Origin of the sequence: Bradyrhizobium sp. CIR48, assembly GCF_014198315.1 — a bacterium.
Taxonomy (GTDB): Bacteria; Pseudomonadota; Alphaproteobacteria; order Rhizobiales; family Xanthobacteraceae; genus Bradyrhizobium.
In genome coordinates this window covers 491,479-533,485 of sequence record NZ_JACIHG010000006.1, presented here as the reverse complement: position 1 = coordinate 533,485, position 42,007 = coordinate 491,479, and the positions used below count along the sequence as shown (strand labels likewise).

34 protein-coding genes and 1 pseudogene (1 of these 35 cut by a window edge) are annotated in these 42,007 nt (G+C 60.7%); 8 read left to right on the top strand and 27 right to left on the bottom strand.

What is annotated here, in order from left to right; all coding sequences use genetic code 11:
• On the bottom strand, nucleotides 1-734 hold a 734-nt coding region (locus GGD66_RS21440), incomplete at its 3' end, for an AraC family transcriptional regulator (RefSeq protein ID WP_183258911.1).
• A 603-nt stretch (nucleotides 735-1,337) separates the two neighbouring features.
• Nucleotides 1,338-1,457: pseudogene (locus GGD66_RS21435) on the bottom strand (branched-chain amino acid ABC transporter substrate-binding protein); the annotation flags it as partial.
• A gap of 424 nt (nucleotides 1,458-1,881) precedes the next feature.
• Here GGD66_RS21435 and GGD66_RS21430 point away from each other — a divergent pair.
• Together GGD66_RS21430 and atzF are read left to right on the top strand one after the other, a co-directional pair.
• The gene (locus GGD66_RS21430; RefSeq protein ID WP_183258943.1) at nucleotides 1,882-7,758 is read left to right on the top strand and encodes an AAA family ATPase; all 5,877 of its coding nucleotides are present in this window, start codon (nucleotides 1,882-1,884) and stop codon (nucleotides 7,756-7,758) included.
• A gap of 402 nt (nucleotides 7,759-8,160) precedes the next feature.
• Entirely contained in the window at nucleotides 8,161-9,606 is a 1,446-nt protein-coding gene (gene atzF, locus GGD66_RS21425) for an allophanate hydrolase (RefSeq protein WP_246788942.1), read from the top strand.
• 97 nt (nucleotides 9,607-9,703) lie between these two features.
• Here the strand turns inward: atzF and GGD66_RS21420 are convergent, their stop codons facing one another.
• From GGD66_RS21420 to GGD66_RS21400, 5 genes are all read right to left on the bottom strand, one after another.
• Complete coding sequence (locus GGD66_RS21420; RefSeq protein WP_246788941.1) at nucleotides 9,704-10,393, bottom strand: Crp/Fnr family transcriptional regulator; 690 nt, start codon at nucleotides 10,391-10,393, stop codon at nucleotides 9,704-9,706.
• Between the two features lie 104 nt (nucleotides 10,394-10,497).
• Entirely contained in the window at nucleotides 10,498-11,373 is an 876-nt protein-coding gene (locus GGD66_RS21415) for an ABC transporter ATP-binding protein (RefSeq protein WP_104462102.1), read from the bottom strand.
• Nucleotides 11,361-12,140 carry an ABC transporter permease gene (locus GGD66_RS21410; RefSeq protein ID WP_245323115.1) on the bottom strand — a complete coding sequence of 260 codons (780 nt, stop codon included), beginning with the start codon at nucleotides 12,138-12,140 and terminating at the stop codon, nucleotides 11,361-11,363. Before GGD66_RS21410 ends, GGD66_RS21415 begins: the two co-directional genes overlap by 13 nt.
• Entirely contained in the window at nucleotides 12,137-13,135 is a 999-nt protein-coding gene (locus tag GGD66_RS21405) for an ABC transporter substrate-binding protein (RefSeq protein WP_183258909.1), read from the bottom strand. The genes GGD66_RS21410 and GGD66_RS21405 overlap by 4 nt, the downstream gene beginning before the upstream one ends.
• A gap of 338 nt (nucleotides 13,136-13,473) precedes the next feature.
• Nucleotides 13,474-14,433, bottom strand: a complete 960-nt coding sequence (locus GGD66_RS21400; RefSeq protein WP_183258908.1) for a fatty acid desaturase — start codon at nucleotides 14,431-14,433, stop codon at nucleotides 13,474-13,476.
• On the opposite strand from GGD66_RS21400, the gene GGD66_RS41180 reads away from it, so the two are divergent.
• Nucleotides 14,432-14,614 carry a hypothetical protein gene (locus GGD66_RS41180; RefSeq protein WP_210321623.1) on the top strand — a complete coding sequence of 61 codons (183 nt, stop codon included), beginning with the start codon at nucleotides 14,432-14,434 and terminating at the stop codon, nucleotides 14,612-14,614. The genes GGD66_RS21400 and GGD66_RS41180 overlap by 2 nt on opposite strands.
• Before the next feature lie 505 nt (nucleotides 14,615-15,119).
• On the opposite strand, the gene GGD66_RS42240 is transcribed toward GGD66_RS41180, so the two are convergent.
• The 16 genes from GGD66_RS42240 to GGD66_RS21320 form a co-directional block, all read right to left on the bottom strand.
• Nucleotides 15,120-16,406, bottom strand: coding sequence for a PAS domain-containing methyl-accepting chemotaxis protein (locus tag GGD66_RS42240; RefSeq protein WP_092252107.1), 1,287 nt, complete (start codon nucleotides 16,404-16,406; stop codon nucleotides 15,120-15,122).
• 49 nt (nucleotides 16,407-16,455) lie between these two features.
• On the bottom strand, nucleotides 16,456-16,638 hold the full coding sequence (locus GGD66_RS21390) for a hypothetical protein (protein WP_092252105.1): 183 nt from the start codon (nucleotides 16,636-16,638) through the stop codon (nucleotides 16,456-16,458).
• A 47-nt stretch (nucleotides 16,639-16,685) separates the two neighbouring features.
• Nucleotides 16,686-17,801, bottom strand: a complete 1,116-nt coding sequence (locus GGD66_RS21385; RefSeq protein ID WP_246788940.1) for a WD40 repeat domain-containing protein — start codon at nucleotides 17,799-17,801, stop codon at nucleotides 16,686-16,688.
• A gap of 8 nt (nucleotides 17,802-17,809) precedes the next feature.
• Nucleotides 17,810-18,118 carry a hypothetical protein gene (locus GGD66_RS21380; protein ID WP_183258907.1) on the bottom strand — a complete coding sequence of 103 codons (309 nt, stop codon included), beginning with the start codon at nucleotides 18,116-18,118 and terminating at the stop codon, nucleotides 17,810-17,812.
• Nucleotides 18,115-18,564 (bottom strand): hypothetical protein, encoded by a 450-nt coding sequence (locus GGD66_RS21375; protein ID WP_179731012.1) that lies wholly within the window; start codon nucleotides 18,562-18,564, stop codon nucleotides 18,115-18,117. The genes GGD66_RS21380 and GGD66_RS21375 overlap by 4 nt, the downstream gene beginning before the upstream one ends.
• A 17-nt stretch (nucleotides 18,565-18,581) precedes the next feature.
• A complete protein-coding gene (locus GGD66_RS21370; protein ID WP_092252099.1) occupies nucleotides 18,582-20,648 on the bottom strand; it encodes a sigma-54-dependent Fis family transcriptional regulator in 2,067 nt (688 codons plus the stop codon).
• A gap of 103 nt (nucleotides 20,649-20,751) precedes the next feature.
• On the bottom strand, nucleotides 20,752-21,246 hold the full coding sequence (locus GGD66_RS21365; protein ID WP_183258906.1) for a hypothetical protein: 495 nt from the start codon (nucleotides 21,244-21,246) through the stop codon (nucleotides 20,752-20,754).
• A gap of 175 nt (nucleotides 21,247-21,421) precedes the next feature.
• Nucleotides 21,422-23,053 (bottom strand): molecular chaperone GroEL, encoded by a 1,632-nt coding sequence (locus GGD66_RS21360; protein ID WP_104463820.1) that lies wholly within the window; start codon nucleotides 23,051-23,053, stop codon nucleotides 21,422-21,424.
• Between the two features lie 104 nt (nucleotides 23,054-23,157).
• Nucleotides 23,158-23,994, bottom strand: a complete 837-nt coding sequence (locus GGD66_RS21355) for a metal-sulfur cluster assembly factor (protein ID WP_183258905.1) — start codon at nucleotides 23,992-23,994, stop codon at nucleotides 23,158-23,160.
• A 5-nt stretch (nucleotides 23,995-23,999) separates the two neighbouring features.
• Nucleotides 24,000-25,022: an amidohydrolase family protein gene (locus GGD66_RS21350; protein WP_092252091.1), complete on the bottom strand. Its 1,023-nt coding sequence runs from the start codon at nucleotides 25,020-25,022 to the stop codon at nucleotides 24,000-24,002.
• Nucleotides 25,023-25,144: 122 nt separating this feature from the next.
• The gene (locus GGD66_RS21345) at nucleotides 25,145-25,516 is read right to left on the bottom strand and encodes an MmoB/DmpM family protein (protein ID WP_183258904.1); all 372 of its coding nucleotides are present in this window, start codon (nucleotides 25,514-25,516) and stop codon (nucleotides 25,145-25,147) included.
• A gap of 6 nt (nucleotides 25,517-25,522) precedes the next feature.
• Entirely contained in the window at nucleotides 25,523-26,593 is a 1,071-nt protein-coding gene (locus GGD66_RS21340) for an aromatic/alkene monooxygenase hydroxylase subunit beta (RefSeq protein ID WP_092252089.1), read from the bottom strand.
• Nucleotides 26,594-26,654: 61 nt separating this feature from the next.
• Nucleotides 26,655-27,695 carry a 2Fe-2S iron-sulfur cluster-binding protein gene (locus tag GGD66_RS21335; RefSeq protein ID WP_092252087.1) on the bottom strand — a complete coding sequence of 347 codons (1,041 nt, stop codon included), beginning with the start codon at nucleotides 27,693-27,695 and terminating at the stop codon, nucleotides 26,655-26,657.
• Nucleotides 27,696-27,779: 84 nt separating this feature from the next.
• On the bottom strand, nucleotides 27,780-29,450 hold the full coding sequence (locus GGD66_RS21330) for an aromatic/alkene/methane monooxygenase hydroxylase/oxygenase subunit alpha (protein ID WP_183258903.1): 1,671 nt from the start codon (nucleotides 29,448-29,450) through the stop codon (nucleotides 27,780-27,782).
• A 1,092-nt stretch (nucleotides 29,451-30,542) separates the two neighbouring features.
• Complete coding sequence (locus tag GGD66_RS21325; protein ID WP_183258902.1) at nucleotides 30,543-31,595, bottom strand: NAD(P)-dependent alcohol dehydrogenase; 1,053 nt, start codon at nucleotides 31,593-31,595, stop codon at nucleotides 30,543-30,545.
• A gap of 203 nt (nucleotides 31,596-31,798) precedes the next feature.
• Nucleotides 31,799-32,278 (bottom strand): hypothetical protein, encoded by a 480-nt coding sequence (locus GGD66_RS21320; protein ID WP_183258901.1) that lies wholly within the window; start codon nucleotides 32,276-32,278, stop codon nucleotides 31,799-31,801.
• A gap of 763 nt (nucleotides 32,279-33,041) precedes the next feature.
• On the opposite strand from GGD66_RS21320, the gene GGD66_RS21315 reads away from it, so the two are divergent.
• Entirely contained in the window at nucleotides 33,042-33,938 is an 897-nt protein-coding gene (locus GGD66_RS21315; protein ID WP_183258900.1) for a LysR family transcriptional regulator, read from the top strand.
• A gap of 6 nt (nucleotides 33,939-33,944) precedes the next feature.
• Here the strand turns inward: GGD66_RS21315 and GGD66_RS21310 are convergent, their stop codons facing one another.
• The 3 genes from GGD66_RS21310 to GGD66_RS21300 form a co-directional block, all read right to left on the bottom strand.
• Nucleotides 33,945-35,024, bottom strand: a complete 1,080-nt coding sequence (locus GGD66_RS21310; RefSeq protein WP_183258899.1) for an isocitrate/isopropylmalate dehydrogenase family protein — start codon at nucleotides 35,022-35,024, stop codon at nucleotides 33,945-33,947.
• A 153-nt stretch (nucleotides 35,025-35,177) separates the two neighbouring features.
• Nucleotides 35,178-36,659, bottom strand: coding sequence for an aldehyde dehydrogenase (locus GGD66_RS21305; protein ID WP_092252077.1), 1,482 nt, complete (start codon nucleotides 36,657-36,659; stop codon nucleotides 35,178-35,180).
• A gap of 35 nt (nucleotides 36,660-36,694) precedes the next feature.
• Nucleotides 36,695-37,690 carry an NAD(P)-dependent oxidoreductase gene (locus GGD66_RS21300; protein WP_312014164.1) on the bottom strand — a complete coding sequence of 332 codons (996 nt, stop codon included), beginning with the start codon at nucleotides 37,688-37,690 and terminating at the stop codon, nucleotides 36,695-36,697.
• Nucleotides 37,691-38,235: 545 nt separating this feature from the next.
• On the opposite strand from GGD66_RS21300, the gene GGD66_RS21295 reads away from it, so the two are divergent.
• A complete protein-coding gene (locus tag GGD66_RS21295; RefSeq protein ID WP_183258898.1) occupies nucleotides 38,236-39,567 on the top strand; it encodes an MFS transporter in 1,332 nt (443 codons plus the stop codon).
• Between the two features lie 102 nt (nucleotides 39,568-39,669).
• On the opposite strand, the gene GGD66_RS21290 is transcribed toward GGD66_RS21295, so the two are convergent.
• Nucleotides 39,670-40,182, bottom strand: a complete 513-nt coding sequence (locus GGD66_RS21290) for an Lrp/AsnC family transcriptional regulator (protein ID WP_183258897.1) — start codon at nucleotides 40,180-40,182, stop codon at nucleotides 39,670-39,672.
• A 135-nt stretch (nucleotides 40,183-40,317) separates the two neighbouring features.
• Between GGD66_RS21290 and GGD66_RS21285 the strand changes: the two genes are divergently transcribed.
• The 3 genes in view from GGD66_RS21285 to GGD66_RS21275 are tightly spaced (at most 3 nt apart) and all read left to right on the top strand, a layout consistent with a single transcriptional unit that may run on beyond the window.
• Entirely contained in the window at nucleotides 40,318-40,581 is a 264-nt protein-coding gene (locus tag GGD66_RS21285; protein ID WP_157644358.1) for a hypothetical protein, read from the top strand.
• Complete coding sequence (locus GGD66_RS21280; protein WP_092252995.1) at nucleotides 40,578-41,837, top strand: 3-methyl-2-oxobutanoate dehydrogenase (2-methylpropanoyl-transferring) subunit alpha; 1,260 nt, start codon at nucleotides 40,578-40,580, stop codon at nucleotides 41,835-41,837. The genes GGD66_RS21285 and GGD66_RS21280 overlap by 4 nt, the downstream gene beginning before the upstream one ends.
• A gap of 3 nt (nucleotides 41,838-41,840) precedes the next feature.
• A protein-coding gene (locus GGD66_RS21275; RefSeq protein WP_183258896.1) for an alpha-ketoacid dehydrogenase subunit beta crosses the window boundary here: on the top strand, nucleotides 41,841-42,007 show its 5' end (the start). 847 nt of this gene lie beyond the right edge of the window; only the first 167 of its 1,014 coding nucleotides appear in the window; it begins with the start codon at nucleotides 41,841-41,843; its stop codon lies beyond the right edge, outside the window.

Genomic DNA, 42,007 nt, shown 5'->3' with positions numbered 1-42,007 from the left:
TCGCTCATCAAGATCTGGCAGGCGAGATTGATGCGCAGCCGCTTGACGTATTGCACCAGCGACATGCCGGTGTGCCGGCGGAAGGAACGCGAAAATGCGCTTTGCGACTGGCCTGCGATCGCCGCTAGCTCAGCTTCACCGAAAGGCTGCGTCAGGTTCTGCCGGATGAAGGCGAGCGCCTTGTTCATCCCCGCGGACATGTATCCCGAGGGGTCAGGCAAATAGTTCGGGCTGGAGAGCGGACGCGCGCTTCGGGCGCGGGAGAGCGTTCCCAGGATCATCAGGAACAGCTCGATCCGGCGCACACCGTTCGCCGACGCGATCTCCTCCATCAGTGGAGCGATCTTGTCGCTGGTGCTGCGGGTGAAGAGCGCGCCGCGCCGCGAGAATTCCAGCAGCGCAGCAAGGCCCGAGAGCTCGGGCATGACCTTCGTGAGGTCGCCGATGAATTCTTCGCTGAACTGGAGGATACGTCCGCGCAGCGGGATGGTGCTCCCCGGCGGCAGATCGCTCACCCAATTGTGCGGCAGGTTGGGGCCGGTAAGAACGAGATTGCCCGGCTCGAACTCGCCAATGAAGTCGCCGACGAAATACCGACCGCTGGTCGCCACGACCTGGTGCAGCTCGTATTCAGGGTGGAAATGCCAACGGACCGTGCGGAATGGGTAGCCGTGCGACCACGCCTTGAACGATTCGCCGCGCCGTATCTGGACAACTTCCAGGTCCGGTTCCATATCCGCTCCCTTCGGGCCGGTGCGGTTTTTGATGATCCGCCCCTGTTCCCTTATCGGCTGAATTTGCTCAGCGCTTCCTCTCGTTAGGGATCGTAGCGACCGGTATCCGGGCCCGCCACCACGATTTCAATGTGCAACTGATACTTTTTTGATGTGCAGCATACAGCGCCCCCCTAACCGGGTCCGCACTCTCCACGAAACGGCGCCTCACAACACCGGCTCTCGAAAGTACGGTCTCGCGCACGCACGGCGGTTACGGACAGCAGGTCACGATTGCGCGGAAGGATTCCGGTGATTGGGGCTGTCTGTTACCACTCGCTTCAATCCTCGGAATGAGCTGCGACAACCGAGGCCCTTGGGTGCAACAGAAAAGCGATAGTCCTGCGATTCCAATAATTTATCCTAATCGCTCAATGGGATGAAGCACGAAAATGTGCACTCCAAACTAGACGAAATTGCACACGTTTCTACCCGTTCTGACCTCTCAGTATATACGCGCGAACTCGCGCGCAGCCGTCGGTCGTCGCCATGTTGATGGAGGAGCACAAGCGGAAGGAGCAGAGCCGACCCGATGACGCCGGATGCGATCGACTGATTGCCAGGCTACTTCGTCAATCTGAAGCGCCCTGCTTCCACCTTGATCAGAAACGCCGAGCGCTCGTCGTAGTCGTTGTGATCGGTTGCGCTCGTCGTGGGCAGGCCGTTGTTCAGATACACCTCCTTGCGAGGTTGGCCGCCCGAGATGGACATTAAGTCCCCTACGCAGACGGACACCGTGAGATCCATCTGGCGACCTCAACTGACTGGAGCCTATTTTCGGTCTGGCAACATTGCGCGGTCAAACCGAAGCGAAGTTCGGCACGACGTTGCATTGAAGATGCAACAAGCGATGTGATGTCAGCGGCTGACGTGCCCCCGCGCGATCCAGACCTCTTTCCGATAGCGCTGAGCGGGCATAAACCAGTGATTGCGAGAAACGTCTGCGGACGATCCGCGCCGCTTCTTCGCGGTGCTTTGGCAGCTCCAGCTTAGGCTGGGCACACCTGCGCGTTTGTGGCAGATTCAGAGCCTAGGAAAGCACCTCCTCACCCAGCATTGGGTCACTTGAGGGCTCCGGTTGAACCCCATCGTTTTCGGTTCGACGCGCATGGACAACAGGTTCCAAGTGCTATGGGAGGACGATGCCCGCATCTTTTGCCGGGCTTTGTGTCGGGATTCCGATACCACCTGCAGAGCTGTATTGGCGGTACTTCCCAAGGCGAAGCACGCTTCGTCCGGCATCCTCGATCGGCTCGCTCACGAGTTCGAACTGAAGGACCAGCTGGATGGCGCGTGGGCAATGCGGCCGCTCGGGCTGGAGTACGACGGTGGTCTCCCTGTTCTGCTGCTTGAGTATCCTGGCGGCCAGCCGCTCGAGCAGTTGCTTGGTGCGCCCATGGACACCGAGCCCTTTTTGCGACTAGCAATCGAGATCGCGAGCGCCTTGAACAAGGTGCATCAGCGCGGCCTCGTTCACAAGGACGTTAAACCGGCGCATATACTGGTAAACTGCGACGACGAACGGATCCGGTTCACCGGCTTCGGTATCGCTTCGCGCCTGGTCCGCGAGCGACGCACGCCCGGGCCGCCCGAGTTCATCGTGGGCACGCTGCCTTACATGGCACCCGAACAGACCGGCTGGATGAACCGCTCGATCGATTTCCGTAGCGACCTCTACTCGCTTGGTGTGACGCTCTATCAAATGCTGACTGGCTCGCTGCCGTTCACCGCGGCACATTCGATGGAGTGGGTACATTGCCATATCGCGCGAAAGCCCGTACCGCCCAACGAGCGCCTGGGCACTGTACCGACTGCAATTTCGGCCGTAGTACTCAAGCTGCTCGCCAAGTCCGCCGAGGAACGTTATCAGAGCGCGCCGGGCCTTGAGCATGATCTACGCCGCTGCCTGCATGAATGGGAAACCGGACGTCGGATCGAAAACTTTGCACTCGGGCAATATGACACGCCCGACCGACTGCTGATCCCCGAAAAGCTCTATGGAAGAGACCGCGAGATTGAAATCTTGCTGGGCGCGTTCGACCGCATGCTCAAGAGCGGCGCTCCGGAATTGGTGCTGGTTTGCGGCTATTCCGGCGTGGGCAAGTCCTCGGTGGTCAATGAGCTCCATCATCGGCTTGTTCCGTCGCACGGACTGTTCGCATCGGGCAAGTTCGATCAGTACAAACGCGATATTCCGTATTCGATGCTGGTCGAGGCATTTCGGAGCCTCGCGAGGTCTCTTCTAAGCAAGAATGACGTCGAACTCGCGAACTGGCGCCAAGCCTTTCAAAATGCGCTGGGCGCAAATGGCCAGCTTGTTGCCAACCTGATTCCTGAATTGCGGCTGATCATAGGAGAGCAGCCTCCCGTTCCTGATCTCCCGCCACCGCAGGCACAAAACCGCTTTCATCACGTACTGCGGCGCTTCATAGGGGTATTCGCACGTTCCGAGCATCCGTTGGTACTTTTCCTCGACGATCTTCAATGGGTCGACGCCGCTACGTTGGATCTCATTGAGGATCTGTTGACCCGGACCGATCTGCAATACCTGATGCTGATCGGGTCCTTTCGGGACAACGAGGTCACCGCCGCCCATCCGTTACGGCGTCGGCTTGAAGCCATACAGAACGCTGGCGCAAACCTACAACAGATCATCCTCGCGCCGCTTGCCGGCGAACACACTTCGCACCTGATTTCTGATGCTCTAGGCTGCGATTTGCTGCATGCGGCGCCGCTCGCGCATTTGATCCACGACAAAACGGCCGGCAATCCATTCTTCGTGAATCAGTTCCTCCACGTACTTGCGGCAGAAGGCCTCGTCCGCTTTGATCATGATGCGAGGTGCTGGTGCTGGGATCTGGATCGCATTCACGCTAAGGGGCACGCCGACAACGTCGTGGATTTGATGATCGCAAAGCTGGCACAGCTGCCGGCTGACACACAGAACACGCTGCGAGAGTTGGCCTGTCTCGGAAATTTCGCCGAAACCACGACACTCTCGGTCGTCCTCGGGCTCTCCGAGCAGCAGGTTCATGCGGCGCTCTGGGAGGCGGTCCGCCAGGAATTGATCGAGCAACAGGCTGACGCCTTCAGGTTTGTCCACGACCGCGTACAGGAAGCCTGCTATTCGCTGATCCCGGAGTATCAACGCGCGGCGCTCCATCTGCGAATCGGGCGGCAATTGCTGGCGCAGACATTCGGGGAGAAGCGCGAGAAGGCGATCTTCGCAATCGTCAATCAGCTCAACCGCGGCGCGGCCTTGATTACCTCGCGAGATGAACGTGTACAGCTTGCGGAGCTCAATCTGACGGCCAGCCTGCGCGCGCGGGCGTCGGCGGCCTACGCGGCATCGCTCAATTACGCCGTAACTGGTGCGGCATTGTTACCGCACGACCGTTGGGAGAGCTTCCAGCGGCTTGCTTTTTCGCTCGAGTTGCATCGCGCCGAATGCGAGTTCGTGACCGGCGCTGTCGTTGAGGCGGAACAGCGCCTACAGGAACTGACGACGCGAATCTCGAGTGCAACCGACCTTGCAGTCGTCGCACGCCGGCTGGTGGATTTGTATACGGCGCTAAGCAAGCCGGACCGCGCTGTGGGCGCCGGTCTTAGCTGTTTGGAGCAACTCGGGATTCGATGGCTGGCCCACCCGAGCAATGATCGCGTCCGACAGGAATACGAGCGCGTCCGATCTCGCCTCGGAGACCAAGCCATCGAGGAGGTGTTGGATCTGCCGCTGATGACCGACCCGCTGGCACTGGCCATGTTGGATCTTTTGACGGCCCTCATGCCGCCTGCATTCTTCACCGATACGAACCTTCGCTCGCTGGTGGTCATCAAAGCGGTGGATTTCAGCCTGGAGTGGGGGAACAGCGATGCTTCCTGCGTTCCCTACGTCATGTTCGGCGCCATTGCCGGCGCGCGCTTCGACGACTATGAGGCGGGGCTTCGATTGAGCCGTATCGGCACTGAGCTGGTCGAGCGGCGCGGATTTTCGCTTGTTCAAGCGAGGACCTACCTGAACTATGGCAACCTTGTCCTTTCATGGACAAAGCCCCTCCGGCACGCGCGAGACGCGTTTCGACGCGCATTTGAGGCGGCGAGCAACAGTGGCGATATCACGTTCGCTGCCTTCAGCTGCGCCAGCCTGAATACAAATTTCCTTGCTGCGGGCGATCCGCTTGCAGACGCACAACGCGAAGCCGAGCACGGATTGCGATTGACCGAGAAGGCAAAATTTGCGCTGATCGGCGACATCATAAAGCCGCAACTCGGGCTCATCCGGATGCTGCGTGGCCTGACGCGGCGGTTCGGCGCTCTTCACGACAACCAGTCCGACGAGCTTCGGTTCGAGCGGCATTTGGCTGGTGATCGGGCGCTCGCATTACCTGAGAGCTGGTACTGGATACGCAAGCTGCAAGCGTGCTTCTTTGCCGGCGACTATGTGTCGGCCGCTGCCGCCGCAGCCAGGGCTCGGAGCCTACCGTGGTCACCACCTCAGCTATTCGAAACGGCGGAATACGAGTTCTATGCAGCATTGGCCCACGCTGCATGCTGGGATTTGGCCGCCCCCGAAGAACAGCAAAGGCACTTTGAAGCGCTGACGGTCCACCAGCAGCAGCTCGAATTGTGGGCGCAAAATTGCCCTGAGAGTTTTGCGAGTCGCGCTGTCCTCGCCGGCGCAGAAATCGCCCGCCTCCAAGGCAGAGAGCTCGACGCGGAGCGTCTCTATGAACAAGCCATCCGCTCCGCCCGCGGCAACGGCTTCGTCCACCACGAGGGACTCGCTTACGAAATGGCCGCCCGCTTTTACGGCACGCGTGGCTTCGAAGAGTTTGCTCGCATCTATCTGCAAAATGCGCGCGATTGCTATGTTCGTTGGGGGGCGGACGGCAAGGTGCGGCAACTTGAGGACATCCATCCGCACCTCAAGGAGGTGAGATCAGAGCCCGGCCCGATGAGTACCATCGGGGCGCCGGTCGAGCATCTCGACCTCACTACGGTGATCAAGGTGTCTGAAGCGGTATCAGGCGAGATGGTCTTGGAAAAGCTCATCGAGACGCTGATGCACACGGCCATTGAACAAGCAGGCGCTGAACGGGGTCTGTTGATCCTGTCGCACGAGAACAACGAGCCGCGCATCGAGGCGGAAGCCACGACAACCGGCGAGAGAGTGACCGTCGAACTGTGCGATGCAGCGGTGACCGAGGCTCTGGTTCCGGAATCTGTTCTCTATTACGTAATGCGGACCAGAGAGTGCGCTGTTCTCGAGGATGCCGCCTGCCAACCTCCTTTTGCTACGGACCCCTACCTTAGTCAGCGCAAGCCTCGTTCCATTCTTTGCCTGCCTCTCATCCACCATGGGAAGCTTATCGGGGTGCTCTACCTTGAGAATACACTGACGCCCCACGTTTTCGCACCCGCGAGACTTGCTGTTCTAAAACTTCTCGCCTCACAAGCGGCAATCGCGCTGGAAAATGCGGCTCTGTACCGCGATGTCAGAGAACGCGAAGCGAAGATCCGCCGCCTTGTCGACGCCAACATCATTGGGATCATCATCTGGGAGCTTGAAGGTCCCATTCTGGAGGCCAATGACGCGTTTCTGCGCATCGTGGGCTATGACCGTGAGGATCTCGCCTCTGGTCGCCTGCTCTGGACTGCCCTGACACCGCCGGAATGGCTCGACCGGCACGAACGATGGTGGATCCCGGAACTCAAGAAGATGGGGAGAGTACAGCCGTTCGAGAAGGAGTATTTCCGTAAGGACGGAAGCCGCGTGCCGGTCTTGATCGGAATGGCTGCGTTCGACGACCAACGGGACCAAGGTGTCTCCTTTGTCGTCGACCTGACGGAGCGAAAGCGGTCCGAAGAGGCTCTGCGGGAGAGCGAAGAGCGTTTTCGTACTCTCGTGCAGTTCTCTTTCGACGTGTACTGGGAATCAGATGCGGACCATCGCTTCATCCGCCAGGAGTTCGCCGAAACCGTTGCTGACGCCCCCACATCGAGCTCTGAACTTGGTAAAACGCGCTGGGAAGTGCCCTACTTGGAGCCCGACGAGGAGGCTTGGCGCATGCATCGGGAGACGCTCGATGCCCACCTGCCGTTCCGTGACTTCGAGCTCGCGCGCCCTACGGCCGACGGCCGCAAGCGCTACGTCTCCGTCTCCGGGATGCCGGTTTTCGACAAGTCCGGCCAATTCATCGGCTATCGCGGCGTGGGACGCCACATCACCGAACAGAAGCTCGCCACGGAGGCCCTGCGCGAGATGCAGACGGAATTGGCGCATGCCAACCGCCTCGCCACCATGGGCGAACTCACGGCCTCGATCGCCCACGAAGTAAGCCAGCCGGTCGCCGCGGCATCCATGAATGCTGGTGCGGCCGCGCGGTTCCTTGATAGAGACCCACCCGATCTCGAGAGGGTCAGGCAATCACTAGACTGGGTCATTAACGATACTGCGCTCGCCAGCGACATCATCCAGCGAATTCGCGATCTCATCAAGAAAGCACCGCCCCGGAAGGATAATTTGGATATTAACGAAGCGATCCGGGACGTGATTGAGCTTACCCGCAGCGAAGCGATGAAGAACGGCGTCTCGGTACAAACGGAACTTGCAGACAGCTTACCGCTTGTGGAGGGCGATCGTGTCCAATTGCAGCAAGTGGTCCTTAATTTGATTGTCAATGCAGTCCAGGCAATGGGCACCATGGCGGACGACGCGAGAAGGGTGCTTATCACCACCGGTGAGGCCGGCCCAGATCGTGTTCTTGTCGAGGTGCAGGACTCGGGACCGGGGTTGGCAGTGGAAAATCTCGAGCACGTCTTCACCCCCTTTTACACGACGAAGCCGAGCGGGCTCGGGGTAGGATTGTCCATCTGCCGTTCGATTATCGAAGCTCATGCCGGGCGCTCGTGGGTGACGCCTAACCGGCCCCGCGGAGCGACTTTTCACTTCACCGTGCCGGTCCATCCCGCAGACTCTTCCTGATCATCGCCTGCCCGTGCTTCTCCACGATAGGACGAGTCCGACTTCCCCAGGCGGCGAGCACTCGCAGCAGGGCGGCGTCCGGAGAGTGAAGTTATGAATCCGGCCGTAATCAGGGTCGCAAGCAGGGCTGAGCGCGTATGTTGCACGCGGACGCCATGATCGGGGAACGGCAAACGAAAGAGCAGTGTCGAATGGTGACGAAATCGGATTTCGATTCTATCCGATAGGGCTTCTTTTCGACCTGACGCAATTGGTGCGTTGGCGAATGCGCAAGGGAAGTGCAGCGAACGTGGTCGAATTCCATGAAAAGCGCAGGAAAATCAACGAATCTGATCCATACCCCGCCGCTCATAACTGTGTGGTTGCAGGTTCGAGTGCCGCCGGTGCGGCAGAGGCGCTTAGTTGCTTTCACTGCTGGGCAGCGGCTTCATATTTATGGGTCATGCCCCTCAGGAGTTTTATTCCGTGCCGCAAGCTATCTTATCCGCGCAGAGTCGGCCTCTACGTTCGCCTGCCGAGCTATCCTCCATCATCACAACCGTCTATGAGCGCATCGAACGGGACCGGCACCGCAACTGCTGGATCTATGTGCGGCCCATAGAAGAAGCGCTGGCCGAGGCTGATGCCCTTGTACAGCGAGCGGAGAAGGGTGAAGTCCTGCCGCTTTTTGGCGTGCCATTCGGCGTCAAGGACAATATTGACGTTGAGGACATGCCAACAACAGCAGCCTGTCCGTCATTCGAGTATGTGGCTGCGCGATCGGCCAGATGCGTCGAGAGTTTGACGGCCGCAGGTGCGATCTGTCTCGGTAAGACCAACCTGGATCAGTTCGCAACCGGACTGTCCGGCACCCGCTCCCCCTATGGCGCCTGTTCCAGCGCGGCCAACGATCTGTATATCTCCGGCGGCTCGAGTTCCGGTTCGGCTGCGGCCGTAGCATCCGGCCATGTTGCCTTCGCTCTCGGCACAGATACCGGCGGCTCGGGCCGGATTCCCGCAGGCTTTAATGGGATCATCGGGATCAAGCCCACCGTCGGCCTCGTCTCATCCCGGGGGCTCGTGCCGAACTGTCCGACGCTCGACTGTCCCTCGATCTTCTGCAATTCCATTGCCGAAGGTCGACTTCTGCTCGAGTTGATCGAAGGATTCGACGATACCGATCCTTTTAGCCGCCAACGGATTGCCTCGTCCTCCCCATCACCTCGCAAATTCCGATTCGGCCAGGTCTCTGTCGGTCATCTGAATTCATTCGGCATGCCGGAATGCAATGAACTGTACGGGCAGGCCTGCGCGAGACTTTCGGGACTGGGAGGCCAAGCCATGCAAATTGACTTCGCGCCTTTCGCCGAAGCCGGTGAAATGCTCTTTTCAGGGCCTTGGATTGCCGAACGTCATGCGGCGATCAGCAAGCTCCTGGACGTCGATCATGGAGACCTGCTTGACGTCATCCGCAACGTGCTGGGCGCAGCGGCCCGGTTTTCCGCAATAGATGCGTTCGCCGCGCTACATCGACTTTTGAAGCTGCGACGCCAGATCCAATCGATTTTCGAGGAGATCGATGTCCTGGTGGTACCTACCGCGCCACGCCCCTTCACGATCTCGGAGATGATGGAAGATCCCGTCACGCTCAACAGCCGCCTCGGTTACTACTCCTATTTTGCCAATCTCGTGGACTTGTGCGCGGTGGCAGTTCCCAACGCAACGCTCGGCAACGGCATGCCGATGGGCATCACTTTGCTAGCGCCTGCGTGGCGTGACCATGCTCTTCTCGACCTTGCCGAGCGATGGCTGCCCGATGGGAAGGCTGCGCTGTTCGATCTAAAAGTATATCCGAAGGCCGCGTCCTAACGCGCGATGCGATTAGGATGAATCGTCATCGCGCCTTAGGTTGTTGTTTAAGCATGATCTTTTCGGAAAACCGCTGCACACTTTTCCGGATCATGCTTTAGACGACTTCGAGATCGAGAGCGCGCATATTGAGGATCACAATCAGGCCCCGGTAATAACGGATGACGCCCCTTGCCTGCATACGGGAAAGCTGCACTGTCACCCATTGGCGAGTTGAGCCGATCAGATTGGCGAGATCACCATGTGTGAACCGGATCCCGATCACGATCTCACGGCCTTGCTGCGAGCCGTAGATATTCGAGAGAAAAACCAGCAGGCGATGCAACCGCTCGGTCACCGAGCGGGTCCCCAGCATTTGCGCCATGGCCGAGTAGCACCGTGCCTTGAAGGCGAGCGCATCCAACAGCGCGACCGCGATACTTGCTGATTGATGCGCCAGCGCGCGCAAGGCTGGGCCGGGTAAGAACGTCACCCGACTCCGTTCCACTGCAACCGAAGACCATACGTGGGCACCAGTACCGAACAGATCCGGGCCGCCGACGAAATTGCCGGCGAACCAGTAGGCCAGCGTCACCTCGCGTCCGGAAGGAGCCGCGTAGTAGCTGCGAATGCGACCTTCTTCGATCAGATAAATGCCGTTCTGCAGATCGCCCTGACGCCAGACGTGCTTGTCTGCTGGCAGGACCTCCTCACGGCCGATGGCGAGGACACGACGCCGGTCAGTCTCACACAACGGATCCAACAAGCCGGGCAGCGACCCGACCAGAGCATCCGATCCCGCCAGCATGATGCCTGTCGTATTCCTAAGACTTGCTACTGACATCTGCTCGCTCCCTTGTCGCTGGAAAGGGAAAACCATTCAAGAGCCATGCCAGATCTGTCGTCAGGCGCTTACATCCTGATTTCCATTTGCTCGAAAGCCCGGCGGCCTTCCGAGCGGATCAGGTCAAGGCAATCCCGCTTGAGGGCGAGATAGGCAGCCTCCGCAACGATGGCGCTGGAGCGCGGTCGCGGCAGGCTTACCTGAAGATCCTTGAGGATGCGGCCGGGTCCCGCGCTCATGATCAGAACACGGTCAGAGAGAAGGATCGCTTCATCGATGTCGTGTGTGACGAAGACGATGGTTGCGTTGATCCGCTCGCGGAGCTCGAGCAGATTGTCCTGCATGACCGCCCGGGTCTGGGCATCCAGCGCTCCGAACGGCTCGTCCATCAACAGTACGCGCGGCTGGTTGGCGAGGGCACGGGCAATCGCAACCCGCTGCTGCATGCCTCCCGATAGCGTGTGCGGATATGCCGACGCAAATCTGGTCAGTCCGATCATCTCGATGAGGTCGTCGGCAATCCGCAGCGCCTCCGCTTTCGGCTTGCCGAGGGCGCGGGGCCCATGCGCGATGTTCCGGCGCACCGATTTCCACGGAAACAGATGTGGCTGCTGGAAGACCATCCCAATCTCGGGCCGTGGCTTGCGCATTGCTTCGCCGGCGATCAGCACCTGGCCTTCGAACGGCCGCTCGAGGCCGGCCATTGCATTCAGGAGCGTGGACTTGCCGCAGCCGGATGGACCGACGATCGAGACGAACTCTCCCTGGGCTACCGCCAGGGATACGCGGTCGACCGCGATGACCTGTCCGCTCGGCGCATCGAAGACGATGCTCAAATCCTCGACCCGGATGATCGCCTGACGGGCCGGGGCGGATGGCGGGTACGTATCCACGAGCCTGAGCGGCTGGTCCGGACGAAGCAAGCTCGGGGTCATCGCCACCACACGGCACGTTCGGCAAGAGTCGCAAAGGAACGGTCAGCGATGAAGGAGAGCAGGCCGAGTGCCGCCAACCCGCCCATGACCTGACCCGTTTGCATATTCTGTTGCGCAATTTCGATACGATAAACGATACCGGCGAACGCTCCCGCCAACTCGGCGGCGACCAGTGTGTAGAAGGAGATGCTCACCGCGGTCCGAAGACCGACCGTGATATAGGGCAGCGCGCCAAGAAGGACGATCTCCCACAGCATCTGCGGCTGCGGCGTGCCGAGCATCTGGGCGGCACGGATAAGGCCGTGGTCGACTTTCTGCACCCCTATGTGGGTCGCGAGCCATACCGTGAAGAACACGCCCCAAACGACCAGGAAAAGCTTGCCTGTCTCCGAGAGGCCAAACCAAAGGATGACGATCGGCACGAAAGCTATGGGAGGAATTGGGCGAAGGATGTGGAACAAGGGTGAAAGCAGGCTGGACACCAGCTGGAACCGGCCAGTCAGGACGCCGAGCACGATCCCGCCCGCGGCCCCGATCGCAAATCCCGCGGCCACGCGCGAGAGGCTCGCCATCAGGTCGGCGAAGAATTGTCCGCTGCGAATCCATTCGAGAATGGCGACAGCGACGGTCGATGGCGGCGGAAACAGCACGGTGTTCACAATGCCGGAGCGAGCAACCAGCTCCCACACGCCTGTGAAGATAGGCACCGAGAGGACGGCGACCAGTACGCTCAGCCGTGCAGTCGCGCTCGCACTGCTACGTCTGCCGACGCTCACGGGCGCGCCTCCAGTGTGACGCGGGCTGGATCGACCGCCTTGAGCGGCGCCGTCACCAAGACTTTCGAGAAATCGGGCATAGTCGCTCCAGGGGGATGATTGCCGGTCTCGAGCCGCCAGGTGGCATGGGTTTTCAGAGTCGCGAGAAGCTTGTCGTCGAGGCGCACACGGTAAACATAGTCCGGCCAGATCGCAGCCAACTCGTCGCGTTTCATCCCGGTCGCTGCGGCGATGACGTCGATCGCTTCATCCGGATGCGCCTTGAGCCAGCCCTCGGCTTCGATGAGGGACGCCAGGAACTTAGTGACGATCGCCGGATTGGCCGCGAGGTAAGATTGCGTAACGACAATGTTGAAGGTCTCCGAGTAGATACCTTTGGTCTCAAGTGGGGTCGCGCCTTCGCCAAGAGCCTTCTTCGCATTCGCGACGTGCGGCTCCCAGGTATCGAACGCATCGATGCTCCCGGCCGCCATGGCGGGAAGCATTTCCTGAGGTCGCAGGTTGACGAGTGTCACGTCCTTCGACGTCAGGCCCGCCGCTTTCAACAGAACCGACGTGTAAACTTCGCTGCCGGTTCCAGCCGTAAAGGCAATTCGCTTTCCACGCAAATCAGCCTTCGTCTTGATGCCGGCAGAAGCCGCGGTCATGGTCTTAAGATCCGAATATTCCATCCCCGCCACGAAGGCGATGGGCTGTTGCGCCATCGCGGCCGCCGTGACCGGCGCCTCGGCGGTTGTCGCGATATCCGCCCCTCCCCCAAGCACCGTATCGAGGCACTGCTTCCCGCTGGTGAAATTGGAGACCGAGATGTCGAGCCCCTGCTTCGCAAAAATGCCTTTCGCATTCGCGACGATCGCCAGTCCCGAGATCGGCCCGAGATTCTGGGCGAGCCGCGCCTTCAGCAATTCTTCGGCTGTCGCGCACTCGGGCGTCGCAAACAGGAAGGACGCAGATAGGACAAACGCGGCAAAGCGAAGAGCGGTTGTTGATCGCATGCCAAACCTCTGTGATGCCGGCGATCGGAGTGATCGACCGTGACGACAGGGTCGTCTGAAGACGGGAGACCGTGAAGCAATTAATCGACAAGGCTCGACGCTGTCCAATTTTCCCGCAAGTAGGCCAACTCCCGACTGTGCCAGGACAATAAATTCATCACGCTGCCCACACCTTGGGCGCATCGTGGCTGAGGCTGATCTGTTCGGGCCCGGAGCCGCCTCCCGAGATGCGGAGAAGGCGCCTGGTGGGACCCGTGTTCGCAGTGCGGGCGGCATTTCGGCGCCGCCGGCTGCGGCAACGGCACCCTGCTGCCTTTTCATGAAGCCGCGATCCCGGTTCAATCAGAACCGATGGGACTTTCGATGCCGTTGCGTGCGCGGCGAAACCAGGCCCACGTCTGCCGCGTCACTGCGATGTAGCCTGGGCCCCGGTAGACGATCTGATCGGCGACGATCCGGTTCAGTTTCGGTAGCGCATGGAACGGAATCGAAGGATAAGCATGATGCTCGACATGATAGGGCATGTTCCATGCAAACCAGCGCACGAACATGGCGGTATAGGTGGTGCGGGTATTCTGGAAGGCGCTGCGCGTGCGATCGCAACCGGTGTGTTCGGCAAGAAGATACGGACGCAGAAACAATTGACCGACGATCACGGGAATGACCCAGACCCACAACAGGATCAAGGTGTGCAGCGCGACCGATGCCAGCAGCAGCGCGACGTAGCCTGCCAGATGGAAGCGAGCTTCCGTCACGACGATGTGGCGCTTGCTTTCCGGAATCCAGGGCGACGTGGCGTTTCCGGTCAACGCGTGGCGAAGCATCAGCCGCACCCGGAAGGCAACCTGCCGCAAGCCGCTGTAGACGATCACCAGTTGCGCGTCCGAGGTCGGGGTCGGAACCGACAGCAGTTCCGGATCCCTGTTTGGATCCTGCGTATAGCGGTGATGATCCCAGTGGAACAGGCAGTAGTATTCGTAAGGCAAGCCGACTGCGAACGAGGAGAGATGACCGAAGGCGAGATTAAGTGCGCGGCTACGAAACGCCGTCTTGTGGGCGGTCTCGTGTACCACCATGAACAGGAATGCGACAAAGTAGCCTTGGACGACGACCAGCGGCAACGCCCAGACTATTCCGTATCGCGACGAGGCCAGCCAGATCAACGCGCCGACAACGACAATGATACCGTAGTGGCTGGCCGCACGGATCAGGCCTTGCCAATCGGACCGCACGGACAAATCGCGCAGCATAGCTGGAGTCAGTGGCTTTTCTCCGGTGGCAGTGATCGCGTTGCTCATGATCCTAGCCGCCTCCTTCCGGGTGATCGCGCTCGTGCAGACGCTGGAATTCGTCAAGCACATACCGACCCTAGGGAGCGACGCCGCAATGCAGAAGCAATTAATTTCGCGGGCGTTGGTCACCGGCATTCGAGATGCGGCCCTCGCCTCACCGCATTGGCCGTCACAAGATATTTGTTGATCTCTCGGTGCACATGTCGTGCACACGCAGCCTTCTAACCGATTGATAAACTTGAACTCTCACTCCAATCCATCATGGGCGCCACGGAAAAGCGATAGCTCTGCAATTTCAATCTCTTATCAAGTCCTCTTCCCGTCCACTCCCGTTATACTATTTCCGCGAGAATAGTATAGCCGCCGGGCGCAAGTGATCGCCAAGCAGTCGCAACTGCGACAATGCGCCCGAGAGGAATTCCCAGTCACCGCTCGCAATCGAATTAGAAGCAACAGAGGGCCCGATCGCTGCGCACTCTGCTTGGCAGTCTCGAAATACTGCAATGTCTTGAACGGCCGTTCTGACATTTGGCTTTCTTGGCCAGTTCAGATCATCGCATCTTCCTGTCAGAATGGCCGTTACGAATCGCGCGCGTAAACGACGCAACCGTTAGAGAGTTTCCCCTGGCGGCATGTGGCAGTCAGAACCGAATTCGGCGAGGTTCTGATTCATTTTCTCGCCAACACCCTTGTCATGCGGCACGTATCGTCTTGAGAAACCGACTCACTTCGTCTTTGAGACGATTGCTCTCGCTCGACAACGACCGAGCAGCCGACAAGACCAGCGAGGACGCCGAACCAGTCTCGGAGGCCTCGCGCTGCACATCTATGATGTTGGTGGAGACGCGTTGGGTGCCGCTTGCGGCCTGTTGAACGTTGCGCGCAATCTCCTGCGTCGCCGCACCTTGCTCCTCTACGGCTGCCGCGATGGTCGACGAAATCTCCGACAGCTTCCTTATCGTACCAGTGATCTCGCCAATTGTGCTCACCGATTCCTGCGTCGCAGTCTGGATTGCACCGATTTGCTGACCAATTTCTCCCGTCGCTTTGGCTGTCTGCTCCGCCAGGGCCTTTACCTCAGAGGCGACAACCGCGAACCCCCGACCGGCGTCCCCGGCGCGCGCCGCCTCAATCGTAGCGTTCAGTGCCAACAGGTTGGTCTGACCCGCGATCGCATTGATAAGCTCGACCACGTCCCCGATTCGCGCGGCCGCCTTGGACAATTCACTGACACGCTCGTTGGTTTTCTGCGCTTGGCTAACTGCCTCGTTGGCGATCTTGGCGGCCTGCTGCACCTGTCGGCTGATTTCCCTGACGGATGAAGATAGCTGTTCGGCCGCAGAAGCAACCGACTGGACGTTGCTAGACGCCGCCTCGGAGGCCGCAGCGGCGACAGTGGTTGATTTTTGCGAGCGTTCGGCCGTGGTGCTTAGACTGCTCGCAGAGCTCTCGAGTTCATTCGAAGCTGAAGAAACGGTATCAACGATTTCTCCGATCGCGCTTTCAAAGTCGACTGCCAATCGACGGACCATCCCGCTCTTCTCTTCCTCCGCCTTCATGAGCTCATCGATATCGACCAACGATCCGCAGGCGCGCCGCGGCCGGCCTTTCTCGTCCAACACAACTCCACCTGTTGCTCGGAACCAACGATAGGTTCCGTCTCTAACCTTCAAGCGGTACTTCACATCGTAGCCGACGCCGGTCTGGCAAGTCGAACCGAACGCGGCGAATGTCGCTGCAGCGTCATCCGGGTGGAGGCGATCAGACCAAGATTGCACGACGTTGGGAAATTCGGCTTCCGTCTTGTACCCGCACAAGCGCCGGAATTCGCTCGACCAGGTCCACCGCGCCTTGGCGTGCATCGCATCCCCCTCATATAGGATCGCATCCCACAATCCGATGCCACAATGCAGTGACAGCGTCTCGAGCCACTCGGCCTTGTGGACGAGTTCGTTGTCCCGAATAAGCCCCTTCAACATGCTGCCCCTTGACCCTTCGATTAGATTTCGCGTGCAGTTAGATGACCTGTCACTGCGTTGTTGCGCTACTCTCGAAGGGCTTGTTTTCGGCGATGAACCTCGCCGCCAACACCAAGGCCCCCATCGAAAACTCCTTTCCGTGCGCGGCAATCATGCGCTCGGAGAGCTCCGCCAGTTCCTTGAAGAAGTGATCCTTGCTTGTGGCTTCGCTTCGCGCTTCGGTGGCTGTCATGAACTTGCTCCTGGAGCTCGCGGCAAGGCTCGTCGCCCAGCTCGCCGTTACTTGAAGATCTGCGGCGGGAACGTCACGATCGCCGCCTCGCCGCCGTGTGTCCCGATGGCAAGATGCTGGCCGTCGTCGGACCAGCGGACGGTTTGGACCGGGCTCCGGCCCGGCGGTTTGACGACCAGTTCGTCGGGTTCGCCGATCCTGGCAACGACGACCCTGCCGTCGCTGTATCCTGCCGCAACCAACGGACGTCCCGGATGCACGTCCACTGCCTCGACAAGGACGAAGCCACCGCGGCCGGTGCCAACGCTCTTCGGCTGTTCGCCACCGTCGTCGAGACTGGAAACGTCCCATGCGATCATGCGGTAGGCTCCGCTCGTCACAAGAACGCGGGAGTCTGCATTCCACGAAAGAGACCGGACGCTTGCAGGATAGCTCGGAATCCGAACGGCGCGCGCATCGGAAAGGCGCAGCAATACGATACCTCCTTCTGCGACGGACATTGCCAGCCAGCTTCCATCGGGACTCCATGCCAAGCTGGAGATGAAGCCGAAAGCCATTGGAGCGGTGGGCTCAGGTCGGGGTCCGAAGGCACGCACAAGCAGACAACCGTCAGCTCCTATCGCGAAGCTCCGACCGTCTGGCGAGACGGCGATCGCGGATGAACGCCCTCCCGCACGCTCCTGAAGCCATCCGACGTCGCCGTTGGAATCGCAGTATATGACCGACCCATCGGAAGCCGCCAGAATACCGCCGGCATGCACCGGGGCTACCAGATCGATCGGGGCCGCTAGTTTTGCGGCCTGTCGCGTGACGCCGGATGCCGACACGTGCAGCAACTGACTGCCATCGCTTGCGATGAAGCCCTCCGGCTCGATCGAGGCGAGATGAAGCGAAGCATCGCTGATGACGACTTTCGTCAACGGCGGGACCGGATTCCGCCGCGGTGAGATCGTCGATCGGCCGCCGTCCAAGGCCATACGATAGCGATCCTTCGGCGGTTCGCTGTCGGCCAGCGGAGCGATGGCCAGAGAGCCATCGGCAAGCGCGAACGCCACTGCTTGTCCCGCAGCGTCGAACGCCGCGTTCGTAACCGGCGCCCCCATGGTCCAATGCCGACCAAGCAAGTCATAGAGCGTAGCGGTCTCAGCTTCCATCGTGTCCATCGGTCGTCTCACCTGCCGGTCGCAATACACCTGTCGAGTTCTTCAAGGCGTCGTTCCAGCGCGGCGCATTGGGCGCCGCATGTTGCCATTCCGGCCCTTGCTTCCTTCAAGCGCTCGTGCGCTTCCTCGATAACGTGGCCGAATGCATGCGAATCGCCCGTCGCCGCGATTTCCTGCTCAATCCTCTGAATCTCGAATTCTGCTCCACCGGCAAGCTGACGGTTCAGAAGGTTCCACGATTGAGCGGCCGACATCTGCTGAACGACGAGCAACCGCTCCTTCAGCATCTCGACAAGAACCTCCGGATCGACACTCATGCGCTCGGCTCGATTTGATCAAGGATCCGCTGGAGACCCCGGGCATCGGATACGAAGTGTTGCTGCGCGTCGTTGACGTAAGATTGGAGCGAGTCCCACAGGTCGACCCTCAGCAACCGCGCCGGATCGCCCCTCATCGTCTCGATGGCCTGAAGACCGAACTGATGCCGCAAACCGATCCCCTGCAATACGAAATCCGACAGCTCGCGTGCATGCGTTTCGACGAACGGCCGCAGCAGCGGATGTACGCCGTAGCTCATGCCGCGCTTTGCGAGCTCGGTCTCGATGAACAAGATGAAATGCCGCACCAGCAAACTCTGGCTTTCGCCAACCAGGTGCACCACGAAAGTGACGTCGCGGTCGGCGCGCGCAAGGATCTGCGAGGCCAGCGTCGCCGCGGGGGCCGGACCTTTCCCGCCCTTTTGCTCATCCCAGACAGCCGCCATGAAAGGCTCTCCGATCGCTAGGTCCGGGAACGGTATTGGTGCAATTTGCGGTACAGCGTAGCGCGCGAGAGCCCCAGCTTTTCCGCGGCAGCCGCAATATTGCCGCCGGCGTTTGCGACGGCCCTCTCGATGGCACGCCGCTCCATCTCGTCAAAGCGCGCGATCTCGTCGCCCTCCGATCCCGTCGCGCTGTTCTCCGACTGCACCGACATCGAGGGAGGTTGAGCCGGCGTGACCTCCACGAAATCCTCTGGCAGGTCCCTGGGCGTGACGATGCCGGTTATCGTCATCAGCACCAGGTTCTCAATCAGATTGCGCAGCTCGCGAACGTTTCCCGGCCAGGAATAGCGGCGCAGCAACTCCATCGTGGCCGCCTCGAAGCGCAGCGGCTGGGTGCTGTAGATCGTAGCGAATTGCCTGTTGAAGTGATCGATCAGGATCTCGACATCGCCCAGCCGGTCGCGGAGCGGCGGAATGGTGAACTTGACGACGCCAATCCGGAAGTACAGATCTTTCCGGAAACGTCCCTCGGCCACTTCCTGCTTCAGGTTCCGATTGGTCGACGCCACCAGCCTGACGTCCACCGGGCGCGCCTTGCTGTCACCTAGTCTGTACACCGCGCGCTCTTCCAGCACACGGAGCAGGTAAGGTTGCAGGTCCATCGGCATCTCGCCGATCTCGTCCAAGCTGAGCACGCCGCCATTGGCAAATTCGAACCGCCCGGGCCTTCCCTCGCGCGTAGCGCCGGTATAAGCGCCCGGCGCATGCCCGAACAATTCGCCGCCGAGCAACTCTTTCGAAACCGCACCGCAATTGAAGGCAACGAAAGGCTCCTTGCCGGTCTTCTGGCTGGCGGCATGAACCAAGCGGGCGAAGAGTTCCTTGCCGACGCCCGTCTCGCCCTCGAGCAGGATTGCTGTCCGGCCAAGCGCCGCCCGCTCGATTTTCTGCACCACCTCAAGCAATGCCTCGCTACATCCGACGATTGCTTCCTTTGCCGACATCAGGGCGGCGCGGGTTGTCGGCGACATCTCGGCTGCAGCAGGATTTGTCCGCGGCTTCGAAGCAAGCACGAGCATTGCGCCCTTCACGACCCCGTCGACGATTAATGGCTCGATCCGCTGCTCGCGCAGCTCCTCGGGCAACCCCTCGGCCAGGTCTTTTCCCAACAGGCCTTCGCGACTTGGAAGAATCTGTGACCCAATGCTCAACTCACGAGACTGCGCGAGCCGCCGCCAGCGAGCCGACGCCATGTCGTTGTGATGGACGACCCGACCAAAGCGATCCAGGATTACCACGCCGTCGGCACTGCCCATCCCCGGCATTCGAGAGATGCTCGCCTCGAGGAGCAGTATTCTCTCGAGCCGGATCTTTTCCGAAAGGGCAAGCTCGATATGGTTGGCCGCGATCACCGCCAATGCGACGTTGTGTCGGTGAAAGATCGCCTGGGGTCCGGAAAAATCGATGATGCCGATGATGCTGCCGTCGATCGGGCTGCGAATGGGACTGCCGACGCAGGTCCAGGCCTTGATGCCTTCGGAGAAGTGCTCCGCCGCGTGGACATGGACCGGCTTGCCCGTGACGAGCGCCGTGCCAATGCCGTTGGTGCCGGTCACCGTCTCACCCCAGTCGGCGCCGACTTCGAGGCGAATATCGTGTCCCGCATCGATCGTCCGCTGGTCGCCCCCGACATCGAGCACGACGCCGTTCCTGTCGGTGATGACCAACATCGTGGCCGCATCGCCGAGGACATCCGCCACCCGGCGAAAGGTCTGAGCGCTGGAGCCGAGCAGGTCGTCGTTCTTCAGACGGAGCTCATAGAGATCGTCCGGCGAGGCGATGAGACCGCTACCCTTGCAACGGGCATCGACGCCCGATTGGATGCTGCGCTGCCACGACTCCTCGATGACGCCTCGCACCAGCGCGTTCTCGCGCTTCGCGTCCCCGAACGTCAGGAAGTTTTCCCACGCTCTGTTGGTCTCTCGTTCATCGTAGGGCCGCCCCTGCTCCGCATCAGTCGCGTCCGGAACTTTGTAGCCTTCCAGGGAAAACGGCGGCTTAGCCATGAACGTTTCCGTCAGCATTGGGGCACCAAATCTGAATGGGCAAACAGCCGCTTGATCGGCAGAAACGACATGAGTCGGACCCGATCGAGATCGATATCCCGCAAGGTCCAGGTCGTGGAGACTATTCGATGCTTCTGGCGATCGCGTCCAAGCCGAGACGATTTGAGATGACCTGCTCCAGCTGCGCCTCCGACGTCTCATCGGGGACGCTCACGCCTTCCAGGTCGACCAGGACCTTGTACAACTCGTCGTCCAGCGGATCGAAGATCCCGTTCTCGCGCGTCGCCAGCGCGAAGCGGCGCGATCGGCCGCTGCCGCGCAGCTCGCCGACAAAATGGAGCTGCCGGCCCGAAGCGAGATCGGCGATCACGACGCGACCATTAAAGCTGATCCGCACATAGGGCTCGAGCTCCTTTGGCCGCGCCGGAGACGTAGACCAGAGCTTGCCGGATGGCTCGGGCTGTGAAGGAGGCTTCGGATTGCGCAACTCCCGCCAACGCCCGAGCGTCAGATGATTGGCGAGCGAGTTGATGGTGGTGCGGTTCTTCTGAAGGAAGTCCTTCGCCGCCACCTCTTCGCGGTGCGGACCGTCGCGTTTGGAGATGATGTAGGCCATGTCCCGCTTCCTCCTGCTCGGCTAGTCGGATGTCCGTGGAGGCTTGTTACACGCCTCCTTCGGCTCATGCCGGAGCTTCCAAGATTGTACCGCGTTCCGGATCGTTGTCACCTAGGATATCCCGACCGCTCGCGCCTGAAGCGGTGCGGCGGAACACGAGGTGCGTGCACACGCCTCATGCGCGGCCAAGCTTCTCTGCTCCGCCGCCGAGCGCCGGTCCCTGCGTCGGATCAGTGTATTGCGGCACGTCCGCAACCAGCGTGTTGGTGGTCAGGACCAGCGTGGCGACGGAGGCTGCGTTTCGAAGCGCGGTATACGTCACCCTGACGGGGTCGACGATGCCGGCCGAAACCATGTCGATGAAAACGCCGTTTGCGGCGTCGAATCCGACACCCGTCCGCGAGCTTTGCAGCTCGGCCACGACCTTCTGCGCGTCATGCCCCGCATTTCGCGCGATGAAGGCGGCAGGACGCGACAAGGTTTCACGTACCAGCCTGATGCCTTCACCCAGATCGCCATTGATGTTGCCGAGCGTGCGCGCCACCACCGGCGCGCACTGCGCCAATGCCGTGCCGCCACCGGGCACGATGCCCTCCTCGGCCGCGGCCCGCGCCGCGCTCAGCGCATCGTCGATCAGCTGGATCGTGCGCTTCTGCTCGACCGGCGTGACGCCCCCCGCAAAGATAACCGCGGTTCCGCCCGACAATTTGGCGAGGCGCTCCTTGAGCTTGTCCTGCTCGATGTTGGGCGGTGCCAGATCGTGCTGCTTGGCCACCTGCTGGCGCCGCGCCGCAATCGCCGCGTCGTCGCCACCGCCGCGTATGATGACCGTTTCACGCGCACTTGCCCGCACCTGCCGCGCGGTGCCGAGATCGCCGATACCGATCTCTTCCAGCCTGCCGCCGAGCTCGCGGGCAATGACCCGCCCGCCGGTGATGATGGCGAGGTCGTCCATCATCGCCTTGCGCCAGTGGCCGTAGTCCGGTGGATTGACCACCAGCACCTTGCCGCGGTTGCCATCACCCAGCAGCGTGACGACGACCTCCGGCGCGATCTCTTCAGCGACGATGACGAGCGGGCGTCCGGTCGCGGCCACCATCGCGCGGACCGGTGACAGTTCGCTCGGCGTCCTGATCTTCAGGTCGGTCAGGAGAATGTAGGGCTGGTCCAGCACCACTTCCATCTTCTCGACGTCCGTCACCATATGGTGGGAAATGTAACCGCGGTCGAACGACATGCCTTCGACGACCTCGAGCGTCGTGCTCGTCGTCAGCCCGTATTCGGAACTGATGATGCCGTCCTTGCCAACGCGCTCGACCGCCTCGGCGATCAGGCCGCCCAGGTGAGCGTCGGTCGATGCGATCGTCGCCACCGCCTGCAGGGTCTTGCGATCCGTTACGGCGACCGCCGCACCCTTCAGGGTCTCGACCACGACCTCGACGGCCCGGTCGATCCCCTTGCAGAGATCGACGGCCTTGGCGCCTCGCTCCAGGGCTACAACGCCGCCTTGAATGAGGCCGTTCGCGAGCACCATCGCCGTCGTCGTACCGTCGCCGGCGACTTCGTTGGTCTGCATCGAGACCTCCCGCACCACCTGTGCCCCCATGTTCTCGAACCGGTCCGGCAGTTCGATCTCGGAGGCGATGGTCACGCCGTCTCGCGATACGATGGGCGTGCCGATCGGCCTATCCACCATAGCGTTCATGCCCTTCGGACCGAGCGTCGATTCGACCGCGGCGGCGAGCTTCTGGACCCCGCGCGCGAGAGCACGGCGAGCTTCGATGTCATGCAGCAGAACTTTTGGCATTGCGCTTCACTCCCACGTGGTCGTCTCTTGGTTATCAGCTCGGGCGGGCTTGCTGTCCGCTCCGTCTATTGGCGCTCGCAGGCGTTTCGTGTAGCGGCCCAGCCTCACACAAGCGCGGCAGAATGTGTCTTTGTGACCGCCGGCCCGACTGACTGTGCGGCACAACCACTGCCGCAGCCGCCGCATGGCCCGGGCGTCCGGCTCGACCGATCCCCATCGACCTCGCGATAGCGGACCGCAAGAAGCCCTCTGCACAAGGAGCTGTTGAACTCCATGTTGATACGCACGCCTCGCAACCGCTGCAGATACGAGACCATTTCGTGTCGCTTGATGGTGCATCCATCGTAGGTGACAAAGGCGCGATCGCCGGCGAGATTGGCGAGGTTCCGCTCGACCAGAAGCTCTCGATAACGCGGCTTCTGGCGGGCAATTTCCTCCGAGTCGAAGTTGATCGCGTCAAAGGTGCTCAGATCCATCCGGCAGATCGCCGGATCCTCATAACCCAGCCCTCGCAATGCCAGTATCATGGTCTCCTGGCGCCGCTCGAATGCCTTGCGGCGAAATTTCTCCCGCAGCTCGTCAAGCGACCCGCCGGCCGCGAAGTCCTTGAGTGCATCACCAAACGACATGCCCTCGCGGACACCCTTGTTGATCTCCTCGGCGACCATGTGATCCCGAAGCCGCGGACGGGCCTCGCGAACCCACGGCAGCGAGGATACCGCCCGGCGCATGTCATCGGCCATCAGGAAGGCGAAGTTCGCCGAACACCAATAGGTCGGCAGACGAAAGACGATCTCGACGCCGTCGTCATGATCGACGGAGACTTGCTCGACAAATCCGAGCTCGGTAACCGACTCGTCCAGCTCCGGATCCGTCACCATCGCAAGGCGCTCCCACACCTCGCCGGTCTTACGATCATGCTGATGTTGGAGCGCGCTCATGATGTCTACTCCGCCGCAGTCGCATGAACCTGCTGCGCAAGCTTCGCCTTCTGTGCCTCGACGTCGACGCCATAGAGGCGCGCCGCATTGAGGCCCAGAATCTTCCGCTTCGCCTGGGGAGTGAGGTCGACGCCGTGCTCCTGCTTCAGGTCTTCCGGCAGCTCGAAGTTCCAGAACTTCTCGACCAGCCAGCGAGGCGTCCAGATCGCGTAGTCGCTGCCGAAGAGAATCTTGTCCTCACCGACCCAGAACAGCAATTCGCTGATCACCTCGGCGAAGTAGCGCGGACGTCCGTGGATGAACGGCAGGGCCACCGCCAGGCCGCCATAGACGTTGGTCTCCTGCACGGCGATCCAGCAGAAATCGTCGAGTCGCGGCAGGCCGCAATGCTCGATGATGAAATTCAGCCCCTGGAAATCGGTCGCGGCATGGTCGACGTCGTGAACATCGAAGGCATCCTTGTCCAACGGAATGATCGTCGGCCCCTTGTGGACGTGGATGTTGGTGATCCCCAGCTTCTGGCAAAGCTCGAAGCAGCGATAGGCGTTGGGATCCGTAAGCTTCCACCCGCGCGAGTCGCCCTTCCACTCGGCCGTATAGAGCTTGACGCCCTTGATGCCGAACGTCTCCTTCATGTAGTGGATGTACTCGAGAGCCTTCTCGCCATCCCGCGGGTCGAAGGCGCCGTTGACGATGAAGCGGTCCTTGTACCTCTTCGCCATCTCGGCATTGCGATCGATGGTGTTGAACCCGTTCTTGTAGAACTCGGTCAGGTAGGTCGACTGAACGACGGCCATGTCGTCCGGACCATCGACGAACAGATCGTGGTACATCTGATCGGCACTGTATTTCTCGAACTGCTCCTTCGGCCAGAGCTTGTCCTTCGGACTGAGCGAGGTGTGATAAGCGTAGAAGCAGTCGATGAACTGCTTGCCGTGGATGTTGAGCTGGTTTGCCGGACTACCGTCCCAGAAATGGGTGTGGCCGTCGATAACGAAAACTTCCTCGCCGCTGGGAGTGATAAACATGGTGATCTCCAGGAATCCTTGGTTAGCTCTATTCGATCAATCGATGCGCAGTCGTCGCGCTGGAACGGTTCGAGAAGAGGTGGGGCCACGAAGCGGCCCCACCCAGTCAGGGAGAATGGAGCTCACTCGATGTATTCGAAGACCTCGTCCATGTTGCCGAACAGCGTCACCGTGTTGTCGTCGATGCGCACCATCCGGCCGTAGTGGGTCGAGGTATTCACCTCGAAGATCTCGGCCGTCATTTCCTTCCCTAGGATTTCGCTGATCTCGTCCATCTTGAAGATCAGCTTGCCCTCGCCGTCGATGCGGATCAGCGCGGGCTGGTAGGTCACGGTGACGTTCGGCTTCTTTCCCATGAACTCGGCAATGGCTCGCGCCTCGACGCTGTCGTTCATGGTGACGCCGCACTGATGGGAAATCGTTTGCTCGAAACGAAAATCTCCCATCTTCTGGAAGATATTCTGGTTGGTCGCAGACCTGGAGACGACGGACATTGCAATTTACTCCTTGGGAAGGGTGAGGCCGAGCTCGCCGAGAATCTTCTTGATGCGTTCGACCGACTGCGCACGGGCATCGGCGTATTGCACCGGCTTCGAGTGCGGTTGCGACCAGATCGGCTGAAGGCCGGCCGCCGCCTTGTTTGCCAGCGCCACATGCTTGTTCACCCAGCCCTGGAACAGCTTCTTGTTGTGGGCGGCATGCTGATTGTCGGTCACCAGGAGGTGCATCAGATCGATCGTGTTGGCGAGATTGCGCTCGTAATCCGCCTCCGCAGACGAAATCACCGGCGGCGTGATGAAATCGCCGTTCGACGAGGCCACCTGCATCAGGAAACCGCTGCGGAACAATTCGCCGACGAGTGGCTCGAACACGATGTTCGTGGCGAAGTACTGCTCGAGATAGTCGGGCGAACCCATGATCGATTCGATCGCTTCCCGGGTACCTTGCCAGCCCTTGTCTTCGAGCCAGGCGCGCTTGCCTGCCGCGTCGTCGAAGCCCGGAATGTCCATTCCGATTTCGGCCAGATAGAGCGTGATGTCCTGGGAAAGGCGGAGCTTGTACGACGAGTTGGTCAGCGTCGCGTTGTTGATCATCTGGGTGTAGCCGTAGCGCTGAGCCTGCATCAGCGACGTGCCGAGACCGAACTCGGCATGCTTCCAGGCGCCCAGATGGTTTTGCAGGATCTTGATCCAGGCCTTGTCGAAGCTCTTCGGTGCGCCGGACTTGCGGCCGTTGGCGATCACCGCCTGGACCATCGCCTCGATCCTGGACTGCCGCTGGTAGTGAGTGCGCTCCCACTCCTGGTCGGGGGCGCGGAAGGCGTGCCAGTTCGAGCTGAGCGCCGCCGTGTTGTCCTTGGTGTAGGCACCCTTCCCGTTCGGAAAGGCGATGATCCAGTCCTGCAACAGGTAGCGTTCCGGGTCGGGTTGGACGTCGACCGTCACGTCCTCGTAGTGCGTGGCTCGCTTGCTGCGCGGCTCGAAATACCGATATTTTCGGCTATCCGAGTCCGGGAACACCGCAGAGCCTGCTGCACCGGATTTGGCTGATTCAGTTTGAACGGCAGTCATGGTCGTCTTCCTCCTCCTGTTGTCGGGCCTTAAGATGGTTCGCTCGGCGGTCAAAGCCGCCCTAGTTGTTGGCTGGCGTAAACTTGTCGAAGAAGGTTCGGTCTGACTCGACGTCGTTCATCTGCAGTACCGGCGTCAACGCCTCGATCATCGGCGATGGTCCGCAAGCGTAAACGTCGACGTCTTCGCCATATCCGGCGCTACGAAGGTGCGATCCGACCGCTTCGTGCACGAAGCCCTTCGCTCCACTCCAGGCCGTATCGTCCGCTGCATGGGAAAGAACGGGGACGAAGGTGAACTCCGGATGGTTGGCTGCGAGCTCGGCGAAGCGATCGAGATAGAAAAGGTCGCCCTGCGTCCTGGCTCCGTAGAAGAAGCGCACCGGACGAACTTCCCCGGAGCTGATGTGATCATGCAGGATGGACCACAGCGGCGACATTCCGGATCCACCGCCGACCAGGATCATGGCTCCCGTTTTGTTTTCTCGTCGGAAGCATGTCCCGTAGGGTCCTTTGATTCCGACTTCGGTTCCGACGGCGAGATCTCCGTCGAGTCGTGAGGAGAAGCGCCCGTTGGGATACTTCTTGATGATGAACGCGAGTTTTTGGCTTTCGCCCGGCGAATTTGCCATGGAAAACGAGCGCGTAATCGTCTCTGGTCCCGGGAGCGTGATGTCGACATATTGACCCGCCCAGAACTTCAGAGGTTGCTCCAGTGTGATTTCGAGGCGGCGGATGTCATGGGTCAGCGCAGAGACGTTCGTAACGGTGCCCGTGAAATCCTTGACGGGAATCGATTTCGACAGCACTTCCTCGTCATAGTTGAGGAGCTCCACCTCCAGATCCGAGTACGCCAAGGTCCGACAGAGCAAAATGTAGTCCTGGCCACGCTCCATCTCGTTCAGGGCAAACGTCGAGTATTTCTTCAGCTCCACGTCCCCACCAGTAAGAACGCACTTGCACGCCGAGCACTGCCCCTCCTTGCAACCATGCGGCAGCGCGATCCCTTGACGAAACGCAGCGTCGAGAACCGTTTCGTTCTCCTCGACCTCGAACTCTATGCCTACCGGTTGCAGGCGAACGACATTAGCGGGCGCGCCCATAGGGGCCTCCTCAAACGAACGCTTTCATTTCTTCCGGGGAGCGATCTGGAAGGAGCCGGCCGCAGCCGGCCCCTTCCGTCTCACTTAGTTGCAGGGATTGATCGTGAATCCCTTGCGGTAGTCGGCAAGATGAGTCTCGCGGTCGACCGGGCTCATCTCCCGCAGCGTCTGCAGCGGGCTCTTGAGGATGTGGCCGCGGACATCGTCGAGCGTCCACATTTCCTTCTGGTCGAACCGCAGATGCGGCTGGGCGACCAGCGTCTTGCCATCCGTGCGCACGAAGCCGAGATCCTTGATGGCGTCGGCGATATCCACGTTGTGGTAGACGCTCTCCCACTCGCGACGGCCGCTGAACCGCCCCATCGCCGGGGTCGGACGACCCTGGTACTCGCCGGCGAAGGCTTCGACGGCCGTCCAGCGGTCGAGCTCATGGGCGAAAGTGTGCAGCCTGCCGTCGATCTCGTCGGTGACGATGTCCTCACGGATCAGGCACGGAACGAGGCACGACCAGCAACGATGCGGATAGACGTAGCCGACGTCGCTGTTGAACAGGATGTTGGTCTGGCCGCGATGCGACAGCTTCTCGTACCATTTCCAGAACTCGCCGAACTGCGCGTACCAGCCCGGATATTTGTGCTCGAACCACTCGAAGTCCTTGTCGGTCTGGGCCTCGATGCGCCAGAAGTTCGCCGACCAGCCGACCGCAAAGAATTGCGCGACCTTGTGGACGTAGTGCTTCTCGGTCAGCCGCTTCCAGGCGGTCTGCACGTCGTCATGATGGATCTTGATGCCGTACTTCTCGAGGGGCAGCATATAGGTCCGGTAATAGTCCTCGAAGATCCAGCGGTGCCACATCTCCGCGTACGACTCCTTGTTCTTGTCGCGGTTCGTGGTGCCGTATTCGATGAACGTCCCGATCGCCGCGTCGACGATGGCATGGTTCTGCCAGAAGGCATACCGCATGTCGCGTTCGAGCAGCAGGTGGTTCTCCGGCTCCTTCAGCATCGACATCAACATCGAGTGGCCGTTGCCGATATGGCGGCTCTCGTCCGACTGAACCGAAAGGAACACGGTTGGCAGCGCATAGTCGCCGTTACGCGCCGCCTCCGACGGCATGGCGACGAACAGCGTGTTGGTGAACGCCGTCTCGGCGACGACGGTCAGGTAGACGTTCGCCGACGTGATGGCGTCACCGGTGATGAAGCCTTCACCGAACTGGCGACCGATCGTGGTGGCGTAGCACTTGCCGAACGCCTCCTCCGTTATATCGAAACCGGCCGGGTCGATGTAATTCTCCATGTACCATTTCTTCAGGTTCATCTGGATGGTCGAGTGACGGAATTCGTCGACCATCTGCATGGTGAAGCCAGTACGGAGATCTTCGCCGGGTGCAAGGCGTCCGACCATGGCCATGGACCGCGCGGCGGAGATTTCCGGGAACGGGATGATCGCCAGGAACAGCTTCATCCACTCGACCCAACGTGGCTCGACGTTGCGGAACATGTCGCCGCGAAGCGCGGCATCGAGGGCGCCGTAGACGCGGTTGTCCTTTTCCTCCTGCATCGGGAAATAGGAGCGAAGGACCTGCTTCATCGGATCCTTCGGCGCCTTCGTGATCTTGTAGTCGGTGGGGAAGGTCATCGCTTCCTGGACGTAGGACGGATTCCATCCGAGATCTGCAATCTTCTTTGCAGCCTCACCGACAGAAATGCCGCGCTGGGCGGTGATCTTGTTGAGTGTTAGCGTTCCAGACATTTCGTCTTTCCTCCTGATCGGGTCAGAAACCACATCGATATTCCGCCTGCCTGGACCTTCGCGGACCGAGCAGTGCTTACCCGTGCGTTACGGGCCACCTCGCGACCGTTTGCACGGCCGGACGTTTGATATCGGCAAGGGTCTCAGGATGACTGTGGAACGCCTCAGGGATGATCAGGAGCGATCTTCGGACCCAGCCGTCTTCCGATCGCAATTGAGTCAGCCCGCGCGAGGTTCGCCCTCAGCTTGACATCCCCTTCCCTCGTTCTTTTCGCGGCTCGCCCCGGACGGAGCAGTCAGCGTTGTTGTGCCAAACAGCTTTGCAATGGGCGTGCCAGCGCTCTCCTGCCCCGCCAAATCGATTTCTGACTGCCGGAAGTGAGGATCAGCACTGACGGAGACGTCGCGGCTCCCGGTTGGCGACCCGCGGAAATGCAAACTGCGACAAGAGTTGCAAAATGAGAATCGGAGCAACGCGGAGACCGGCACTTCGCGGCGCAATGTTTGCGCTGCAGCAGCGCCAGAATTTCCCCTGGCAATACGTTGGGCGCTTTGGGAATTGAACACAGCTCCTCGATGCGACAGACTCTTTCGCGTTGAAGGCCGCGCATTGCCGAGACCGGCTCGTTGCCCGCCCACTTGGACTAGCGATAGCCCTCGAAACCGGCCGCCTGGTTTGATCGCCGGACCTTCTCGATCCAGCGTTCCGTATACTGGGCGTAGCAATCATGATCGCAGAAAGGGAGCCCGGTGCTCACTTCTCTCAGATAGTGAGCGTGAATGGGCTCTGAGCAAGACATGCAGAACGTCTTCAGCCACGGTGTTCTGCCATTGACGAGGACGAACCTCATACGGCGATCCTAAGCGATCATATCGATATGAGATTGACAACGATGCAAATTGAGACGATGGCGCACAATGAGACTCCGGAGATCAGACCACTGTCCATTTTTGCGGTGTTTGCACTGCGATATGAGCTTGCGTGAGCCCGATCTGATTGGACTGCTGCAGCAGCGCGTGAGCATGACGATGGCCGCTCGCTCGATCCATCGCGAGGAAATGCATGCTCGCGATGGATGATGCAGCTATCCTTCAAGGGATTAACACGGCCCGTCCATGAATTTTGCCGGCATTGAGATCGTGCAAGGCCTTATTGGCGTCCGCAAGGCGATACTCGGCCGTGGCAAGCTCAACCAGACCTCGGTCCGCAAGAGCCATCAGCTCGGTTAGTTCGGCCCATGTGCCGACCAGATTTCCGATAATGTTTTTCTCGGTTATCACCATGTCGACTGTCGGCACCCGAATGTCCTCGCCGTAACCGACGACGTAGTAGCTGCCCATCGGACGGGTCATTGCCAAGCCCTTCGACGTCGTGCCCTTCTCGCCGACGAAGTCGATCACTGCTTCCGCACCGTTTCCACCGGTCAGGCCCAGAACGGCTTCCACTTCGTTGCCGTCAGCTTTCACGAGATGATCGGTGCCCGATTTTTCGGCCAGTTTCAGCGATGCTTCGGACTTGTCGACGACAATAATGTCGGCCGCACACATCGCTTTGAGGCACTGGATTCCGATGTGGCCCAACCCTCCCGCACCGATAACAACGCAAGATTCGCCTGGCAAAAGGTGACGCGTGGCCTTCTTGACAGCGCGATAGGCGGTGAGGCCTGCATCAGCGTATGGCGCGACATCCTTTGGCGCCAAAGTCCGTGGCAGCGGGACGATGTTGCGTTCTGAGGTGCAAAGGAACTCTGCGTAGCCGCCATTGCAATCGAGGCCTGGGAACGTTCCAGGACCGTGCATGTCGAATCCTCGGCGACAGGCGAGACACGTCCCGCCGCTGATCTTCGGATGGACGATGACAGGATCGCCCTTCTTTAGTCCCTCGACTTCCTTGCCAACCTCTTCGATCCAGCCTGCATTTTCGTGCCCCATAATGAGGGGAAGCAGCTTGTCACCGCTCGGATCCATGTGCGGCTTCCACACGCCTTCGACGATGTGAAGGTCGGTTCGGCATACGCCCGCACCACCGATGCGGACGATGACGTCCGTTGATTTTGTCAGCTTCGGATCAGGCACCTTCTCTTCCCCGACCCAAAGGTCGTTGGACAGTTTCTCGTCGTAGGCTCTCAATACTTGGGCTCTCATTTTCTCCTCCGTGCCCCCGGCGAACTTCGGTGCGCCGTCGGGTCATTCGAGCCTCAGCATTTTTTGTGCCAGTAGATTTATGTCGCGGCGCCAACAGCCATTGTCCGAGCCGCGGGTGGACTTTGCTGCGCGGTTGTTTCATCATGGATGAACAGTGACGTCCGCGCTGCAACGCAGAAAGGCTGTTGGCGCGCGGCCGATGGTTATACCCTCCTGTTCGGGACGTCGGGCCCGCTCGCCATCAATGTGAGCCTGATTGCCTGCGCATCGAGAATCGATTTGATCGAGCTGTCATTCATGGCGGCTACGAAGGCCGCATTGAGCTTCGCGATGACGTAGACGTCGAAAACGTTATTGCCGCTGCAATAGACGCCGATGATGGTGAATGATGAGGGGGAAAGGATGCGCCATCGCGGGCATGGACAACGCAATGGTCGACGCAAGAACGGATCGGCGGAGGCGTTCGGTGCGACGGCGACTTCATTAACACGGCGCTGGTGGAAGCGGCTCTGATCAAATCGGGCCTCCTCTCCGACGTTTTCGTCTACGGCGTCGCGACGCCACGAAATGATGCCGGCGAGAAGACCCTGGTCGCAGCGGTGTCCCGCGCCCCCGAGATTTTTCAGATTGTCGTGGACCGCCTCGGTGAGCTTTCGCGCGAGAAGGCCGGAACCTACTCCCAAGCCACACGATCGAGATCGATGCTCCGCTCGATGCCATCCACCCCCGCGGGAGTGTGACTGTACGCCTCCATCGCGGCGAAACCGAGCTCGACAGCTTCCAGACGACCGCCGCAATCGAAACAGGCCTTGAGTGCGAGATCCTCCGTGCCGGCGGCCTACTGCCTCTGATCCTACAAGGCACTCTAGGCTCGTGAATATTTGCAGGCCATGGCGTCAAGCATCGGGGCGTTTGGACGCTGGCCAACTATGGTTCGCCTTGGCCCTTGGTTGCATGCACACGGAAAGGTCGGCACACCGCCATCGTCGGCAATCATTGCATGCGGCTGGTGTTCTCGGCGGGTAAGCCGGCGCGGCAATGCCCTTTTGGGCGCACGTTTTGGCGTTCAGGCGGCGCTGATGCTGCAGGCTCGGTTTGTCGACGATGTTCAGGGCACTAAAGACATAGCCACGTTTGTCGAGGACAGATTTTCTTTGATCTCCCGGTGCACACGTGGCGCACACGGCGCCATCTAACCAATTGAAAAACCTGGCCTCTCGCTCCAATCCATCATGAGCCCATTTGAGCTAGCTACAGCCAAAGCAATTCAAGCCGATCAAACGCGGTCCTTCGCATCTGCCTCGATGAATCTGGAACCATGCTGCAGCGCGACGGCGTCTTGTTTTCATGAAGACGGCAGCCTATTCCGACAGATATACATGTCGATCGGCGCTGGGTTCGCTCCACATTCCAGAATCGCGCAAGAACCCATCGAGGTATTAGGACTTGCCGAACATCAATCTCAAGCTGCTCCACACCTTCCTCCTCGCCGCCGAGCACGAAAGCTTCCGCAAGGCTGCAGAAGAGTCCAACCGGTCTCCTTCTGCGGTGAGCATGCAGGTCCGCGACCTGGAGGAGCAGATCGGCGTTCTTCTGTTTCGCAGAACGCCGCAAAAGGTGCTGCTCACCGCCGAGGGTCGAATCCTGTTTGAACAGGCAAAGCGCGCGCTTCAGGAAGTCCAGTCTGGGCTCGATCAGCTGACGGAATCAGCTCAGTCTCGCAGCCGTCACATTCGAATGGCCTGCGTTCCGACGCTGGCGTCCGGATGGCTTCCTAACATCCTTGCAACGTTCAAGGTCCGTCATCCGCGAAGCCAGGTGCAGCTCATGGAGATCTCCACCGGGCCCATGCTCGAGTTGCTGAAGCGGCAGGATGTCGAGTTCGGCATTGGTCCGGAGGTCCCCGACATGGGAGACTATGAGTTCGAGCCAATCCTTGAGGATCCCCTTGTTGCCTGCGTACCAGCAGTGTTCGACGAGGGCCAATCGAGCACCAGCTTCGCCGATCTGGTCGAAAAGCCGGTCATCCTGTTGTCGAAAACGACCGCGGTTCGAGGATTGATCGACGAGACGCTGGAGACGCTTGGCGTCCGCCTCGACGTGCAATTCGAAGTCCAGGCCGCCACGACGGCACTCGCCCTCGCAGCGTCCGGCCTCGGCATCGCAATCGTACCGCGGGTCGCGCTGGTTCAGGCCGGCGTTCAGCAATTTCGGGTAGTCCCGATCTCCGATTACGTCAAGCTTCGCCGGATCGGCTTGATCACCACGCGCGGCCCAGCTCGGCGTCCGAACACCGAGCAACTGATATCATTGATCCGTTCGAGTCTGGCTCAGCTTCGCTGACCGCACTCAGAGCAACTTCAGAAGTGTATCGACAACTTGATTGGTCGTCGCATTGCCGCCGATGTCGCGCGTCCTCAGCGTAGCGTCTTCCAACCCGGCGCGTACGGCAGCTTCGATCCTGTCGGCCCCAAGCCGCAGCCGGCTGTCCCGATAGCGCTGATCCAGACGCCTCAGCATCAGAATCGACGCCAGGATGGTCCCATAGGGATTGGCAAGTCCCTTCCCGGCGATGTCCGGCGCCGAGCCATGCGAGGCCTGAAAGAAACCGATCCCGTCCCCAACCTCTTCCGATGGCGCCATGCCCATGCCGCCGACAGTCGCCGCACCGAGATCCGAAATGATGTCGCCGAACATGTTCTCGGTGACGATCACGTCGAAGTGCGACGGCTTGTTGACGAGATGAACCGTCATCGCATCGACGAGGACGTGCTCGGATTCGATGTCGGGATAGTCCTTGGCGACTTCGTCGAAGACGGCGCGGAAGAACGCATAGGTGCGCAACACGTTGGCCTTGTCGCAGCACGTTACGCGGCGCCGTCCGTCCTTCGGCGAACCGTTTCGCGTCCTGGCAAGCTCGAAAGCGAACCGGACGATTCGCTCGATACCCTTTCGGGTCTGGACCAGCGTATCGACCGCAACTTCCTCTCGCAGCAGCGCACCCGCACCGCGCGCAGCGTACAGTCCCTCGCTGTTCTCCCTGACGATGACATAGTCGATCGACCCTGGACGCCCGAGCGGAGACGGTACCCCCTTGTAGAGCTTGATGGGCCGCACGTTGGCAAACAGATCCAACTTGAAGCGGAGCGTCAACGTGAAATCCAGCCCGGCTTCGGTGCCGTCCCGGTGAACCACACCGGGAATGCCGGCCGCCCCGTGGAGAATGGCGTCCGCCGCGCGACAGCCCTCGAACGAGGCCACCGGAAAGGAGTCTCCCGTTTCGAGAAAGTGAGTGGCGCCCGCCGGGTATTCCACGAACTGGAGCGTACCGGTCTGGACCCCGGCTTGCAGCACCGCAACCGCCGCACGACCAACCTCGGGTCCAATTCCGTCGCCATGCACGACGGCAATCTTGTAAGTGTCCTTCATGATACTCGCTCGATAAATCTGATCGCGTGGTGATAGCGTCGCTTCCCTCGCGGCAGGATATGCACGGCGTCGCATATTCTGCCGCTGCTCGTCGGATGATTCGTTCGGCACAGCAATTGCCACGACCGGCCGCGAGCTGGACGAATGTCCGGCTCAGTCCAGCTTGATCCAGACCCCCTTCGTGTTCAGGTATTCATCAAGCTGCTCGGTACCGCCCTCACGGCCATAGCCGCTCATCTTGTAGCCGCCGAACGGCAACGCGGGATCGATGGCGTGATAGGTGTTCACCCAAACCGATCCTGCACGCAGGCTCCGCGAGAGGACGTGCGCCTTGCTGACGTCGCGCGTGAAGACACCCGCCGCAAGCCCGTACGGCGTCGCATTGGCTCGGTCCACGGCCTCATCCAGCGTATCGAACGGCAGGGCGGAGATGACGGGACCAAAGATCTCGTCGCGGGCAATCTGCATGTTGTCCGAGACGCCGGCGAAGACAGTCGGCTCGACGAAGTTACCCTTCGCGAAACTCCCCTCTCTCAGTCTCCGGCCTCCGGTCACGACCTTGGCGCCTTCGTCGCGTCCGCTGTTCAGGAAGCCTTCGACCTTGTCGAGCTGCCGCTCGGAAACGAGAGGTCCGATCTCCGTCGTGGGATCAGCTCCATCACCGATTTTCAGGGCCGAGGCAAATTTCCCCAGCCGCTCGACCAACTCATCATGGATCTTCCGCTCGACGAACAGCCGGGAGCCCGCAATGCAGATCTGGCCCGAATTGGCAAAGGCGGCCATCGCGGCGATCGGCACGGCCTTGTCGAGGTCGGCATCGGCGCAGACAATGACCGGCGACTTTCCGCCAAGCTCGAGCGAGACCCGCTTGAGGTTGCCGGCCGACGCACGAATGATCGCCTGGCCGGTGGCCGTGGATCCGGTGAAGACAATCTTGTCGACACCGGGATGTTCGGCCAGAGGCGCACCGGCCTCCGAGCCGGTCCCGGTTACGACGTTGACGACGCCGGGAGGTACACCTGCCTCATTCATCAGATCTGCGATCAAGAGCGGCGTCAGCGGTGCCTCTTCGGAAGGCTTGAGCACGATGGTGCATCCGGTCGCGAGCGCAGGCCCGATCTTCCAGACCGACGCAGCCGTTGGGGCGTTCCAGGGAATGATCGCGCCGACGACGCCGACGGGCTCCTTCCGTGTGAACGAGACGATGTCGCCCGGAAGCGAATTGTCGATCGTCTGCCCATGAATCGCGGTCGCCATGCCGGCGTAGTACCTGAGCATGCCGAGCACGCGAAGCTTGTTCGCCCGCGTCCTGACGATCGGCATGCCCATGTCGGCCGTGTCGGACCGGCTGATCTCCTCCCAATGCTTCTCGAACAGATCGGCAATACGCAGAAGCAGAGCCTGTCGCTCGAACGGCTTGAAGCGGCTCCATGGTCCCACGAAGGCGCGACGGGCAGCGGCGACGGCGATGTCGATGTCGCCGGCATCTCCACGCGGGACACGACCGATCACCTCACCGGTCGCAGGGTTGCGCGTCTCGAAGACCTGCCCCGAGCGGGCCTCGACCCACGCGCCATCGACGAACATCTTGCGAGTTCGACCGTCTACGGGAAATCGGATATCAGTCTTTGTCATTGGGTCAGTCTTCCCTGTCTCAACACTCATTCTCTCTAGGCCGCTGGTTTCGTCTTCCGAAGGAGCCGAGCCAGGTCGGAAATGTAGGCTTGACCATGGCCGCTCTCGACCACGGCCGCGATGGCAGTGCCGACACCGTCTGCGATCGCTTTGGATGCTCCGGAATTGCTCGCCATCGTCTGGTAGTAGGAGATATCCTTTAGCGCATTATCGATAAAGAACGGGACCGCGCCGGCGTCGGCCGTCGCAATTGCCGGGGCCATGCGCTGAAGCGCAACGCCGGCCCCTCCGCCCTTGGCGAGAACATCGACGAAGATTGCCGGATCGATGCCCGCATCGGCAGCGTGTGCGGCAGCTTCGCCGAGCAGCGCCATGAATCCGATCGACACGTAATTATGGAGCAGCTTGAGCCGATGGCCAAAACCCACCGAGCCGACATGCTCCACACCCTCTGTGAAAGAGGCAAGAACTGCGCGGACGCTGCGAAGATCGGCTTCCTCGCCGCCAACCAGAAGGTTCAGCGTTCCCTCTTCCGCGTGCCTGGCGGTGCGCGTCATGGGCGCATCGAGGAAGTGTCCACCCGCGGCCTGGACGGCGGCAGCCATTCGCACCGTCGATTCCGGCAGCGCCGTCGAACAGTCGACAATGATGGTCCCTTTGCGGAGGCGAGATAGAACGCCCGTCGTGCCGGTGAGGATCGCTTCGACCTGGGGGGAACCCGTCACGCAGAGGATGATGACATCCGAAGCGTCCGCGACGTCGCGAGGAGACTTGCAGGCCGACGCCCCGAGCCCGATGAGATCGTCCATCGGCTGATTGCCCGGATGGTCGAGAAAGGCCAGAGGAAAGCCGCCCCGCACGAGGACGTTCTTCGCGATTCCATGGCCCATCAGGCCGACGCCGATAATTCCGACTCTCAGCATGGTCATCTCATTCATCGCACATGCAGGCCTCTGGTGAACGGCGGCGTGCATGATCTGCTGCTCGGTCGCCTGGATCTCCACGGCGGTCTTCCCGCGCTTGGCGACCACGATCCGATCCGAGAGCGCGAGAACTTCCGGCAGATAAGAGCGCGGATCACGGCGACAACAGCCGAGCCCGCATCCGCAGATGCTCCGCACGGCTCATTGTTCGGCGCAACGTTGCGGGCACCGCCCCATGGCGCGTTACCGGATCTGAAGACCGGTGCGAGCCGTGCTCTTGCGCTGGATGGGCCGCTTGCAACCATCGTTTCCTCGCCTGCGACAGGCTTCCTTTTTGGTGGCGCAAGATGAGCGGCGTCTCCCGGTGCCATGCAAGGCGCTTTTTCTGACCCCCCGTTTGGTTTTTCTGATCTGCCGGCGTTACCCCTGGGGCCGGAAAAACCCACGGGATTACTTCCGTCATGCCGACGGGCGTCGACGATCCAACGAGGGCCGCAGTGTCATCCGGACATCGGCCCGTGAGAAAAACTGACACCCCGTTCAGAATTACTGCGCTACGCCGGCATTGCTTCAGCACTCTGCCGAGAATTAGATCCACACGTAGCAATCATAACGAAGCCAAGTCGACTTGGCGGACAGACGGGGAAACTACGATGAGTCAGACCACCACCTATGCCGGTGCCGCCGGCGCCGCCAAGTCGGAGATAGAGACTTCGACCATTCGCGCCATCTCCTGGCGTCTGATCCCGTTCCTGGTGCTGGCCTACTTCTTCTCCTATCTCGACCGCGTCAATCTCGGCTTTGCCGCGCTGACCATGAATGCGGATCTGAAATTCTCGCCGCTGGTGTTCGCTTGTGGCGCCGGCATCTTCTTCATCGGCTATTTCATCTTCGAGGTGCCGAGCAACCTCGCCCTGGAAAAATTCGGCGCCAGCCGCTGGATCGCCCGTATCATGGTGACCTGGGGCATCATCTCGGCGCTGATGGCGACGGTCAGCGGCGAGACCAGCTTCTACGTTCTGCGCTTTCTGCTCGGGGTCGCCGAGGCCGGTTTCTTCCCGGGCATCATCCTCTATCTCACCTATTGGTACCCGGCCGAGTACCGCGGCCGCTTCATCGCGGCTTTTGCCATCGCAGTCCCCGTGTCCACCGTGATCGGCGCGCCGATCTCAGGCCTGCTGCTCGGGCTCGACGGCCTCATGGGATTGAAGGGCTGGCATTGGCTCTTCATCATCGAGGGCCTTCCATCGGTGCTGCTCGGCATCGTCACCTGGTTCTATCTCACCGACCGGCCGGAGAAGGCGGATTGGCTCTCGGCCGAACAGAGGGCCTGGCTCAAGGCCAAGCTCGATTCTGAGGTTGCGGCCAAGAAGGCGGTCAAGCACCTGTCGCTCGGCGAAGCGCTGTCCTCGCCAAAGGTGATCGCGCTGAGCGCGATCTATTTCGGCTTCGTCGGCGCGCTCTACGGCATGCAGTTCTGGCTGCCGCAGATCGTCAGGGCGTTCGGGTTGACCAACGCCCAGACCGGCTTCGTCACCGCGATCCCGTATCTGTTCGGCACCATCGCGATGATCCTGTGGGCGCGGCATTCGGATGCCACCCGTGAGCGCGTGATGCATGTCGGCGCGCCGCTGATCCTGACCGCAATTGCGCTCGCCGTTTCCTCCTATCTCACCGATCCCACCATGACGATGGTGGCGCTGACGGTGGCTGCTGTCGGCGTATTCTGCTGCTTTGGAGTGTTCTGGACCCTGCCGACAGCCTGGCTTTCGGGAACGGCGGCGGCCGGCGCGATCGCGCTGATCAACTCGATCGGCAATCTCGCCGGCTTTGGCGGTCCTTATCTGATCGGCTGGGTCAAGGAAGCGACAGGGCAAACCTCGACAGGGCTGCTCGTGCTCGCGATCCTGCCCTTGATCGCCGGCATCCTGGTCTTCGTCGGCGGGCACGAGAGCAAGCACGAGTTCGCCGAGCCGGGGCGGTAAGCCTTTCCAGCGTTGCCCCGGCAAATGCGAGGCGGCCCATGCCCCAACTTGGGGTATGGGCGTCAGAAGCGATAAGGCGCGACGGAGTGCCCTGATCCTTTACTAGACCTGGACCGAGGTCAGCTTCTTCAGGCAGCGCAGCGCAAACGACGACCGGCTGTGGCGGATGCCAGGAATGCGATAGAGCTTTTCGCGCAGGAAGCGTTCATAGCCGGCGGTGCTTTCGACCGCGACCTTCACGATGTAATCGTAATCGCCGGTGGTGAGATAGGCCTCGATCACCTCCGGCAAATTCGTAAGCAATTGGCCAAAGCGCTCGAGCATCTCCTCGTCGTGGCGGTCGAGCGTCAGCTCTATGATGACCGTTTCGGGCAGGCCAAGCTTGTCCTGATTGAGCAGCGCGACGTAGCCATCGATATAGCCCTGCGTCTCCAAACGCTTCAGCCTGTTCCAGCATGGCGTGGTGGAGAGCCCGATTCTGTCGGCGAGTTGCGCCGTCGTCAGGCGCGCATCCTGCTGCAAGGCACGCAGGATCTTGCGATCGATCTCGTCGAGCCGAAGTGCATCCTTGCGCGGAGCTTTGACAGGCCCTCTGGCACGTCCGACCGATGCCATACCAAGAATCCTATTCTCGCTTTGCTACTCATATTTGGAAAATTCTTACCGCATTTTTAGACTACACCCAGATCAAAAGAACGACAATCCTGGCTTTTGCCAGTACGATGTGCTTACCAAAATGAGACGCATGCGGTGTTTGTTCTCGAACTGCAGACCAGCAATATGCACGCCGCACTCGGCCGCCTGCTCGACCAGACCCGTGTCGCAGGGCTGCCGCTTGCTGCTCTCAGTGCGCGGGCGGATGCGGATGCCTGCCGCATCTCGGCTTCCATAGACATCAATGACCGCGACGTCATCGACCGGCTCGTTCGGCGCGTTGGTGCGTTATTCTGCGTCGATGCAATCGAGGTGAGAGGTGAAAGCCAATGCCCGACCCCAACCTCATCCGTGACATGATCCCGCAAGACGGGGCGGCTCCATCCGCCGAGCATCCGCCACTGAGGCTGCACGTGCCGGAGCCCGCGGTTCGCCCGGGTGGCACGCCCGATTTCTCCAACATCCGCATTCCGCGCGCAGGCCATGTCAATCGTCCCGACGTCGACGTGGATGCCGAGACGATTCGTGATCTCGCCTTCTCGGTTATCCGCGTGCTCAATCGCGACGGCGAGGCCGTCGGTCCCTGGGCAGGTGCGCTCTCCGACAACGAACTGCTCGAGGGCCTGCGTCACATGATGACGCTGCGTGCGTTCGATGCGCGCATGCAGATGGCGCAGCGTCAGGGCAAGACCTCGTTCTATATGCAGCACATGGGCGAAGAGGCCGTGAGCTGCGCCTTCCGCAAGGCGCTCAATCCGGGGGACATGAATTTTCCGACCTATCGCCAGGCCGGGCTTTTGATCGCCGGCGGCTACTCCCTGGTCGAGATGGCCTGCCAGATCTATTCCAACACACACGATCCCCTGAAGGGGCGCCAGCTGCCCGTGATGTATTCCTCAAGGGAGCACGGCTTCTTCACGATCTCGGGAAATCTTGCCACCCAATACATTCAGGCGGTCGGCTGGGCGATGGCCTCGGCGATCAAGAACGACACGAAGATCGCGGTCGCCTGGATCGGCGATGGCGCAACGGCCGAATCCGACTTCCACGCGGCCCTCGTGTTCGCTTCGACCTATCGCGCGCCGGTCGTACTCAACATCGTCAACAATCAATGGGCCATCTCGACCTTCCAGGGCATCGCGCGAGGTGGCTCCGGCACGTTCGCGGCGCGCGGCCTCGGTTTCGGCATTCCGGCTCTACGCGTCGACGGCAACGACTACCTCGCCGTCCACGCCGTCGCGAAATGGGCATGCGAGCGTGCACGCCGCAATCTTGGCCCGACCCTGATCGAGCACGTGACCTATCGCGTCGGCGCGCACTCCACCTCGGACGATCCCGCGGGCTATCGGCCGAAGACGGAGTCCGAAGCGTGGCCACTCGGAGATCCCGTGATCAGGCTGAAGAACCATTTGATCGTGCGCGGCGCCTGGTCGGAGGAGCGGCACAAGCAGGCCGAAGCGGAGATCATGGACACAGTGATCGCGGCGCAGAAGGAGGCCGAGGGCTACGGCACGCTGCATTCACCTCAGCATGCCTCGGCGCGTGACATGTTCGAAGGCGTGTTCTCGGAGATGCCGCCGCACCTGCGACGGCAACGCCAGGAAGCGGGAGTCTGAGCGATGCCGCGCAAAACCATGATCGAAGCGATTCGCGACGCCATGGATGTGATGATGTCGCGCGATGACGACGTCGTCGTGTTCGGCGAGGACGTCGGCTATTTCGGGGGCGTGTTTCGCGCCAGCCAGGGCCTGCAAGCGAAATACGGAACGAGCCGTTGCTTCGATAC

Bases quoted from the DNA above. Each gene is read 5' to 3' on its own strand.
- GGD66_RS21430 (WP_183258943.1), top strand. From the start codon at position 1,882: ATGGACAACAGGTTCCAAGTGCTATGGGAGGACGATGCCCGCATCTTT.
- GGD66_RS21420 (WP_246788941.1), bottom strand. From the start codon at position 10,393: ATGCTGGCGGGATCGGATGCTCTGGTCGGGTCGCTGCCCGGCTTGTTG.
- GGD66_RS21405 (WP_183258909.1), bottom strand. From the start codon at position 13,135: ATGCGATCAACAACCGCTCTTCGCTTTGCCGCGTTTGTCCTATCTGCG.
- GGD66_RS41180 (WP_210321623.1), top strand. From the start codon at position 14,432: ATGATCCTAGCCGCCTCCTTCCGGGTGATCGCGCTCGTGCAGACGCTG.
- GGD66_RS21400 (WP_183258908.1), bottom strand. From the start codon at position 14,433: ATGAGCAACGCGATCACTGCCACCGGAGAAAAGCCACTGACTCCAGCT.
- GGD66_RS42240 (WP_092252107.1), bottom strand. From the start codon at position 16,406: ATGTTGAAGGGGCTTATTCGGGACAACGAACTCGTCCACAAGGCCGAG.
- GGD66_RS21390 (WP_092252105.1), bottom strand. From the start codon at position 16,638: ATGACAGCCACCGAAGCGCGAAGCGAAGCCACAAGCAAGGATCACTTC.
- GGD66_RS21385 (WP_246788940.1), bottom strand. From the start codon at position 17,801: ATGGACACGATGGAAGCTGAGACCGCTACGCTCTATGACTTGCTTGGT.
- GGD66_RS21380 (WP_183258907.1), bottom strand. From the start codon at position 18,118: ATGAGTGTCGATCCGGAGGTTCTTGTCGAGATGCTGAAGGAGCGGTTG.
- GGD66_RS21375 (WP_179731012.1), bottom strand. From the start codon at position 18,564: ATGGCGGCTGTCTGGGATGAGCAAAAGGGCGGGAAAGGTCCGGCCCCC.
- GGD66_RS21370 (WP_092252099.1), bottom strand. From the start codon at position 20,648: ATGCTGACGGAAACGTTCATGGCTAAGCCGCCGTTTTCCCTGGAAGGC.
- GGD66_RS21365 (WP_183258906.1), bottom strand. From the start codon at position 21,246: ATGGCCTACATCATCTCCAAACGCGACGGTCCGCACCGCGAAGAGGTG.
- GGD66_RS21360 (WP_104463820.1), bottom strand. From the start codon at position 23,053: ATGCCAAAAGTTCTGCTGCATGACATCGAAGCTCGCCGTGCTCTCGCG.
- GGD66_RS21355 (WP_183258905.1), bottom strand. From the start codon at position 23,994: ATGAGCGCGCTCCAACATCAGCATGATCGTAAGACCGGCGAGGTGTGG.
- GGD66_RS21350 (WP_092252091.1), bottom strand. From the start codon at position 25,022: ATGTTTATCACTCCCAGCGGCGAGGAAGTTTTCGTTATCGACGGCCAC.
- GGD66_RS21345 (WP_183258904.1), bottom strand. From the start codon at position 25,516: ATGTCCGTCGTCTCCAGGTCTGCGACCAACCAGAATATCTTCCAGAAG.
- GGD66_RS21340 (WP_092252089.1), bottom strand. From the start codon at position 26,593: ATGACTGCCGTTCAAACTGAATCAGCCAAATCCGGTGCAGCAGGCTCT.
- GGD66_RS21335 (WP_092252087.1), bottom strand. From the start codon at position 27,695: ATGGGCGCGCCCGCTAATGTCGTTCGCCTGCAACCGGTAGGCATAGAG.
- GGD66_RS21330 (WP_183258903.1), bottom strand. From the start codon at position 29,450: ATGTCTGGAACGCTAACACTCAACAAGATCACCGCCCAGCGCGGCATT.
- GGD66_RS21325 (WP_183258902.1), bottom strand. From the start codon at position 31,595: ATGAGAGCCCAAGTATTGAGAGCCTACGACGAGAAACTGTCCAACGAC.
- GGD66_RS21310 (WP_183258899.1), bottom strand. From the start codon at position 35,024: ATGAAGGACACTTACAAGATTGCCGTCGTGCATGGCGACGGAATTGGA.
- GGD66_RS21305 (WP_092252077.1), bottom strand. From the start codon at position 36,659: ATGACAAAGACTGATATCCGATTTCCCGTAGACGGTCGAACTCGCAAG.
- GGD66_RS21295 (WP_183258898.1), top strand. From the start codon at position 38,236: ATGAGTCAGACCACCACCTATGCCGGTGCCGCCGGCGCCGCCAAGTCG.
- GGD66_RS21290 (WP_183258897.1), bottom strand. From the start codon at position 40,182: ATGGCATCGGTCGGACGTGCCAGAGGGCCTGTCAAAGCTCCGCGCAAG.
- GGD66_RS21280 (WP_092252995.1), top strand. From the start codon at position 40,578: ATGATCCCGCAAGACGGGGCGGCTCCATCCGCCGAGCATCCGCCACTG.